Origin of the sequence: Sphingobium sp. B10D7B (assembly GCF_025961955.1) — a bacterium.
Classification (GTDB): Bacteria; Pseudomonadota; Alphaproteobacteria; order Sphingomonadales; family Sphingomonadaceae; genus Sphingobium.
The window spans coordinates 3,457,543-3,512,470 of sequence record NZ_JAOQOQ010000001.1; the positions used below are offsets into that span (position 1 = coordinate 3,457,543).

The window sequence follows — 54,928 nt, forward strand, 5'->3', positions numbered from 1 at the left end:
CATCCACTGCTCGAAACTGTAGGGCTCTTCCTTCACCGTGTAGCCGGCATCCTCCGCGACGAGCCGCAACGAATCGCGGGTGACGCCGGGCAGGATCGAGCCGTTGAGCGGCGGGGTGATGATCGTGCCGTCATTGAACACGAACATGATGTTCATGCCGCCCAGCTCCTCGATCCACTTGCGCTCGACCGCATCGAGGAACAGCACCTGGTCGCAGCCATGCTCGATGCCGACGGATTGCGGCTGCAGGCTCGCCGCATAATTGCCGCCGCACTTGGCAGCACCGGTGCCCCCGGGGACCGCGCGGACATAATCATGGCTGACCCACAGCGTCACGGCCGACTTGCCGCTCTTGAAATAGCCGCCGACCGGGGACGCGATCACGCAATAGACATATTCGCGCGCCGGGCGGACGCCGAGGAAGGCCTCGCTCGCGAACATGAAGGGGCGCAGATACAGGCTGCCCTTGTCGGCATCCGGCACCCAGTCGATGTCCGCTGCGACCAGCTTGCGGATGCTCTCGACGAACAGATCCTCGGGCAGATGCGGCATGGCGAGGCGCGTGGCGCTCTGGTTGAAACGGGCGGCGTTGGCCTCCGGGCGGAAGCTTGCGACGGACCCGTCCGGCAGGCGATAGGCCTTGAGCCCCTCGAAAATCTCCTGCGCATAATGGAGCACGGCGGCTGCCGGATCGAGCGGGATCGGCTGGCGCGGACCCAGAACGGCATCGTGCCAACCCTGTCCCTCGGTATAGCGGATCGTCACCATATGATCGGTGAAGAGCGTGCCGAAACCGAGCGTCGCCATGGCGGCAACACGGTCCTCGGGCGAGGTGGGGGTGGCGAGCGGCTGGGTCGTGAAGTCCAACATGCGAAATCTGTCCATTGAGGGTGGATGGGTTCAGGTGGGGCAGGCGGTATCAGGATAAACGCAGGCTGTCATGCCCCCCGCGCGTCCGCTTGTGGCATCGGTGCCGCGCCGTTGCAGGCGCGCCGCGGTCAGCCCAGCCAGAACAGGGCAGCGCCCGCCAGCGAGGCGAGCAGGGACGCAAAGAGCGGAGCGGATGCGACGATGCCATTGCGTCCCCCGGCCAGTACAAGCGCCATCACGCCTTTGACGGCGGTATTGGCGAAGACCGGCGCGGCGAGGATGAAGCCCGCCGTAGCATTGTCGAGCGTTTGTGCGGGCAGGCCGGCAAGGGTGAGCACCGCCGCATCCACATCCATGAAGCCGGTGAGGCCGATGACAACCGCGATGCCTTCGTCGCCCCAGACATCCAGCGCCCAGCGCGCCACCAGCGAGAAGATCGCGACGAAGCCGGCGAGCATCAGCGCCGGGCCAAAATCGAAAGGATTGCCCAGCTTGACCGGTGGCCCATCCGGCGAATCGTCACGGCGCCAAGCGAGCAGGGCCATGATCGCCGAGACGACCAGCGCCGGCGCCAGCACCAGTGCGAGCGTCGGCAGGGCGCGGGGCACGAGGATGGCGGTCAGCACCTGCACGCGCACGAACATGACGATGGTGGCGATGGCAATGCCAGCGGTCAGCACGCCGCGTAATTCCGGCTCGGTGCGCAGGCGGCGGGCGTACCAGGCCGTCACTGCCGTGGACGAGACGATGGCGCCGGTCAGCGCCATCATCAATACGCCCCGGCTGCTGCCGAACCGGCGCGCGACGACATAGCCAGCAAAGGAGAGCCCGGCGACCAGCACCACCACCATCCAGATCTGGCGGGGGTTCCAAGCGTCGTAGGGGCCATAATTGGCATCGGGCAGCAGCGGCAGGACGACGAGGGCGACCAGCGCAAAGCGGGCGACGCCCTCGATCTCGGCTTCCGTCAGCCCGCGCAGCAGGGTGTGCATCGAGTGGCGGGCGCTCAGCAACACGAAGGCCGCGCCCGCCGCCGCCAGAGCGATGGCTGGCGAGAGCGCCACTGCGGCATAGCCGATGGCGAAGGTCAGGAGCGCCGCGACAATCGTGGTGGCCGAAAGCTGGTCGTCGCGAATCGCCTGGCCGAAACCAATGAGCAGCGCGCCGACGACGCCAAGCGCCATGATCGCGGCGATCATCTCCGGCAGGAGCGCCGACAGGCCACCGGCAAAGCCGATCAGGCCGAAGGTGCGGAACCCCGCCACCCGTTGCCCGGCCTGCTTGTCGCGCTGCGTCCAGCCTCGTTCGAGGCCGATCAGAAGGCCGGCGGCGAGAGCAGCGAGAAGCCCGAGCAGCGATGGAGATAGAGCAAGGCTCATGGTCAGAGCGTCAGCAGGCGGATGTCCGGCCCAGCCGCCGCGAGAAAGGCAATGGGGCCGGTGATCTCGATACGGGGGTCGAGGCTGCCCGCTGCTATAGCCGCCATGGCAAGGCCGCTCTGGCAGAGGCTGATCGTCACGCCTTCATCCAGCGCATCATCCAGCAATTGCGCGAGCGTCGGCTCCCCGGCTGCAGCCCAGGCGGCGTCCTGCGGGGCGCGGATCGGGGTGCGCAACAGGGCAGCCGCCTCGCCTTGCAGGAAGACGCGGGCCGCACTTCCCAGAGCGACCTCTGCCCGCGCGAGCGACAGGGCCGCGCGCAATCGGGCCGAATCGGCGCTGACGACGACGAGAGCGAGAGGCGGCCGCGCGCTCATGCGCAGGCGAGCGCGGCCTTGCAGGCCGGGTCCGGCGGAATGGCCATGGTCCGCAGACGACGGGCGAGCAGATCGAAGACGATGAGCTTGCCGGTCGCCGCTTCACCGAACGGCACGAGGGCGCGGATGACCTCCAGCGCCGCCATCGATCCGATGATGCCGGTCAGTGCCCCGACAATGCCTTCCTCGGCGCAGGTGCGGGCGGGGTCGGTGCGGGTTTCCCCGACCAGGCAACGATAGCAGGGCTGGCCGGCTTCCCATCCCCGCCAGACACCGATCTGCCCCTCGAACTGGCCGACGGCGGCGCTCACCAGCGGAATGCGCAGACGGGTCGCGGCGTCCGAGACGGCGAGGCGCGTTTCGAAATTGTCGCAGCCATCCAGAATGATGTCGGCATCGCGCAGCAGCGTCTCCGCGTTGTCGGCATCCAGCGCAGTGTTGATCGGGATGGCGTGACAATCCGGGTTGAGCCGGCGCACCGCGTCCCGCGCGGCTTCCGCCTTCCGACGACCGATGTCGTCGCTAGCGAACAGTATCTGCCGCTGCAGGTTGGAGAGGCTCACCCTATCATGATCGATGATCCGCAGGGTACCGATGCCGGCCGCCGCCAGATAGGCAATCGCCGGGCAGCCGATGCCGCCCGCTCCGATGATCGCGACATGCGCGCCGGCCAGCCTTGCCTGCCCAGCGCCGCCGATCTCGCGCAGCACGATGTGGCGGGCATATCGCTCAAGCTGATCGTCGGTGAAGTCCATCAGTGCGGCTGTGCGTCAGACTGTGCGGACGCCGGTGGAGCCGAAACCGCCCGCACCGCGCGCCGTATCGTCCAGCGTCGCGACCTCGACCATGCGCGCGATCTGCACAGGCGCAACGATGAGCTGGGCGATCCGGTCGCCGCGCTTGATCTCGAAATCATCCTCGCCCAGGTTGACCAGAATGACCTTCAGTTCGCCGCGATAATCGCTGTCGATCGTGCCGGGCGTGTTCGGCAGCGTGATGCCATGCTTGAGCGCCAGCCCCGACCGGGGGCGCACCTGCACCTCGAACCCCTCGGGAATGGCAAGCGCGAGACCGGTGGCGACGGCATGGCGGGCCATGCTCGGCAGCGTTACATCCTCGGCGGAGACCACGTCCATGCCGGCCGCGCCGGCGGTGGCGTAGCTGGGCAATGGCAGGTCTTCGCCATGGGGCAGGCGCTTCACCGCAATGTCAACGAGCGGCCAGTTCATCGGAAATCCTTTCAATCAGCCGCGTGGCGACAAGGGCTTTGGGCATGTCCGGCCAGTCTTCGACGCCCTGCGCCGTGACCAGATGGACGCTGTTATGCGATCCGCCCATGACATCGCCGGACACGTCATTGGCGACGATCCAGTCCGCGCCCTTGCGCTGGCGCTTGGCGATAGCGTGGTCGACGACAGTTTCGGTCTCGGCCGCGAAGCCGACGAGCAAGGCGGGGCGCTGGACGTGGCGCGCCAGCGTCGCGAGGATGTCCGGATTCTCGGCCAGCGCGAGCGGGGCAGGCGTGCCCGAGCCATCCTTCTTGATCTTCTGATCGGCCTCGTCGGCGGCGCGCCAATCGGCCACTGCTGCGACCAATATGGCAATATCGGCTGGCAAGGCTCCCTCCACGGCGGCCTGCATCTCCCGCGCGGTCTGCACGTCCACCCGGGTGACGCCACGCGGCGTGGGCAGGCTGACCGGCCCGGCGACGAGCGTGACGCGCGCACCGGCCTGGGCGGCGGCGGCGGCAATCGCAAAGCCCTGCTGCCCGGACGACCGGTTGGCGATGTAGCGCACGGGGTCGATCGGTTCGTGTGTCGGCCCGGCGGTCACCAGCACATGGCGGCCAAGCAGATTGGCGTGGCTGAGATCGGGCGCATGGATCGTTCTGCTGGTGTCGGTCAGCAGCGCGGCCGGTGACGGCGCCTCTGCCAGCAGCCGCTCGATGTCCTGCACGATGGCGGCCGGGTCGGGCAGGCGGCCCTTGCCCCACTCGTTGCAGGCCATGGCACCGACGTCAGGCTCCATCACATGGATGCCATCGGCCCGCAGCGTGTCGAGGTTCCGCTGGGTGGCCTTGTGGTGCCACATCCGCACATTCATTGCGGGTACGGCGAGCACCGGCTTGTCGGTGGCGAGCAGCACGGTCGTGGCAAGATCGTCGGCGATGCCCGATGCCATCTTGGCAAGGATGTTGGCGGTCGCCGGTGCGACGACGATCAGGTCGGCCTCGCGGCTGAGCTGGATATGGCCGATCTCGCGCTCCTCCTTGAGGTCGAACATGTCACCATAGACATGATCCTCGGTGAGCACGCCGAAGGAGAGCGGCGTCACGAATTTGGTGGCGGCGTCGGTCAGCACGGCGCGCACGGCGAGGCCCTTGCCCTTGAGCAGGCGCACCAGTTCCAGCGCCTTGTAGGCGGCGATCCCGCCGGAGACGATGAGGAGGATCCGCTGGGTCATGATGGTTCCATAGCGGCTGGGCGCCGGTCCGGCTAGCGGCTCGGCAGGGGCGGGGCGTCAGGCAAGGAGCGCCATGGCACCCGCGCCGGCTGCTGCCGCCAGAATCGCCACGCCCGCATATCGCCAGAACCAGCCGACCTTCACCTGCACCAGCTTCACCGCCGGCAGGGGCGGCGGGGGCGGGGCGCCACCCGGCTCGGGATAGGCTTCCTCCAGTCGCCGGATGAGGCCGGGCAGGCGGCGGATCGTGTCCACGGTTTCATGGATCGAATCGGCGAGCTTGGCTTCGGGGCCGAGTTCGTCGCGCAGCCAGCTCTTCACATAGGGGCCGGAGACGTCCCACATGTTGATCGTCGGGTCGAGCATGGTCGCCACGCCTTCGACCACAACCATCGTCTTTTGCAGCAGCAGCAGATGGGGCTGCGTCTGCATGTCGAAATCGCGGGTGATGGCGAACAGGCCATCCAGCATCTGACCTACGGACAGCTCGCTCACCGGCTTGCCGCGCATCGGTTCGCCGACGGCACGCAGGGCGGTCGCGAACTCGGCGACATTGTGGTGGGCCGGCACATATTGCGCTTCGAAATGGATTTCCGCCACGCGGCGATAGTTGCCGGTGATGAGACCATAAAGGATCTCTGCCAGCCACAGGCGCGCGCGCCGGTCGATCCGTCCCATGATGCCGAAGTCGATGGCGACGATGGTGCCATCGGCCTGCACGAACAGATTGCCCTGGTGCATGTCGGCATGGAAGAAGCCGTCGGCGATCGCTTGCCGCAAGAAGGTGTTGACCAGCCGCGCGGCCAGATCGCTCAGGTCATGCCCGGCCGCGACCAGCGCCGCTCGGTCGCTGATCTTGATGCCGTCGATCCATTCGAGAGTCATCACCCGGCCGTTGGTGCGATCCCAGTCGATCTGCGGGATGCGATAGCGCGGCACGGCGGACATGGCCTCGGCCAGTTCGGAGGCAGAGGCCGCCTCGCGCCGCAGATCCAGCTCGCGCGCTGTCCAGCGCTTGAGATTGGCCACAACCAGACGCGGTCGGAGGCGCGAGGCCTCGCCGCCCAGTTGCTCCAGATGCGCCGCCGCCCATTCATAAGTGTCGATGTCGCGGTTGAATCGCTCGCGAATGCCCGGGCGCAGCACCTTGATGGCGACCGCGCGGCCGTCCGTCGTCACGGCACGATGCACCTGCGCGATGGACGCCGCGCCGACGGCCTGCTCATCGACGCTGGCGTAGATCGATTCGAGCGGTCGCCCGAAGCTGGCTTCGATCTCGGCGCGGATCGCGGAGAAGGGCATGGGCGGGAGCGCGTCCTGCAGCGACAGCAGATCGCGGGCAGCATCCTCACCGACCAGATCGGGGCGCGTCGCCAGCGACTGGCCGAGCTTGATCGCGGCCGGGCCAATGGCTTGAAACGCCTCCGCATAGCGCGGCTCCTTGGGCACGCGCGCACCGAGCCGCGCCAGCCGTGCGAGGCGGCGGACTGGGGCGGGCGTATTGCCATCCCGCTCGATACCGCGCAGCGCGCCATGCCGGGCGAGGGTCCGCCCCCATGAGAGCAGGCGCCAGAGATGGGTGATGTGGGCTGTCATGACCTTATCGCCTTGCGAAACGCACCATGGCGCTGCTGCGCTGGCGAATCATATCTTCCATCCAGAATGAATGGCGACGAGGCCGCCCATGATCGGCTCGGCCTTCGCTTGCACGAAGCCCGCCTCTTCGATCATGCCCTTGAACTTGGGCATGTCCGGGAAGCGGCGGATCGACTCGATGAGATAGCGATAGCTCTCCGCATCGCCGGCGATCATCTTGCCCAGCTTGGGCACCAGCTTGTGCGAATAGGCGTCATACACATCGCCGAAACCGGGCCAGGTGGTGCTGGAAAATTCCAGGCAGAAGAAGCGGCCGCCATATTTGAGCACGCGATGCGCCTCGCGCAGCGCGGCCGGGATATCGGTCACATTACGGATGCCGAACGCGATGGTGTAGGCATCGAAGCTGCGATCCCCGAAGACCAGCTGCTCGGCATTTTGCGGCTGCCAGACCAGGCCCTCGATGCCGCGCTTCTGCGCCCGCGTCATGCCCACGGCGAGCATATCCTCGTTGATGTCGCTCACCGTCACACGCGCGCCATGCTTGGCCATGCGGAAGGCGATGTCGCCGGTGCCGCCGGCCATGTCGAGAATCGCCTCGTCCTTGCGCGGCTTCACGCGGCGGACGAACTGGTCCTTCCACAGCCGATGCATACCGCCGGACATCGCATCGTTCATGATGTCGTAGTTGCGGGCGACATTGGAAAAGACGTCGCCGACCAGCTTCGTCTTTTCCTCGGGGGCTACCTCACGATAGCCAAAGGACACTGTCTCGCTCATGGGGCCGGGCTCTAGCCGACTCTGCCGGTCGCGCAAAGGGCGAACCATGCCGGAGCGGCCGATGCCGCGCGGGATGGGCCGCCGTCAGCTCATGCCGGGTCGGCGAGCGCGACCGGCGCGCCGAGATGGGCCAGGAAATCCGGCTTGCCGATCGCGATCCCACGTGCCCGCAGCAGCGCATAGGCCATGGTCGCATGGAACAGGAAATTGGGCAGCATGAAGCCGGTGACATAATCCCGCCCGTGGAACCGATATCCCTGACCGTTCGGGAAGCGCAGCACGATCTCGCGGTCCTCGCTGCCGTCCAGTTGTGCGGGCGTCACGCTATGGACGAAGGCGATGGTCTTTGCGCACCGCTCCTGCAGGGCATCGAGGCTCGCCTCGGTATCGGGCATGGCGGGCGGCTCGATGCTGGCGAGACGGGCAATGCCGTTCTTGGCGCTGTCCGACGCCATCTGATATTGGGCGGTGAGCGGGCGCATATCCTCGATCAGCCGGGCGCCCAGCAGATCGGCCTCGGCAGCACGCACATCCGGGCGCGCGAGCCACCTCTCCATGTTGGTCAAGCTGTTGACGAGGAGGGGAACGGTGATCGCGTGCATGGTCAGGGTCATCAGCTCTCGCCTTTGCTGCCAGGGTGTTGGGCCAAGGTATTGGGCCGGGTGATTGGGATGTGCGCGCGCAGGCCGAAAGAGGCAAGGCGGCATTTCAAAACGCCTCGCCGCCACGCGTGCCCCTTGGGGTGAGCCGTGCTTGACCGGTTGGCGGCCTCTCTGTATAGGCCCGCCTGCCTCGCGGCCCGCAACCTGTGCTTTCACTAGGATTCGGTCGCTCGTCCGCTGGGTCATACAGAGCTTGAACATTGCCTATGCTCTTGCGGGGCCAGGGGGTCTTTACCGACCGCCGGGTCTCTTGTCGTTTGGAGGTCAGCCCCGGCTGGCCATCGGCCGACCCAGGACATGCAGATGGCAGAGTAACTGAAAAAAGGTGAAGGGCTTCATGCCAACGATCAACCAGCTGGTCCGCAAGGGCCGCGAGCCGCAGAAGGCCAAGAGCAAGGTCCCTGCGATGGAGCAGAACCCGCAGAAGCGCGGCGTCTGCACCCGTGTCTACACCGTGACCCCGAAGAAGCCGAACTCGGCTCTCCGCAAGGTCTGCAAGGTGCGCCTCACCAACAGCCGTGAGGTCATCAGCTACATTCCGGGCGAAGGCCACAACCTCCAGGAACACAGCGTCGTGCTGATCCGTGGCGGCCGTGTGCGCGACCTTCCCGGTGTGCGCTATCACGTTCTTCGCGGCGTTCTGGATACCCAGGGCGTCAAGGACCGCAAGCAGAGCCGTTCCAAGTACGGCGCGAAGCGTCCGAAGTAAGCAGGGGAGAACAGAGATATGTCACGTCGTCGTCGCCCCGAAAAGCGCGTCATCCTGCCCGATCCCCAGTATGGCGATCAGGTTCTGTCCAAGTTCATGAACAGCGTCATGTATGACGGCAAGAAGGCCGTCGCTGAGCAGATTGTTTATGGCGCACTGGCCACCGTTGAAACCCGCGCCAAGAAGGATCCGATCTCGGTCTTTCATGACGCCCTCAACAATGTGAAGCCGGGCATCGAGGTCCGCAGTCGCCGTGTTGGTGGTGCGACCTATCAGGTGCCGGTGGAAGTCCGTCCCGAGCGCGCCCAGGCGCTGGCCATTCGCTGGCTCATCAATGCGGCGCGCAGCCGCAGCGAGACCACGATGGCGGCCCGCCTCTCCGGCGAGCTTCTGGACGCCGCGAACAACCGTGGCAATGCCGTGAAGAAGCGTGAAGACACGCACCGGATGGCCGAAGCCAACCGCGCCTTCTCGCATTACCGCTGGTAAGCACTATATTGGACGCCGGGGCAGTCACAGGACTGTCCCGGCTTCCTGCACCACCGTTCGCTCGGGCCTGTCGAAGGGCTGTTCTTCCGTGAGGGGAGAAACGGGTCCCCGCCGAGCCAACCCGAACGGAGAGGAACCTTTCAGACCGCAGCCCCGCCGCACGCGGGCAATGGAGTAAAGATCATGGCCCGCAGCCACCCGCTCGAGCGTTACCGCAATTTCGGCATTATGGCGCACATCGACGCCGGCAAGACGACGACGACCGAGCGCATCCTCTATTACACCGGCAAGTCCTACAAGATCGGCGAAGTGCATGATGGCGCCGCCACGATGGACTGGATGGAGCAGGAGCAGGAGCGCGGCATCACGATCACGTCGGCTGCGACGACCTGCCTGTGGAAGGCTGACGAGGGCAAGGGCCCCGAGCATCGCCTGAACATCATCGACACCCCCGGCCACGTGGACTTCACCATTGAGGTGGAGCGCTCGCTGCGCGTGCTCGACGGCGCGGTTGCCGCGTTCGACGGCGTTGCCGGCGTGGAGCCGCAGTCCGAGACGGTGTGGCGTCAGGCCGACAAGTACGGCGTGCCCCGGATGTGCTTCATCAACAAGCTCGACCGCACGGGCGCCAATTTCTATTATTGCGTGCAGACGATCATCGATCGCCTGGGCGCGACCCCGGCCGTCCTGTATCTGCCCATCGGTGCGGAGTCGGATTTCAAGGGTCTCGTCGATCTCGTGAACAACCGCGCGATCATCTGGAAGGATGAGAATCTGGGCGCCGAATTCTTCTATGAAGAAATTCCGGCCGACCTCGCCGACAAGGCTGCCGAATATCGCGAGAAGCTGGTCGAGCTGGCCGTCGAGCAGGACGATGCCGCGATGGAGGCCTATCTCGAGGGCACCGAGCCTGACGTCGCGACGCTCAAGAAGCTGATCCGCAAGGGTACGCTGAACCAGAGCTTCGTGCCGGTGCTGTGCGGCTCGGCCTTCAAGAACAAGGGCGTGCAGGCGCTGCTGGACGCGGTCGTCGACTATCTGCCCAGCCCGCTGGACATTGAGGACGTGCAGGGCATCAACCCCGACACGGAAGAGCCGGACAGCCGCGCCACCAGCGACGAGGCGCCATTCTCGGGTCTCGCGTTCAAGATCATGAACGATCCGTTCGTCGGCTCGCTCACCTTCCTGCGCGTCTATTCCGGCACGCTGAGCAAGGGCACCTATCTGAACTCCGTGAAGGACAAGAAGGAAAAGATCGGCCGTATGCTCCTGATGCATGCGAACAGCCGTGAGGACATCGATACGGCTTATGCCGGCGATATCGTCGCGTTGGCCGGCATGAAGGAAACGACGACCGGTGACACGCTGTGCGCCGAACGTCAGCCGATCATCCTGGAGCGCATGGAATTCCCCGAGCCGGTCATCGAGCTGTCCGTGGAACCCAAGACCAAGGCCGACCAGGAAAAGATGGGCGTCGCGCTCAACCGCCTGGCCGCCGAGGATCCGTCCTTCCGCGTTTCGACCGATCACGAATCGGGCCAGACGATCATCAAGGGCATGGGCGAGCTTCACCTCGAAATCCTCGTCGACCGCATGAAGCGCGAGTTCAAGGTCGAGGCGAATGTCGGTGCGCCGCAGGTGGCCTATCGCGAATATCTCAAGAAGGCCGTCGACGTCGATTATACCCACAAGAAGCAGTCGGGCGGCACCGGCCAGTTCGGCCGCATCAAGGTGAAGGTCACGCCGGGCGAGCGCGGTGCGGGCATCATCTTCAAGGACGAGATCAAGGGCGGTAATATTCCCAAGGAATATATCCCGGCGATCGAGAAGGGTATGCGCGAGACGGCGGCCACGGGCTCGCTCATCGGCTTCCCGATCATCGACTTCGAGATCAACCTGTATGACGGCGCCTATCACGACGTCGACTCGTCGGCGCTGGCATTCGAAATCACCGGTCGCGGTGCGATGCGTGAAGTCGCGCAGAAGGCCGGCATCACGCTGCTCGAGCCGGTGATGAAGGTCGAGGTGGTGACGCCTGAGGAATATCTGGGTGACGTCATCGGCGACATGAACTCGCGTCGTGGCCAGATCCAGGGCACCGACAGCCGCGGTAATGCGCAGGTTGTCGAGGCGATGGTCCCGCTGGCCAACATGTTCGGCTATGTGAACTCGCTCCGCTCGTTCACCCAGGGCCGCGCAAACTACTCCATGCAGTTCTCGCACTATGACGAGGTGCCGCAGAACGTCGCGGACGAGGTGAAGGCGAAGCTGGCCTAAGCCGGCACTTTCATCTGGATTTATGTAAATTTGCTGTTATGGGGGCGCCTTCGCGAGGCTTCCCCGAGCGGTTGAACCCAAGCTATTGAGCGAAAAGAGGTAGGAAATGGCTAAGGCTAAATTCGAGCGGAACAAGCCGCACTGCAATATCGGCACCATCGGTCACGTCGACCATGGCAAGACCACGCTGACCGCCGCCATCACCAAGGTGCTGGCCGAAACCGGTGGCGCCACGTTCACGGACTATGCCAACATCGACAAGGCTCCCGAGGAGCGCGAGCGCGGCATCACGATCTCGACCGCACACGTCGAGTATGAGACTGGCGCCCGTCACTATGCGCACGTCGACTGCCCGGGCCACGCTGACTATGTGAAGAACATGATCACCGGTGCCGCCCAGATGGACGGCGCGATCCTCGTGGTGAACGCTGCTGACGGCCCGATGCCGCAGACCCGCGAGCACATCCTGCTCGCCCGTCAGGTCGGCGTGCCGGCGCTCGTCGTGTATATGAACAAGGTCGACCAGGTCGACGACGAGGAGCTCCTCGAGCTCGTCGAGCTGGAAGTGCGCGAGCTGCTCTCCAGCTACGACTTCCCGGGTGACGATATCCCCATCGTCAAGGGTTCGGCTCTGGCTGCTCTCGAAGGCCGTGACGACGCGATCGGCAAGGATTCGATCAAGGCGCTCATGGATGCCGTCGACGCCTACATCCCGCAGCCGGCCCGTCCGGTTGACCGTCCGTTCCTGATGCCGATCGAAGACGTGTTCTCGATCTCGGGTCGCGGCACCGTGGTGACCGGCCGCGTCGAGACCGGCGTTGTGAAGGTTGGCGAGGAAGTCGAGATCATCGGCCTCAAGCCCACCAAGAAGACGACCGTCACCGGCGTGGAAATGTTCCGCAAGCTGCTCGATCAGGGTGAAGCCGGCGACAACATCGGCGCGCTGATCCGTGGCGTTGGCCGTGAAGAAGTCGAGCGTGGTCAGGTTCTGGCCAAGCCGGGTTCGGTCACGCCGCACACCGAGTTCGAAGCCGAGGTGTACGTGCTGTCGAAGGACGAAGGTGGCCGTCACACGCCGTTCTTCGCCAACTATCGTCCGCAGTTCTACTTCCGCACGACGGACGTGACCGGCGAAGTCGTCCTCCCCGAGGGCACCGAGATGGTCATGCCTGGCGACAACGTGAAGCTGGCCGTCAAGCTCATCGCGCCGATCGCGATGGACCCGGGCCTCCGCTTCGCTATTCGCGAAGGTGGCCGCACGGTCGGTTCTGGGGTTGTCGCGACGATCTCGAAGTAATATAGGCAGCGAGCCGCTCGGATCAGGTGATTCGAGCGGCCTGCTTTTTTCGCCGCTTCGCGCGGGCTCGTGAGTGCCAGAATGGCGCCGGGGCCATCAGGGTGAAGCGGTTTTGTTTTGGCTCTTTCACATCGGTTAGTGGACATGGAAACGCAGAATATCCGTATTCGTCTCAAGGCATTCGATCATCGCGTGCTGGATCAGGCGACCGGCGACATCGCCGATACCGCTCGTCGTACGGGTGCTCTCATTCGCGGTCCCATTCCGCTGCCGACCCGCATCGAGAAGTTCACGGTCAACCGTGGGCCGCACATCGATAAGAAGAGCCGTGAACAGTTCGAGGTCCGCACCTACAAGCGCATGCTTGATATCGTGCAGCCGACCCCGCAGACCGTCGATGCGCTGATGAAGCTCGATCTGGCTGCCGGCGTGAACGTCGAGATCAAACTGGCCTGATGGCCGTAGCGGGGCGGCCTTCGGGTCGCCTTGCAGGACATTTGGATACCGCCGGCTTCGGCCGGGCAGCGTCCTCCGTCGTTTCCGCCTCGTTTGTCGAGGGTCCGGAAGCATCCAGCCCGGACGGGGGAACGCATCGCAAAATCGGGTTGGCTGCCTGGGTCTTAGGGCCCTGGCGGTTTTTTCGTTGGATAAGCCCCCGCATCATGCAGGGGCCTCTATTGGAGGATTGGATCATGCGTACCGGCGTGATCGCGAAGAAAGTGGGTATGACCCGCCTGTTCCAGGATGATGGCCGCCATGTGCCCGTCACCGTCCTGGCGCTCGAAGGCAACCAGGTCATTGCCCGTCGCGAAATGGATAAGGACGGCTATGTAGCCGTGCAGCTGGGTGCCGGCGTTGCGAAGGCGAAGAATGTTGCCAAGCCGCAGCGCGAGCACTTTGCCAAGGCTCAGGTGGAACCCAAGGCGCAGGTCGTCGAGTTCCGCGTGGCCGAGGACGCCCTGCTCGATGTCGGCGCGGAAATCGCTGCCGATCACTTCATCGCTGGTCAGCTCGTCGACGTGACGGGTCAGACGCAGGGCAAGGGCTTTGCCGGCGCCATGAAGCGCTGGGGCTTCGGCGGTATGCGCGCCACGCACGGCGTGTCGATCAGCCACCGTGCCCATGGTTCGACGGGTAACCGTCAGGATCCGGGCCGCGTGTTCAAGAACAAGAAGATGGCCGGCCACATGGGCGACCGTCAGCGCACCCAGCAGAACCTCGAGATCGTCCGCACGGACGTCGAGCGCGGCCTGCTGTTCGTGAAGGGCAGCGTGCCCGGCTCGAAGGGCGCCTGGCTTCTCGTCAAGGACGCCGTGAAGGTCGATCGTCCGGCTGACGTGCCGTACCCGGCCAGCATCAAGTCGGCTGCGAACAATAACGCCGAGGCTCCGGCCGATACGCCTGCGCAGGACGTCGCGGCGCCCGAGGCCACTGAAGGCCAGGAGGGCTAAGTCATGAAGATCAAGGTTCTCACTCTGGACGGCGGCAAGGCCTCCGGCGATGTCGAGCTGAATGACGAAGTGTTCGGCCTCGAGCCGCGCGCGGACATTCTGCACCGTGTCGTCACCTGGCAGCTTGAAAAGCGCCGTGCCCCGGCCTCGGCGACGCGCGAGCGTTCTGACGTTGCCCGCACGGGCAAGAAGTTCGGTCGCCAGAAGGGCGGCGGTACGGCTCGTCACGGCGATCGCCGCGCCCCGATCTTCATCGGTGGTGGTAAGGCGCACGGTCAGCGCGCCCGTACCTTCGGGCACTCGCTCAACAAGAAGGTGCGTGCACTGGGCCTGAAGATGGCGCTTTCGGCCAAGGCCAAGGGCGGCTCGCTCACGGTTCTGGACAATCTGGACGTCAAGGACGGCAAGACCAAGGAACTGGCGGGTCAGCTCGCCAAGCTCAACCTCGGCAAGGTGCTGTTCATCGACGGCGAGGCGACCAACCTCTCCTTCGCCAAGGCCTCGTCCAATCTCGTCGGTGTCAATGTGCTCCCCGCCATCGGTGCCAATGTCTACGATATCCTGCGTGCGGACAGCCTGGTGCTGACCCGTGCCGCGGTCGAGCAGCTGGAGGCGCGCTTCAATGGCTAAGAAGCAGGCAGCAGCGGTGGCCACGCGTCATTACGACGTGATTGTCGCCCCGCACATCACCGAAAAGGCGACGCTGGTCTCCGAGCACAACGCGGTTGTGTTCAAGGTCGCGCGTGACGCTTCGAAGCCCGAGATCAAGGCCGCTGTCGAGGCGCTGTTCAATGTCAGCGTCAAGTCGGTCAACACGATCGTCCAGAAGGGCAAGACCAAGCGCTGGAAGGGCAAGCCCTACACGCGCTCGGACGTGAAGAAGGCTGTCGTGACCCTGGCCGAAGGCCAGTCGATCGACATCACCACGGGCATTTGAGGGCGGACTGAACAATGGCACTCAAGCATTATAACCCGACGAGCCCGGCCCAGCGTGGCCTGATCCTCGTCGACCGGTCCGGCCTCCACAAGGGCAAGCCCGTCAAGGCGCTGACCGAAGGCAAGCGCAAGACCGGTGGCCGCAACAACAAGGGTCATGTGACCTCGCGCGGTATCGCCGGCGGTCACAAGCAGCGCTATCGCATCATCGACTTCAAGCGTCGCAAGTGGGACGTCGAAGGCACGGTGGAGCGTCTGGAATATGATCCCAACCGCACGGCGTTCATTGCGCTGGTCAGCTATGCCGATGGCGAGCAGGCCTACATCATCGCCCCGCAGCGTCTGGCTGTCGGCGACAAGGTGATCGCGGGCAAGAAGACCGACGTGAAGCCGGGCAACGCGATGGAACTGGGTCAGATGCCGGTCGGCACGATCATCCACAACATCGAGATGAAGCCGGGCAAGGGCGCTCAGATCGCACGCAGCGCGGGCACCTATGCCCAGCTCGTCGGTCGCGATCGCGGCATGGTCATCGTCCGTCTCGGCTCGGGTGAGCAGCGCTACATCCGCTCGGACTGCATGGCGACCATCGGTGCGGTGTCGAACCCCGACAACCAGAACCAGAACCTCGCCAAGGCCGGCCGCAGCCGCTGGCTCGGCCGTCGCCCGCTCACCCGCGGCGTCGCCAAGAACCCTGTCGACCACCCGCACGGCGGTGGTGAAGGCCGGACCTCGGGCGGCCGTCATCCGGTTACCCCGTGGGGCAAGCCGACCAAGGGTGCTCGTACCCGTCACAACAAGTCGACCGACAAGATGATCATCCGGTCGCGTCACGCCAAGAAGAAGAGGTAAGCGATGGCTCGCTCCGTCTGGAAGGGTCCCTTCGTGGACCTGCATCTGCTCAAGAAGGCAGAAACCGCGCAGGAGAACAACGGCCGTGGCGGTCCGATCAAGACCTGGTCGCGCCGCTCCACCATCCTGCCGCAGTTCGTTGGCCTGACGTTCAACGTCTACAATGGTCGCAAGCACGTTCCCGTTTCGGTGAACGAAGACATGGTCGGTCACAAGCTGGGTGAATTCGCGCCGACGCGCTACTTCCCCGGCCACGCCGCTGACAAGAAGGGCAAGCGCTGATGGGCAAGGCAAAAGCTCCCCGCCGCGTCTCGGACAATGAGGCGCTGGCCGTCGGCACGCAGATCCGCGGTTCGGCCCAGAAGCTGAACCTGGTCGCCGCGCTCATCCGTGGCCGCAAGGTCGAGGACGCGATGAACGTGCTCGCCTTCTCCAAGCGCGCGATGGCGGTCGATGTTCGCAAGGTGCTCGCCAGCGCGGTCGCCAATGCGGAGAACAACCACAATCTCGACGTCGACGCGCTCGTGGTCGCCGAGGCGAGTGTCGGCAAGTCGTTCACCATGAAGCGCTTCCATGCGCGTGGTCGCGGCAAGTCCACCCGCATCCTGAAGCCCTTCAGCCGCGTGCGCATCGTCGTGCGTGAAGCTGCGGAAGAGGAGGCCTGATCCATGGGTCACAAGAGCAATCCCATCGGTCTGCGCCTGCAGATCAACCGCACCTGGGACAGCCGCTGGTTCGCGGAAGGCCAGGACTATGGTCGCCTGCTGCTTGAGGATCTCAAGATCCGCAAGTATGTCATGAAGACGCTGCCCCAGGCCGCGATCTCCAAGGTGGTCATCGAGCGTCCGGCCAAGCTGTGCCGCGTGTCGATCTATGCAGCCCGTCCCGGTGTCATCATCGGCAAGAAGGGCGCGGACATCGAGAAGCTGCGCAAGAAGCTGAGCGCGATGACGTCCAGCGACGTGAGCCTGAACATCGTCGAGATCCGCAAGCCGGAAATCGACTCCAAGCTCGTCGCCCAGGGTGTTGCCGATCAGCTCGAGCGTCGTATCGCTTTCCGTCGCGCCATGAAGCGCGCCGTGCAGAGCGCGCTGCGTCTCGGCGCCGAGGGCATCAAGATCACCTGCGGCGGCCGTCTGGGCGGCGCGGAGATCGCCCGTGTCGAGTGGTATCGCGAAGGTCGCGTTCCGCTGCACACGCTGCGTGCGAACGTCGATTATGCAGAAGCCGAGGCCCACACGGCCTATGGCGTTTGCGGCATCAAGGTCTGGATCTTCAAGGGCGAGATCCTCGGCCACGATCCGATGGCGACCGACCGTCTCATGCTGGAGGCTCAGACCTCCGGTGTGCGTCCGGCTCGCTGAGAATTGAGAGCAAGGTAAAGCATCATGCTACAGCCGAAGAAAACCAAGTTCCGCAAGACCTTCAAGGGTCGCATCAAGGGCGATGCCAAGGGTGGAACGGACCTCAATTTCGGATCCTACGGCCTCAAGGCTCTGGAACCGGAGCGGGTCACCGCGCGCCAGATCGAAGCGGCTCGCCGCGCGATCACGCGTCACATCCGTCGTCAGGGCCGTCTCTGGATCCGCGTGTTCCCGGACGTGCCGGTGTCCAAGAAGCCTGCCGAAGTCCGTCAGGGTAAGGGCAAGGGTTCGATCGAATATTGGGCGGCGCGCGTAAAGCCCGGCCGCATCCTGTTCGAGCTGGACGGCGTGCCCGGTCCGCTGGCTGCGGAAGCATTCAGCCGCGCAGCGATGAAGCTGCCGATCAAGACGAAGGTGGTGGCGCGTCTCGGCGACACCTCGCATCTGGGAGCATGATGGTCATGACCAAGATTTCTGACCTCAAGGCGAAGAGCGACGATCAGCTTTCGACCGATCTGGGCGAGCTGAAGCGCGAGCAGTTCAACCTGCGCTTTCAGGCTGCCACCAACCAGCTTGAGAAGCCGAGCCGCGTGCGCGAAGTGCGTCGCGACATCGCGCGGATCAAAACCCTCCAGGCCGAGCGTTCGCGCTCGTCCGCGAAGTAAGAAGGAAACAGGCCCATGCCCAAGCGCGTGCTGACGGGAACGGTGGTTTCCGACAAGGGTGACAAGACGGTCGTCGTCAAGGTGGAGCGCAAGGTGAAGCACCCGCTCTACGGCAAGATCATCCGTCGCTCGAAGAAGTATCACGCCCACGACGATGCCAACGAGTATCACGAGGGTGAGACCGTCCGTATCGAGGAGACGGCGCCGATCTCGAAGCTGAAGACCTGGAAGGTCATCGCGCGGGTCGACACCCACAAGTCTCCCGAGCAGGTCGCTGCAGACGCAGCAGCCTGAGCAGGTCTCAAGGATTTAACGGAACCACCGGGCCAGACACAGGCTGTGTCCCGGCAGGCCAATTGAGAAGGAACCGGATCGATGATCCAGATGCAATCCAATCTTGATGTCGCTGACAACAGCGGCGCCAAGCGCGTCCAGTGCATCAAGGTGCTCGGCGGCTCGAAGCGTCGTTTTGCCAGCGTTGGCGACATCATCGTCGTCTCCGTGAAGGACGCCGCCCCCCGTGGCCGCGTGAAGAAGGGTGACGTTCACCGCGCCGTGATCGTGCGCACCGCCAAGGACGTTCGTCGTCCCGACGGCAGCGTCATTCGCTTCGACGGCAATGCGGCCGTGCTGGTCAACAAGAATGCGGAGCCGATCGGCACGCGTATCTTTGGCCCCGTGGTCCGCGAGCTGCGCGCGAAGAACTTCATGAAGATCATTTCGCTTGCTCCCGAGGTGCTGTGATGAGCGCTGCACGTATCAAGAAGGGTGACACAGTCGTCGTGCTCGCCGGCAAGGACAAGGGCCGTACCGGTTCCGTCCTCCAGGTGATGCCCAAGGATGACAAGGTGCTGGTCGACGGCATCAACGTTCACGCCCGCCACCGCAAGCCCGACCAGGCAAATCCGCAGGGCGGCATCGATCGCAAGCCGGCGCCGCTGCACATTTCCAATGTTGCACTGGCTGTCGACGGCAAGGCCACGCGCGTCCGCTTCGAGGACCGTGACGGCAAGAAGGTCCGCGTCGCGGTTAAGACTGGGGAGGTCATCTGATGGCTGACAAGTACATCCCGCGCTCGCGCAAGCTGTATGACGAGACCATCGTCAAGGCGCTGAGCGAGAAGTTCGGTTACAAGAACCACATGGAAATCCCCCGGATTGAGAAGATCACGCTCAACATGGGCGTGGGCGAGGCGACCCAGGACAAGAAGAAGGTCACCCAGGCCGCCGAGGAAATGGAACTGATTGCCGGCCAGAAACCGGTCATCACCAAGGCGAAGAAGTCGATCGCGCAGTTCAAGCTGCGTGAAGGCATGCCCATCGGTGCTAAGGTGACCCTGCGTCGCGAGCGCATGTATGAGTTTCTCGATCGTCTCGTGACGATCGCGATGCCCCGCATCCGCGACTTCCGTGGTCTCAACCCGAAGAGCTTCGACGGCCGTGGCAACTATGCTTTCGGCATCAAGGAGCAGATCATCTTCCCCGAGATCAGCTATGACCGCGTCGACAAGGTGCGTGGCATGGACATCATCGTGACCACCACGGCCCGCACGGACGAAGAAGCGCGCGAACTGCTGCGTCTTTTCGGTTTCCCGTTCCCCGCCGAGGCGGAAAAAGAGGCTGCGTGAGCGTGGCCGGATCCAATTTCTAAGGAAGAGAGCTTAAGTCCATGGCGAAACTGAGTTCGATCAACAAGAACGAACGGCGCAAGAAGCTGGTGAAGAAGTACGCCGGCAAATATGCCCGTCTCAAGGCAGTGGCGAATGACACGTCGCTTGATGACAGCGAGCGTCTGATCGCACGTCTCAAGCTGGCCGAGATCCCCCGCAACGGCAACCCGACCCGGGTGCGCAACCGTTGCGAGCTGACCGGTCGTCCCCGCGCTTACTATCGCAAGTTCCGGCTTTGCCGTGTTCAGCTGCGCGATCTGGCCAACAAGGGCCTGATCCCCGGCGTCACCAAGTCGAGCTGGTAAGGATTAAGAGATGGCACTGACCGATCCCCTGGGTGACCTGCTCACCCGCATCCGCAACGGCCAGCGGGCACGCAAGGACAGCGTGGTTTCGCCCGCGTCCAAGCTGCGTGCGCGTGTGCTCGACGTGCTTCAGCGCGAGGGTTACATCCGCGGCTATTCCGAAGAGCAGGTGGCTGGCCATGATGGCCTGCGCATCGAGCTGAAATATTTTGAAGGCGAGCCGGCGATCAAGCACGTCGCGCGCGTTTCCAAGCCTGGCCGTCGCGTCTATTCGGGCTCCAAGGAGCTTCCGGTGGTACGCAATGGCCTCGGTATCACCATCGTCTCGACGCCCCGTGGCGTGCTTTCGGATGCCGAAGCGCGTGCACAGAATGTCGGCGGCGAAGTGCTGGCGGAGGTGTTCTGATGAGCCGCATCGGCAAAAAGCCGGTCACGATCCCCAGCGGGGTGACGGCCACCATCGAGAACGGTCAGCTTTCCGTGAAGGGCCCCAAGGGCACGCTGGCGCTCCAGATGCGCGACGAGATCAGCTATGAGCTGGAAGACGGTGCGATTTCGATCAAGCCGGCCAACGCTACCAAGGCGGCTCGGGCATTCTGGGGCATGCAGCGCACGCTGGTCCAGAACCTCGTCACGGGCGTGACCGAGGGTTACACCAAGGTGCTCGAGATCACCGGCGTCGGCTATCGTGCCACGGCCCAAGGCAAGAACCTGAAGCTGCAGCTCGGCTACAGCCATGATGTCGATTTCCCGGTTCCGGCCGGCATCGAGATCAAGACCCCCGATAACACCACGGTGGAAATCAGCGGGATCGACAAGCAGCAGGTCGGCCAGGTCGCGGCGGAAATCCGTCGCTGGCGCAAGCCGGAGCCCTATAAGGGCAAGGGTATCAAGTATCGCGGCGAGTTTATCTTCCGCAAAGAAGGCAAGAAGAAGTAAGCCATGGCGAAACTCTCTCTCTTCGATCGTCGCGCCCGGCGCGTGCGTACCGCGATCAAGGCGCGGGCGGGTGGCAAGCCCCGTCTGTCCGTGCACCGTTCCGGCCGGCATATCTATGCGCAGGTCATCGACGACACGCAGGGCAAGACCCTGGCCGCAGCGTCGACCCTGGACAAGGATGTGCGTGGCAAGACCGGCGCCACCTCATCGGCTGCAGCCGATGTCGGCAAGCGCGTGGCCGAGGCTGCTGCCAAGGCCGGCGTTACCAAGGTCGTGTTCGATCGTGGTGGCTTCCTCTTTCATGGTCGCGTGAAAGCGCTGGCCGATGCCGCTCGTGAAGGCGGACTGGAGTTCTGATGATGGCAGACGAAAACACCACCGGTGAGGGCAATCAGCCCGAGGCTGTTCTCGCGCCCGAGACCACGCCCCAGGACGTGACGGGTGTGGCCGCCGAGCCGCAGCAGCAACAGCGCCGTGGCCGTGGCGGCCGCAGCGGTGGCGATCGGGATCGTGGCGGCCGTGGCCGTCGCGACGACCGTCGCGGTCGTGGCGGTGAGGACGACAATGGCGAGGAATTCGTCGAGAAGCTCGTCCACATCAACCGCGTCTCGAAGACCGTGAAGGGCGGCAAGCGCTTCGGCTTCGCGGCACTCGTGGTCGTGGGTGACGGCAAGGGCCGTGCCGGCTTCGGCCATGGCAAGGCGCGTGAGGTTCCCGAGGCGATCAGCAAGGCGACCGCCGCTGCCAAGAAGGCAATGGTTCGCGTTCCGCTCAAGGAAGGCCGCACGCTGCACCATGATGGTCGCGGACACTTCGGCGCCGGCAAGGTGACCGTTCGTACCGCGCCGGCAGGCACCGGCATCATCGCCGGCGGTCCGATGCGCGCCGTGTTCGAGAGCCTTGGCGTGGCCGACGTGGTGACCAAGTCGGTCGGCACCTCGAACCCGTACAACATGATCCGGGCGACGTTCGCGGCTCTCACCGAGCAGACCAGCCCCAAGTCGGTCGCTCAGCGTCGCGGCAAGAAGGTCGCTGACCTGCTTCGTCGCGGTGGCGCCTCTGCCGAGGTCGCTGCGGCTGACGCCGAAGTGATTGCGGAGTAACTGACATGGCGAAGATCAAGCTGAAGCAGATCGGTTCCCCGATCCGCCGTCCGGCCTCTCAGGAGAAGATCCTGATCGGCCTCGGCCTGGGCAAGATGAACCGTGTCGTCGAACTCGAGGACACGCCGGAAGTGCGCGGCGCGATCCGCAAGCTGCCGCACATGGTGCAAATCGTCGAAGGCTGAAGCCTTTTACGACCGACATTGAAAACGGAGCGCGTAGCCTTGAAGGTTACGCGCTCCGTTTTCGTTTGTAGGTCTGCCGAAAGGTTTCTGGTTGAAGGCGGGTCAGTGACCGCGCGGGACGGCCGGGCGGGATGATGCTGCCGGAAGAGCCAGAGCGGATGCAGGTGCGCGCGGTTTGACATGCTGGGCCGGAGCGCTGCGGGGCGCGGGCGCCTTGGTCCGGATGCCCAGGGCCAGCGGGCCGACGACGGGCGTCTTGAGCAGAATGAGATGCAACGCCACCGGGCCGACCAGCCCGGCGAGGATTCCGACCGGCAGATGAATCGCGAGCGCGTCGATACCGACTGTGTGGAGCGCCATCCGCGCGGCGGCGGTGGCGAACACATGATAGAGATAGATGGTAAAGCTGAACTGCCCAACCTTGCGTGCATAGGGGTGGTGTGGCCAGCGCAGCAGAATGAGCAGGCTGACCGACATGCCCAGCAGCAGCGATGAGGCAATGCTCGTGTTCGGAGAGACGCCGAGCATCAGATAATCATAGAAGGCGCCACTGAAGGCAAGCAATGCAGCCACGGCGGCCAGCGGGACGATCAGCCGCCCATGCTGCGCGATCCACGCCCAGCTTCGATAGACGCACATGCCGAAGATGAAGAAGGGCGCCAGCAGGATCGCTTGGGGCAGTGCGAAAAGAGTCGGGATGGGCGGGGGCCACAAGGCAAGCAGCAAGGCGCCGGCGAACATTGGCCACTGCCCGCGATGATCGAGCGCGATGTCGATCAGGCCGACGACGATGAACAGCGCAAGGATTGCCTGCAAAAACCAGAAGTGGGCATAGGGGAAGATGGCCAAGCCCCAGAGAGCTTCGGGCGGGATGCCGAACCGCGAGCCTTGCATGTAGGCGACCGTTCCAAACAGGACGGCAGCGATCAGGCCAGGGAGTGCGATCCGCCGCGCCTTGCCGCGCAGAAAGTCGCGCATATGGCCTCGCGTGGGCGGGCGCAGGCAGTAGATGAAACCGGCGACGAAGGCGAAGGCCGGCATCCGGAAACTGGCGCCCAGATCGACGATGAACCGCGCGGGATGACCGTCTTCGATTCGCAGGCCGCTGTCGGTCTGGCCCACGACATGGAAGGCAACGAGGAGAACGGTCGCGATAATGCGCAACTCGTCGATGGAGCCGGGCGCGCTCGGGCGCGACCGATCACGAGCGTTAACCATGTAAAGCCCTAAAGCGAATGACTTTTCGAGCCTTCGCACCTGCAAAATTTGTGAATGCTGGGGTGCCGCTTAACCATGAGGCTTGTCACGCCGATAGCGCCGAGCCGTGTGCAGGACGCGAAGGACGGAGATCGGCCGAGACAGATTCTATGGGGTGACAAAGCAAAGTGCGGCAGCTATGGGCCGCACTTTCCACCAGCGCGACAACAGCGAAAGCGAGTGCACTTATGAAGCTGAATGAACTCAAGGATAATGCCGGCTCCCGCAAGGGCCGGATGCGCGTCGGCCGTGGTATCGGCTCGGGCAAGGGCAAGACTGCCGGTCGCGGCCAGAAGGGTGCCAAGGCACGTTCGGGCGTCGCGATTAACGGTTTCGAGGGCGGCCAGATGCCGCTCCACATGCGTCTGCCGAAGCGCGGCTTCAACAACATCTTCCGCAAGGACTATGCGGTCGTGAACCTCGGCATGGTCCAGAAGGCGATCGACGCCGGCATGCTCGATGCGGCTGCGACCATCGACCAGGCGGCGCTGCGCGCGGCCGGCATTTCGCGCGGCGGCAAGCATGGCGTGCGTCTGCTCGCCAAGGGCGAACTGACCACCAAGGCGAACTTCGCCGTGGCTGGCGCTTCCAGCGCTGCCATCGAGGCGGTCGAGAAGGCTGGCGGCAAGGTCGAGATTCTCGCCAAGGCTGCACCGGCCGAGGCCGCATAATCTCCTTGATCGGGAGACAGGCCTGACTGTGAGCTTGCATAGCCGACCCCTCCCGCCGATATGGGCGGGTGGGGTCGCTTGCATATGCCGTCATATGGTCAGGCGCCGGTCAGACGTCTAAGGGATAAGGCTGTTCGTCCCCCAAATCCTGGGCGAGCATCATTTTTCGGGATTGCAAGCGATCATGGCATCACGCGCCGACCAAATGGCAGCCAATCTGAGCCTCGCGAACTTCGGCCAGGCTACAGAGCTCAAGAAGCGGATCTGGTTCACGGTGGGTGCGCTCATCGTCTTCCGCTTTTTCTCGTTCGTCCCGCTCCCCGGTGTCGATCCGACCGTGCTGGCCCAGCTCTATCAACAGACTCAGGGCGGCATTCTCGACATCTTCAATACCTTCTCCGGCGGCAGCCTGCAGCGCATGAGCCTCATCGCGCTGGGCATCATGCCCTATATTACCGCCTCCATCGTCGTGCAGCTGGGCTCGTCGCTCTCGCCCAAGCTGGCCGCCATCAAGAAGGAAGGCGAAGCCGGCCGCAAGAAGCTCAACCAGTATACCCGCTATGGCACGGTCGGCCTCACGGCGATCCAGGGCTATTTCATTGCCGTCGGGCTCGAGGCCTATGGCGCGCAATCCGGGCTGCAGGCCGTGGTCGATCCCGGCATGTTGTTCCGCATCAGCGCGGTCATCTCGCTGATCGGCGGCACGATGTTCCTGCTGTGGCTGGGTGAGCAGATCACCAGCCGCGGCATCGGCAACGGCATCTCGCTGATCATCATGGCCGGCATCGTCGCACAGTTGCCGGTGACGCTCACCAACCTCTTCGAATCGGGCCGTACCGGCTCGATCTCGGGTCTGGTCATCCTTGGCATCATCATCGTCGGCCTCGGCCTCATCGCGGGCATCTGCTTCGTCGAGCGTGCCCAGCGCCGCGTGCTGATCCAGTACCCCAAGCGCCAGACCAAGCAGGGCGTGATGCAGGCGGACCGCAGCCATCTGCCGCTGAAGATCAACACCGCCGGTGTGATCCCGCCGATCTTCGCCTCGTCGCTGCTGCTGCTGCCGCTCACCATCACGCAGTTCTCCGGTGCGGGTGCCAATGCGTCGACCGGTGCGTGGGGCGACTTCGTGCTGTCGATCAACCAGTATCTCTCGCACGGCACGCCGCTCTACATGGCGCTCTACGGCGCAGGCATCATCTTCTTCTGCTTCTTCTACACCGCGGTGGTCTTCAACCCGGAAGAGACTGCGGAGAATCTCAAGCGCAACGGCGGTTTCATTCCGGGCATCCGTCCCGGCAAGAACACCGAGAACTATCTCGATTACGTGCTGACGCGGATCACGGTGATCGGTGCCATCTATCTGGCCCTGGTCTGCCTGATCCCCGAGTTCGCCATCGCCCGTGCCGGGATTCCGTTCTATCTCGGCGGCACGAGCCTGCTCATCGTCGTCAACGTGACCGTGGATACCGTCACGCAGATCCAGAGCCATCTCATTGCCCACCAGTATCGCGACCTCATCAAGAAGGCGCGTCTGAAGGGCCGGATGCGCTGAGCCGGCCGGGGCAACCCGGCCGCAGGCTTATCCTTCTTGTGAATTTTGGGGGAGTGACATGAACATCATCCTGCTGGGACCGCCCGGCGCCGGCAAGGGCACTCAGGCGCAGCGTCTGGTCGCTGCGCGTGGCATGGTTCAGCTCTCGACCGGCGACATGCTGCGGGCGGCGGTGAAGGCCGGCACCCCGGTAGGTCTCAAGGCGAAGGCGGTGATGGATGCCGGCGAGCTCGTCTCGGACGAGATCGTCTCGGGCATCATCGGCGAAGCGCTGGATCAGCTCGCGCCGGATGTCGGCGTGATCTTCGATGGCTATCCGCGCACGGCGGCGCAGGCTGAGAGCCTGGACGTACTGCTGGGCGCGCGCAACCGTCAGCTCGATCATGTCATAGAACTGGCGGTCGACGAGGATGCACTGGTCGACCGGATCACCGGCCGCTTCACTTGCGCAAGCTGCGGTGAAGGCTATCATGATCGGTACAAGACACCAAAGGTCGAGGGCGTTTGCGATCGGTGCGGGAGCACCGAGTTCAAGCGGCGGCCCGATGACAATGAGGAAACGGTGCGCACCCGCATGGCCGAGTATCGCGCGAAAACAGCGCCGATCCTGCCAATTTATGAGGAACGCAACATCGTCAGCCGGGTTGATGGCATGGCGGATATCGATGAGGTGTCGAACGCGATTGTGACCATTCTCGATCGCTGATCCTCCCCTCGTTCGCGAACGAGGCTGGTGCGCTGGGCGCAAATAGGACGGAGCGATAATGGTGATGGGGATCGAAGCGCGGGCGATAAGCCTTCTGGATGACGGAAGGCGCCGCTACGATCCGGTCAAGCCTGTCATCCGGTCCCATCTCGCGCGCCGCTTCCCTCGCCAGGCCCAGACGCGGATTCTGTTCATCTATGCCGATGACCAGATCGCCTGGCCGCAAATCTACCCTTTCTATCATGACGCGGATCGCTTTGACCGACAGGGCTATGCGTTCCGCGCCGTGCCCTATCCGGCGGAAAATGCGGAGCATCTGATCAAGGACGCGTCTGCCATCCTGATCCAATCCTTTTATGTGTTGCCGGATGGCGAGCTTGAGCGCGTATTGGAGCGGGTCAGGTCCGCCAATCCGCACGCGCCCATCACCTATCTCGACTGGTTCGCGCCGACCGATGTCCGCTTTGCCGACCGGGTCGCGGATTATGTCGATCTCTATGCCAAGAAATCGCTGATGCTGGACCGCGATCATTATCGTGTCCCCCAAGCGGCGCATACCAATCTCGCGGCTTATTACAGCGACAAGGCCGGGCTGATTGTGGACGAGCCAAACTGGCGCTGTCGACCGGACATCGTCGATCGCCTCGTGCTGGCGCCGGCTTTTGCGACCGCGCCGGTGCTGCTCAAGGCGTTCGAACAGCGTCAGGCGATCCCCAGCGGTCCCCGCCCCATCGACGTTCATGCGCGCTTCGCGCTTGCACCTGCGCAGTTACACGCCGAGGGTCGGGTCGACGCGGGTGAGCGCACCCATTGGTATGTGATCATGCGCCGCGAGGCCGAGCAGGCCGTGCGAGCCCTCGCTGCGCGCCATCAGGTGGCGTGGCAGGGGCGGGTCGATCGGGCTGCGTTCATGAGCGAGATGGACCAGTCGCAGCTGTGCTTCAGCCCGTTCGGTTTTGGCGAGATCTGCTGGCGCGATCTGGAGGCGGTGCTGACCGGCGCCGTGCTGGTGAAGCCCGACATGAGCCATCTGGAAACCTTCTGCGACATCTACCGGCCCGGGGAAACCTATGTGCCGGTACGCTGGGATCTGTCGGACCTGGAGGATGTCGTCGCGGACTTGCTCAAGCGCCCCGACGAATGCCGGGCCATCGCGGAGCGCGCCTTCGCGGCAATCAAGCGCCATCTTGATGGCCCCAAGCTCGACATGCTGCTGCAGCGATTGACGGCAGTGACCGCCTCGGCCGGCTAAGCCTGCCTTTTATTGCTCGGATAGTCCTGGCTGGGGCCTTTTGAACCGTCCCAGCTTGCGCAGGACGCCGTTGAAGATGGCGATCAGATCGGTTTCCGGTCCTGCAGGCCGTCCGCGCAGGATCCATAGGCCCAGATGGCAGAAGATGTAAGCCACCCCGCCGACCGCAATCGTCGCCAGCAGGCCGGACACGCTGTGCGCGACATGGGCGGGCAGGGCCATCTTGAAGGCGATCACTCCCGCGCACATGCCGCCCACGGCGACAAAGGTGCGCGCGCAGCCGAGAAACTGACGGCGGATGCTGACATGCACGATCTGCTTGGCGAGCAGCATGTTGAGCAGGACAGAGGCAAGGGTGGACAGAACGCGCGCCCCGAGCAGCCCCGTTATGCCGAACAGCAGAAGCCCGGTGATGATAAGCGGCACGCGGAATGCAAAGGTCATGAGATCGCGCACGAACAGCGCGCGGGTCGCGCCCATTGCCATCGCGAGCGGCGCGGTAGCGGTGACCAGATTCTCGAACGCGAAGGTGAAGGCCAACACCTGCATGATTGGGATGATCTCGATCCATTTCGGACCGAGCAACACGTGAACGAACATGTCGGCAACCAGGCCGAAGCCGGCGCCAGCCGGCACGCAGACAGCGAAAATGACGGTCAGCGTGCGCTGATAGGCCGCGGCGAGCCGGGCGGGATCATGCCGAACCGCGGTGAGACCGGGAAACAGCAGCCGGATGAGCGGCGTTGAGAGCTCGCGCGTGGGCATCCGCGCCTTCTCATCGGCGTAGCTATAGAAGCCCACCTCGCGCTGCCCCAGAACACCGCCCAGCACGAGACTGTCGATGCGCGCGTTGACGGTCGTCAGCACGGAACTGAAGGTCATCCAGATCGAGAAGGACCAGATCTCGCGCACCTTCGAGAGTCTGAGGCGCGGCAGATAGGGCGCATAGAGATGCGTGACCACCACGCTGAGGAACTGCATCAGCACGATCGGGATCACGATCGCCCAATAGGTCTGGTACAGATAGGCGATCACGACCGAAGCAGTGACGGCCGCCACGCGCGTTACGACCCCGGCGATCGCGTCCGGTGCGAAGGAGAGCTGCTTCTGGATCATCGGCCAGCGGGCACTGTAGAAGCCGCTGATGAAGGCCTGCCCCGCAAGCGCAAGCATGATCGGCGCCAGGCGACTGTCGTCATACATGGCCGCGACCGGCCAAGCTGCCCCGGCCAGCAGCAGCGTCAGCATCATCGCGCGGATGAAGCCTAGCGTGAACGCGCTGTGGAAGTGATCGTCCTCGATATCGTTGATCTGGATGAGCGCCTCGGACAGCGGCATGGAGGTCAAAGCCGTGACCACCGCGCTGACCCCCAGTGCAATGGCGACCAGGCCGAAGTCTTCCGGCATCAGCAGGCGCGCCAGCACGATCGACGAGGCGAAGGAGACTGCGTTGATGATGACCTGCGAGGTCATCACCCAGCCGGCCCCCTTCACGAGTCGCGTGGTCACCGAGGATGTGGGAGCGCTTTGGGACATGAAAAAGGGGCTCTGATTCGGAAACGGGCGACAGGGCGGCGGGCTGGAAGGCTCATAAGAACCCGGTAGGGGTTTTGATACTGTTAAAGAGGCGGTCCGTTCCGGCCTGCCGTTGACAGGGCACGAGCGTTGCAGTAACGACCGCCGTTCCCAATGCGACAAGGTCAACGGCAGCGCGAGCGAGCGCTCGCCGTGCTTTGCGCGTCCGGGTTCAACGCTACGAGATAGGATGCCCGCCAGAGCATCCTGTGGAGCAGGAGGATATATGGCACGTATTGCGGGGGTCAACATCCCGACCAACAAGCGCGTGATCATCGCGCTGACCTACATCCATGGCATCGGTCCCCGGACCGCCGTGGGCATCGCCGACAAGCTCGGCATCGATCACAGCCGCCGGGTTCAGGACCTGACCGACGCGGAAGTGCTGCAGATCCGTGAAACGATCGACGCCGACCTGACGGTCGAGGGCGATCTGCGTCGCGAAACCGCGATGAACATTAAGCGCCTGATGGATCTGGCCTGCTATCGCGGCCTGCGTCATCGCAAGGGCCTGCCGGTCCGTGGCCAGCGCACGCATACCAATGCGCGCACCCGCAAGGGCAAGGCCAAGCCGATCGCCGGCAAGAAGAAGTAACGCAAGGCCGGATGGCGCGATGCTGGCATGGCTGCGGCCATGCCATCGCGAGCCGCCCGGCGCCGGAGCGATCCGGCTTCTTCTGTTCCGCCGGGCGCATGTGCTGAAACATCGCATCCGCACCCGCCAGAACAGTCCGGACCAGACGTCCCCCGCCGTAGCAGGCCCGCCCCGATAGAGGCGCGCCAGACCCGGCAAGGCCCGCAAGGGCAGGGACGTGCAGGGGCAAGGCGCGACCACCGGACCATCCGGTTCCTCGCTCCCCGCCCCGGCAGCGTGCTAGCGCTCAGGTTCTGGTCCCGCATGGGATCGCTTCTTTCGACGGGCCTGCCGATCATCGGCGTCCGAAGCGGAATGGGTGATCGGCACGGGGGCCGGCAAAGGGACAGTTCTCCCGGGGCGGACAGGCATGGCAGGGTGTGTGCGACGCAGGAATTGCGAAACAGGCGCAGGCACCGGTTCAACCAGTTTCGAGTAGGAAAGTTAGTCAGATGGCACGGGAACCCCAGCGGCTTCGCAGGCGCGAGCGCAAGAATATCTCGGCAGGCGTCGCGCATGTGAACGCCAGCTTCAACAACACCATGATCACCATCACCGATGCGCAGGGCAATGCGATCAGCTGGTCCAGCGCCGGCATGATGGGCTTCAAGGGCAGCCGCAAGTCGACGCCTTATGCCGCGCAGGTCTGCGCCGAAGACGCCGGCCGCAAGGCCGCCGAGCATGGCGTGCGCACCCTTGAGGTGGAAGTCAAAGGCCCGGGTTCGGGTCGCGAATCGGCTCTGCGCGCTTTGCAGGCCGTCGGTTTTACCATCACGTCCATCCGTGACGTCACGCCGATCCCGCACAATGGCGTGCGGCCGAGCAAGCGCCGCCGCGTCTGATTCGGCCCGACGAGCAGGGCGGGGGTTTCTTTGCGGAAACCCCATCCCTGCCCGACCATTCCTTCTAAGGCCGGGGCCGGATCGCAGCTGCACTCCACCGTCCTCCGCCCAACTCCCAGGGGAAATACATGACTGTCAACATCCGGAACTGGCAGGAATTGAAGAAGCCCAATGGCCTCGAGATCAAGGCCGGGGGCGACCCGAAACGCCGCGCGACCTTCGTCGCCGAGCCGCTTGAGCGCGGCTTTGGCCTGACGCTGGGCAACGCGCTTCGCCGCGTGTTGCTCTCCTCGTTGCAGGGCGCCGCCGTCACCGCGATAAAGATCGAGAACGTGCTTCACGAATTCTCGAGCCTCGCCGGTGTGCGCGAAGACGTGACCGACATCGTGCTCAACGTGAAGCAGATCGCGCTCAAGATGGAGGGCGAAGGCCCCCGCCGTCTTCAGCTCAGCGCCACCGGGCCCACGACCGTCACCGCTGGTGACATCGTGGTGACCGGCGACATGGCCGTGATGAACAGCGATCTGGTGATCTGCCATCTGGACGAAGGCGCCAGCTTCAACATGGAGCTGACCGTCGACACCGGAAAGGGCTATGTGCCTGCCGTGAACAACCGCCCGGCCGACGCGCCGATCGGCCTCATCCCGGTGGATGCGCTCTACTCGCCCGTGCGCCAGGTGGCGTATAAGGTCGAGAACGCCCGTATCGGCCAGGAGCTGGACTATGACCGGCTCAACCTGACGGTTGAGACGGACGGCACCGTCAGCCCTGAGGACGCCGTGGCCTATGCCGCGCGCATCCTGCAGGACCAGCTGCAGCTCTTCGTCCACTTCGAGGATGCGCTGCCGACCGCCGGCCCGAGCACGGGTGCAGGCGCCGGTGCCGCCGCTGACGAAGGCGAGGGCGATGCAAACCAGATCAACCGCTATCTGCTCAAGAAGGTGGACGAGCTGGAACTGTCGGTCCGTTCGGCCAACTGCCTCAAGAACGATAACATCATCTACATCGGGGACCTCGTCCAGAAGACCGAGGCCGAGATGCTCCGCACGCCGAACTTCGGCCGCAAGAGCCTCAACGAGATCAAGGAAGTGCTCTCCAGCATGGGCCTGCGCCTCGGGATGGACATCCCGGGCTGGCCGCCGGAGAACATCGAAGAGATCGCCAAGAAGCTCGAGCAGGAACTGCTGGGCTAAAAGCATCGGGTCAAAGTGTACCTTTGACCCGGTTCAGCTTGGATGATGAGAAAAGCCCCTGCCGCAAGGTGGGGGCTTTTTCTATTTGGGGCATTCAGCAGATGATCGTGCTGCTGCGACCTTCTGAGCCAAGGTTCATGTAAGTCGCGTAGGGCCAAGCAGATCTGGTCAACGCGATCATTTGTTAATCAGTTCCACTTATTGCTCCAACCTTAACTAGTCCTCGCAGGGCTTCCATTGCGCGTGAGAGCGGGGGGCAACTTATGGACAAACAGTTTCTGATCTTAACGGGCCTGTTGGCTTCAGGCGCGTTCGGAGGAACGATCCTGGCGACGGCACCCGGTCAGCTTGCCGAAGCACCTCGGGCGGTCATGCCCCCAACGGCCAAGCGATCCCATGAAACTCAGAGCTTTTCTGTCTATTTCCGGCGCTGCGACTATGCGCGGGCCGCGGGGGCCGCGCCAATCCGCAGAGGGCAGCCGGGGTATCGCCCGGAGTTGGATCGGGACGGTGACGGCGTGGCATGCGAGCCTTATCGCGGACGTTGATCCTCTCGCGCGCCGTACTGAGCCGGGACGCCCACCAGGACGGTCAAACCTTCGGCTCTCTTCGCCCACGCTTTCGCTTGACTCTTCGCCTCCAACCCGCTTTAGGGCGGCGCTTCAAGTCCTTCTTGCAGGAGGCCGGGTTTTGGCGGTGCCCGTTATACATCGCCTGGTACGGGGTGCCTTGCACGGCCCCATAACGAACGAAGGACTGAACTCATGCGTCACAGATATGGCGGCCGCAAGCTGCAGCGTACTTCCGCTCACCGCACCGCGATGTTCCGCAACATGGCGGCCGCGCTCATCAAGCACGAGCAGATCAAGACCACGCTGCCCAAGGCCAAGGAACTGCGCCCCTATGTCGAGAAGCTGATCACGCTCGCCAAGCGTGGTGGCCTCTCCAACCGTCGTCTGGCCCATGCCCGCCTGCTCGACGACGCGCAGCTCACCAAGCTGTTCGACGTGCTGGCCGAGCGCTACAAGGATCGCGCCGGTGGCTACACCCGCATCATCAAGGCGGACATCCGCGCGTCGGACGCTGTGCAGATGGCGATCATCGAGCTGGTCGACCGCGACGAGAGCGCCAAGGGCCAGGACAGCGGCCCGGTGCAGACCGCCGATGAGGACGAGCTGGAAGCCGCCTGAAGCCGCCACAGCCCGCCTGACCAGACCAAGTATTTAAAAGGCCCCGCTGGCACGACCGGCGGGGCTTTTTGCTGTCTGCTGAGATGGAGCCGGGGTGACGGCGAGCCCGGCAATGCCGTGAGCGCGCGGGGCCGCAGCCCGCCCCGCGGCGAGACGTCTCTCCGATCTTCCCTTTTCGGTCAGAGGCTCTTGCGCTGCCGGCTGCCGCCATGGCCGAGTGCCGCGCTCATGCCGCGCGCGGCCTTGATCACGGCCGCGCTGAGGCTGGGCTGCATCTCGGCATCGTAGCGCACGGCGGGAATGGCGACGCCAAGGCTGCCGAAGATCTGGCCGCGCGCATTGAACACCGGCGCCGCCGTGCCATTGGTGCCAAGCGCGCTGGGGCTGGTTGCCACGAAGCAGCCCTGCTTGCGTACCCGCTCATTCTCGGTCTGCAGCAGCTCGTAGGTCATTGGCGGCGTGCCCGCCTCCAGCGGCGGCCCTTGCCGCTCGATGGCGATGCGTACATCGGCCTCGTCCAGCCAGGGCAGCATGGCGCGGCCGAGCGCGCCCCAGACGAGCGCGCGGGTCTTGTAGGTCTCCACGACATATTGGAGCGGGTGGAGCGCGTTGATCGTCTCGATGATCGAGCAGCTATGCTCGTTCGGCAAATAGAGCGCGAAGGCACAGGTCTCCTGAAACGCATCCGACAGGTCGGCGAGGAACGGCCTTGCAATGGCGCCATAATCGAATTGCGCGGCGACCATGGAGGAGAGGCGCACCAACTCGCGGCCGACGCGATAGCTGCCATGGCTCGACTTCTCGACAAAGTTCATCGCGCCCAGCGACTGCAGCAGGCGATAGGCGGTGCTGGTCGGGATGCCGACATCCTCGGCGAGGTCGCGCGGGGTGAATTCGCCATGCTCGGCGACAGACTTGAGCGCCCGCAGCGCGCGCTCGATCGCGCCGGTCATTTCGGGAGCTTCACTGGCCTTTGCCATTACCACGCATCCTTCTCGCCGCGCCGGCCGTTTCCCGCCCGCTCCGCGCAGCCCAGCTTCGAAGGCTCTTAGGGAGTGGGCGGTAAATTCGCAATCACCGGACCCCGGTCGCGCGCAATGCCAATTTGCGGCGCGGCTTTAGGGGAAGTTCTTGCGTTGGACCGTCCAGCGCGGATCGGTGCAGAGCGTGCAGTCCGCGCCGACGAACCAGCGCGCGGCGCGCGGGTCGCCCTTGAGCTGCCAGTCCAGCCAGGCCAGCGCCACCGTGCCATAAGCCCCGCCATTTTTGAGCAGGAAGGTGCCGGAATGGGCGACATCCTTGCGCACCGCGAGCATCGCGGGGATGCCGCTGATGCGCGAGAAGTCGTCCGTGCCGTTGGGCAGGGCGCTGTCCTTCTCGCCATGAATATAGGCAATCGTGCCGTGGATCGTCTCAAGCGATTTCTTGGTGATCTCGGGCGCGCCGGGCAGGCCGCCGGTGCCGATGTTCCACACGCCGCCATTGAGCATCAGCGTGGTGGTGACGCGCGGATCGGTGGACGACATCGCCAGCGCCTGCAGCGTGCCGCAACTATGGCCGGAAACGCCGATCTTGCTGGTATCGAGCCGGCCCTTGAGCCGGCTGCCCTCCTTGCTGTTCTGCGCCACTGCCCAGTCGATTGCGGCTTTCATCTCGTGCGGCAGCGTGCCGGTGGGGCCATCGAGCGGCGGCGGCGTCTCGGGCATGCCGAATTCGCGCGGCCAGCGCCCGAAATTATTCTCCTCGCCCTTGGGACCGATCTTGCCCAGCGCCACGACGAGATAGCCATGCGCGGCAATGTGATCGAGCATGTAGCGATAGGCGTTGCCCTTGTCCGCGCAGCCGCCATTCGCCCAGATGAAGATGGGGAGTTTCTTGTCGCGGAGCGCGGCCAGATTGGCCGGCTGATAGACGGTGTGATGATCGAGGCCGTCAATCTCGTCGGTCATCGTCACCCGATAGGGGCCGGCTCCGCCGCTGGTGGAGGTGGTCGCTGGGGCCGCCGTGGCCAGCGCCGCACCGAGCGCGAGGGATATCAGGGCTTTGCTGCTGTTCAACATTGCTGCCTCTCCGGCTTCATCGGGGGATTTGAGAAATGGCCGAGGCGGCGGCGGGATGATGGCCATCCCGCCGCCGCCTGCCGGTGCATCAGAAGGTGCGCTTGAGCGACAGCGACCACTCGCGCGGCATGCCGGGATTGGCCGCCACCGTGCCCGAGTTGTTGTTGGGGCCGATGCCGGTCCAGTACAGCTTGTTGGTGATGTTGGTCACCTGCAGGGCAAGCTGCCAGTCATCATCCGCTGAGTTCCAGGCAATGCGGCCGTTGAGCAGACCGTAGGACGGCAGATAGGACAGCACGTTGTTCTGGACCGTCAGGGTCTGCTGCCGCGAACGCCAGCTCCAGTCGAGGCGCGGCGTGATCGAACCGGTGGAGCCGAGATCGAACTTATATTGCGCGCCGACGCTGATCTGCCGCTTGGGCGCATAGGGCAGCGTCATGCCGTACCGCAGGCCGGCGCCCAGGCCGCCCGACGGTGCCGTGCAGGTCGTCGGCGTGAGGGCCGGCGAGCAGCCCGACAGCTGGTCATATTTGAAGTCCAACAGCGCCGCCGATGCATCGATGAGCAGATTGTCGACCGGCTCGAGCGACAGTTCGGCTTCCAGACCCTTGAGCGTGGCCTTGCCTGCATTGACGAAATAGGAGCAGGTCAGGTCGTTGGGCGAAATCGGGCAGCCCGCATTCGGCGCGGTCGTCACGCGGGAGAAGACGCTCGCGATGAAGTCCGAATATTTATTGACGAATGCCGAGACGTTCAGCTGCGCGCGCCGATCAAAGAACCGCGACTTGAAGCCGATTTCATACGCCTTGAGGTTCTCGGGATCGAACGGAACCGCCTGCGCCGGGGTATAAGGACGGGGATTGATGCCGCCACCCTTGAAGCCGGTGGCGACGCTTGCGTAGGTCATGATGTCCGGCGTCCACTGATATTGCAGCACGGCGCGCCAATCGACATTGTTGCCCTTGTAATCGCCCTCAGCGCCATTCAGTCCGCAGAACGCAACGTGGACGACGCCATAGTTCACGCCATTGACCGTGCAGGGGAAATAGGGCGCCGGGTTACCGGCCTGCACGCCGGGACGACCGCCCCGGAAGAAGCGGAACGTCTTTTCTTCCTCGGAATAACGGATGCCGCCATTCAGCTCGAGCTTGTCGGTGATCCGCCAGGAAGCATTGGCAAAGGCCGCCCAGTTGGTGGCGGGGATTTCGTCATATTCGGTGAAGATCAACAGACCCTGGTTGATCGTGCCGCGATAGGTGCCGAAGCGATTGATGTAGAAGCCGCCCACGACCAGATCGACCTTGTTGTCGAACAGGCTGGAGGCAAGGCGCAATTCCTGGCTGAACTGCCAGTTGGTCGCTTCATAATCGATCAGCGCGTTGCTGAGCGGTGTGGCATCGAAATCCTGCACCCAGTTGGCCGTAAAGCTGCGATAGGCGGTGATCGAGGTCAGCTTGAGATTGTCAGAGAAGCTGTAATCGATGTTGCCGCTGACGCCCCAGCCATTCACGCGACTCTGCGACTTGAAGCAATAGGGCGCGGAGCCATCCACCGGCTGCGCATCGCAGTAGGTGGAGTAATTGACGTAGGGGCTCTTGGTGAAGCTGTCCCCCGCGACGCCCCAGGGCGAATAGGGCACGAACGGCGAGGTGCCGGTCGTGGGATTCCACAGGTTGAGGCCGTTTGTGGGGGCCGTGGAATACATCGGATAGTTGCGGCTGAGGTTCAGCCCCGTCGTGCCCGGCGTGTAGCTGGTCGCGTTGGCCGTGCCGACGAAGATCAGCGTCTGCGGCGCGGCCTCCGAATCGTCGCGGGTGATGTCGCCGCTGATGTTGATTTCCAGATCTTCGGTCGGCACCCAGCGCAGGGAGCCGCGCGCCGCGACATAGGATTTCCCGCCTTCGGTGCCGAGCTGGCAATCGCGCCCGTCGGTCTGGGAGGGAATGTTGTAGACCGCGTCCAGTTGCGGATGGGTACAGGCGAAGTCATAGACCTTCACATAACCATCCTGATTGCGCGACACGCCCGAGATGCGGGCGAACAGACGATCCGGCACGATGGTGAAGTTGGCGGCAGCGCGTACATCCACGCGATTGAGGCTGCCGACGGTCGCTTCCACGAAGCCGCCGTCATTGCCATCCGGCTTCTTGGTGTAGAGCTTGATGGCGCCACCGATGGAGTTCATGCCCGCCAGCGTGCCCTGCGGCCCGCGCAGCACTTCGACCCGCTCCAGATCGAGCAGATCGAGCACCGATCCGGTGAGCGTCGAATAATAGACGTCGTTCACATACACACCCACGCCCGGCTCGAAGGCGAGGCTGAAGTCGGCCTGGCCGATGCCGCGAATATGGGCCTGCAGCGACGGGCCCTGCGGATTGCTCTCGCGCAGGTTCACGTTCGGCGCCTTGGTGGCGATCTCGGTGATGCTGGTCTGGCCGCGTGCCTCAAGCTGCTGCGCGCTCAGCGCGGTGATGGCGATCGGCGTCGACTGCACGTTCTGCGAGCGGAACTGGGCGGTGACGATAATGTCTTCCGTCTTCCCGCTTTCTTGCGGGGCGGCATCCGTCTGTGCGGAGGCCGCGGTGGCGAACAGGCTGGCGGGCACGCACAATGCGGCGGCCAGGGTGATGCGTGATATGCCACCGAGGCGGACATGGCCACGCGCGCGTCCTTTCAGAAACTCGGAAATCATTGGCTCTCTCCCTCAACTCGAATTTTGAAAAAATCGGCTGTCTGGACTCAGGATTTTGTCTTTTTACGTCGTCTGAAAACTGTCGTGGCCCGGTCGCTGCGGTCTGGCTTCGCGGCTGTATCTGCGCGATTGTGTGAACCGGATCGGGCCCTACTCCCCCTTCTTCCCCTCCTTCTTCAATGTCTGGCGCGCACCCTGCGGTAGAGTCGCTCAGGCGACGAGCCATAGGGTGTCGCGAGTGTCGTTACGTGCCTCCCCGCGCATGGCTGTCGCAGCGCAGATCGGCGGCTGGACCGGTCTGGGCGCCCTTGGAGTGTGATGCTTGTCCGGGCCATGCGCAGAGCGGGCGGACCGTCGTCACGGTCCCGTCCGCGTCCGCATGCCGGGCGAGGATCGCGCCGGGCGCGGCGCCTTGCTCCACCCATGCCACCAGCGCCGCGAGCAGATCACTCTCGGGCTTGCCGGTCGCGCTGCGGTCTTCCGATCCGCCGAAGCGGTCGGTGCCGGCCCCGCCCCGGCAGTGCTGCATGCCCGGCACCATGTAGAGCCGGGCGAAGGCGTCGCGGTCCTGCTCCGCCTCTGCGCCCATGCGCGCGAAGAGATCGAGCGTGGAGAGTGGCTGCACGGATGCATCGGCCCAGCCATGATAGAGGATCAGCTTGCCCCCGCGCGCCGCGAAGGCCCGCATGTCCGCGCTGCGGGCATCCATGGTCGCGAAGCTTTTCCGGGCGGCCGCGAGATCGGCGGCAAGATCGAAGCTGGCCGGGTCCCAGCCGGCGTCGCCCCGGCCTGCACTGTGACGCGCATGGCCGAACATCTGGACAGGCAGCGGTGGCAGGCCGCCGGGGCGGGCCGTGATGCCGGGCAGCAGACCGAAATCATGGGTCTTGCCGGTGCTGTCGGTGAGCGGGGCGACGATGTTCGCGATGGTTTTGACCGTGGCGGGCGCAAGGCAGTCTTTAGACTGGCCCGGCTTGCAGGCGAGCTCCTCGACGCGGAAAGCGCAGCTGCGCGGATCGTCGATAATGCCGTCGGCCGCGCCGTCATTCGCGTCGCAGCGCGCAATGGCGCGGCGGGAGACCAGATCCCAGTCCGCCGCGCTGATGGCGACGCCGTCGTTCTGCGTCTGGGCCAGATGCACATGCAGCAGCCGGGCGGCGAGCAGGGGCACGTCCAGACCCGGCGCGCCGATGAGCGCGCCGTCATAATCGCCGGGGTAGAGCTGTAGCTCGCGCAGGCCCTGCCGTCCCCCGCCGGAGCAACCGAGAAAATAGGCGTGCGCGGCCGGCGCGCCGTAAAAACCATCGATGATCGCCTTGGAGACTTGCGTCAGCCGGTGATAGGCGAGATGGGCATAGATTTCCGACTTGCGGGCATCGTCGATCCAGCGCTCGCCCTGGCGGTGCCCGGTATCGCTGGAGGCAGCGGCAAAGCCTTGCTCCACGCCGCGCGCCATGTCGGCATAGTTATAATAGCCCGCCTCGCCGCCGACGCCGGTGCCGAGGAAGCGCCGATTCCAGTCGCGGGGAAGCCAGAGCTCGAAGCCGATGTCGCCGTCGATCATGCCGGCCAATCGGCAGAAGTCCGCTCGCACCGCTTCGCCTTTCGGCGATGTCGGCGAGGTGGGACTCTGCCAGTGCGAAGCGGGCGCCGCCGTTTCGAGTGTGGTGAGCGTCACGTTGGCGGGGAGGAGGGCGCGGGCCGCTGCGCAGCGATCGGCAAAGGCCGGCGTTCCATTGGCAGCGAGCGCAGCCGAGGCGCTGCCGAGCAGGCCCGCCAGAGCGAGGGTCTTGAAAGCTGTGAGGGATCGCCGCGCGATCACAGCACCGCCCAATAGGAGAACACCGCGCGGTCGGCGCGGCGATCGATCTTGCCGACGAACATCGTGCGGCAGAGCCAGTCATGCGGGCCTTCCGGTGCATCGAAGACTGGGCTGGCGCCGGCATAATAGTCCGTCGGGTCGACGGCCTCGTAATTCTGGAGCCGGGCCAGCACATCCTTGTTGCCATGCCGCACGCCGCGGTTCTGCAGCTCGATGATTGTGCCGTCATCCGCCTGGATCAGATAGCGCGCCTCGAACTTGACGGTGTGGTCGGTGCGGATGGTCGGCCAGTCGCCGCCGCTGTGCGGGACGACGATCCCATTCAGGCGCGGGCCGCGTACGATGCCGCTTTCCACGCCCACAAAGCCGCGCTCGGCACCCCAGAAGGTGGGGCCGTAGCGATAGCGCTTGGTCAGCTCGATCTCGATCTCGAAGGCGAAATCGAGCGCGGGCGGCTGGCGCTCGGGCGTTAGCGATCTACTCATTAGCGGCCCCTCCTCATCAGCGTATCCAAGGCCCGGGCGGGCGCGGTTCGCGTTCGCCGAGCTGCTCGGAGCCGAAGCGCGCCATGTAGCTGCGCTGCGCGGCCAGCGGATCGGATTCGAGCCGAACGGTCTTGCCGAAGCGCATCGTGGCCCGCAGCGAGGTTTCGTAGGGCAGCCACACCGGCATGTGCGGATTGTCCGGCCGGCCGGTCCGCGCGAAGGACGTCCACGCGCCGGACATGGCGGCGCGCAACGCATCGGCCTCGGGCGTCACCGTGCCGACGCCGGAGTGCGCCTCGATATTGCCGAAGGTGAAGGCCAGCTCGATACCGTGAGGCGAAACGCCGTGCAGGCTGCCGGTGTCGGTCGGCCAGTCGACCAGATAGAGATAGGCCGGCGCCCGCCCGAGCGCGGCCTTGCTTTCGGCCTGGATCGTCGCGTCGAGCAGATAGGACCGGTCGGTGGTCAGCCGTGCGAACAGCCGGGTGTTGCTATGGTCGGGGAACATGCCCCGCCAGATCTCGATGGCCTTGGGCGCCTCGCCAGGCGGGAAGAACCGCAGCGATTCCTCCAGCACCCGCGCATCGCTCATGGTATCGTAAGAAGGTACATGGCCGAGGAAGATCGTCGTTTCCTCGATCGTGGTGCCGAGCATCATCGGCACGTCGGCGCTGAGCAGCGGCGCGTGCGGCAGGAATGGGTGCTGGACCACGCTCAGCCCGTCCACGAAGGGACGGAACTGGCCGGTCTCGTTGCGCACCTCGATGCCGGTGGCGGTGAGCGTGCGGGTCGGCACGTCCGCCAGCCGGCGAAGCCCGCCCTTGCGGATGCCGAGCTTGTGCAGGAGGCGGTCGGCGCGGTCGAGCGAGACCTCGCGCGAGTCGAGCCGGATGCCGGGGCCGCTCTGCGAGATGGCGCGGTGGAACAGGCCCGAAGCCGCCGGCATCGTCATCATCGCATTGATTTTGCGGCCGCCCCCGGAATGGCCGAAAATCATCACGCGGCCGGGATCGCCGCCGAACTGGCCGATATTCTCACGGACCCAGGCAAGGGCCAGCGCAATGTCGAGCGCGCCGGCATTGCCGGAGAGCGCATAACGCTCATCGCCCGCTTCCGAGAGATTGAGATAGCCATGGACGTTGAGGCGGTGGTTGATCGAGACCATCACGACGTCATGATTGCGCGCCAGCCAGGCGCCATTGCTGACGGGATCGTCCGAGCCACCGACTTCCCAGCCGCCGCCATGGACCCAGACCATCACCGGCTTGCTGCCGGTCAGCGAGCCGGTCCAGACATTGGCGACGAGGCAGTCTTCGGAATGCGTGGGCGTGTCGGGACCGCCGAGAAAGCCATGCTGCGGGCAGCGCGGCCCGTAGCGCGAGGCGTCGCGCACATCGCTCCAGGGCTTGCGTGGGACAGGCGGGAGGAAACGTGCGGCGCCCCCCGTCGGCTCGCCATAGGGAATGCCCTTGAACGCATAAACCGCGCCCTCGGTGATGCCCTGCACCTTGCCGGCCGATGTCGAAACAATGGGCCGCTCACCGACGGTGCCGATGGCGGCGAGCGAGGGCGCGGCGATCAATCCGACGCCAGCGCCGAGCAGGCCGCGCCGCGAGAAGGCCATGTGTGGCAGCCGTGACGCGCCGCCTGTGCGCGCGGTGGAGCACGGATCGCTCATCGCATCGCCTTCCGTGATCGAAAGGCGCGCTGAGACACGCGGATGCAGCCGGGATGCAGCATTGTCCTCTCCTGTGAACCAAGCTCCTGCCGCGACTCTTTCCTGAATCGTCTAGCAATCGTGAGATGAAACTTGCAAATTTGTTCATTCAGTGCAAGCTGGTTCCGTTCAATGAGAAAAAATTGCCGTTTCCCATTTCGTTGCGGAGCGGTTGAGCGGGGAAATGCGGATCGCCGAGTCGGGCCATCGGCCTAAACGAGGCGACCGTGCGGAGAGGGTGCGATTCGGTCCGGCGCGTGCGCGACGGGCCGGCGACGCCGGATCGGACGATCATGGGTCGGGAAGAGGTGAGAGGATGAAGATATCGCTAATGCTCGGTGCCCTCCTGCTGGTGGGCGTGACTGCCGCGATCAGCTGGTGGCTCGGGATCAATCACGAGCGCAGGCGCGAGCAGGCCAATATCGAGATGGTGCTGGCAATGTGGGATGGCGTCATCAATCGCGCCGATCCCGATGCGGTAATGAAATACATCGATGAGGATTACATCCAGCATAATCCCAATGTGCGGCAGGGCCGCGAGGGCGTGCTGGAGCTGATCTCGCTGATCCGCAACCCCCCGCCCGCAATGATCCCCCCCGGCAAGAAGACGCTGAAGAAGGCCATCGCGCAGGGCGACTATGTGGTGGTGATCTGGACCCAGCCGCAGCCCGATCCGCACAATCCCGGCGAGACCTACTCCGGCGAAGCCTTCGACATGTTCCGCATCGCCGATGGCAAGGTGGTCGAGCATTGGGACGATACCCGCAAGGCGCTGACACCCTGGCGGCGCTAGGGGCTGACCCCAGTTCCGGCGCCCAAGACAAGATTTGAGACCTGAGGAGAGGAACGTTCATGGCCAGTTTCGCTGACGACCGCGCGGAAATCGAGGATCTGCAGGCGCGCTATCTGTTCGCGCTCGATTGGCAGGACCCGGATGGTTACGCCGGCACCTTCGCCGAGGAAGGCGTACTGGATTGGGCCGGTGGCATCGTGCGCGGGCGCGAGGCGATCCGCGAGGAGTGCAAGGGCATGCGCACTTACTTCTCGGGGCGCGGCAAGGGCGAGGAGCCGACCCGCCCGCCGCGGCTGCGCCACTTCATCACCAACATCACCGTGAAGGTGGAAGGAGACAAGGCCTGGAGCCGCTCCTTCTGGTTCGAGATCGACAACGATACCCGCCTGCGCACGCCCTATGTGGGCGGCTATGGCCATTATGAAGATGAGTTGCGCCGCGTCGATGGCAAGTGGCTCTTCACCTTCCGCAAGATATGGAACGAGTGCATGGAGGACCGCGCCGCCGAATATGTGAACCCCGTCACGCAGATGGGTTGAGCAGTGTCCGGGCGTCCTGCCGTGCGGCCTTCCGGTGTGTCGAGCCTGCTTGGCGCCATGCTGGGCCTTGCCCTGCTGGCGGCCTGCTCGAACGCGCCACCCGGCAGCATGGCGGGACCGCCTCCGTTCGGTGCGGGCGACGATTGGGACAATCCGGGCGGGGATTGGGCGGAAAGTCGCTATTCCCGCCTCACCGATGTCGACAAGACCAATGTGGGTAGGCTCGGCCTCGCCTGGGAGTATGATCTCGGCACCACCCGCGTGCAGGAAGCGACGCCGGTCGTCATCGACGGGGTGATGTATACGTCGGGCAATCTCGGCCGGGCCTATGCGCTGGACGCGGCAACGGGCCGGCAACTCTGGGCCTTCTCGCCCGAGGTCGACATGCAGGTCAATCGCTACGCCTGTTGCGATCAGGCCAATCGCGGCGTGGCGGTGGCGGACGGCAAACTGTTCGTCGCCGCGCTCGACGGATGGCTCTATGCGCTCGACCAGAAGACCGGCGCGGTCGTCTGGAAGGCGGACAGTTTTCTCGATCGCAGTCGGGCCTATACCAGCACCGGCGCGCCGGAAGTGGCGGGCGACCTCGTCATCATCGGCAATGCCGGTGCGGAATATGACACGCGCGGCTATGTCATCGCGTTCGACATCCGCACCGGCAAGGAGGTCTGGCGCTTCTACACCATACCGCGCGACCCCGCGCTGGGGCCGCAGGAAAGCAAGGCGCTGGAGGCGGCGCTCAAGACCTGGAACCCGAAAAGTCGCTGGGATATCGGCGGCGGCGGCACGGCATGGGATGCGATCACCTACGATTCTGAATTCGATCAGGTCATCATCGGCGTCGGCAATGGCGGACCTTATGCGCAGGCAATCCGTTCGCCGGGCGGCGGGGATAATCTCTACCTGAGTTCGCTGGTCGCGCTCGACCGCAAGACGGGCGCGATGAAATGGCATTTTCAGGAAACGCCGGGCGACAACTGGGATTTCACCTCCGTCCAGCCGATGATCCTGACGCGCATGGCCGTGAACGGCGCCGAGCGCCCCGTGCTGCTGCACACGCCCAAGAACGGCTTCTTCTTCATGCTGGACCGGGAGACGGGCAAGCCGCTCGCTGTGCACAGGATGGTGCGCACAAGCTGGGCTTCGGGCTGGGACCTCAAGACCGGCAAGCCGATCGCCACGCCCGAATATTCGGACATCAATGCGGGTCCCAAGCTGGTCTTCCCGGCCCCGCCCGGTGCACGCAACTGGTATGGCGCGGCTTATGATCCGCAGCGCAAGATGTACGTCGCCCATTTTCTCGACATGGGCAATCTCATCATGGTGCCGCACGCCAATCTGACGATGCCGCGGCGCAAGCTGGCGCTGAACGCGGGCACGGAATCGATCTTCACGCCCTTTCTGGAAGCGGCGCTCCCCGGTCTGCCCAAGGATGTGCAGAAGACCATCACCGATCTGCCGCAATGGCAATGGGTGAAGGATAAGCCCTGGGCGGCCGATGTGCGCGCCGTTGATCCGGTGACCGGCAGGACGATCTGGAGCTATCCGCGCGAGGACGGCTGGCAGGACCGCAGTGGCGTACTCGCGACGCAGAGCGGCCTCACCATCTTCGGCACGCTGTCGGGTAAGCTGGTCATCCTGGATTCCGATACCGGCAAGGTGCTGCGCACGATCGACACCGGTCGCTCGATCCTTGCCGCCCCCATGACCTACCGGGTGAAGGGCGTGCAATATATCGCGGTGCAGACCGGCTGGGGCGGGGGCGGCTGGGGCTTGGTCCCCGATTATTCCGCCGCCTATGCCAAGGGGAACGCCAATCGCATCCTGGTCTTTCGGCTGGATGGCGGACCAGTGCCGATCCCGCCGGACGTCCCGCCGGAGGGGCCGATCCCGGCCCCGCCCGTGCAGATCTCCGGCACCGATGCCGATCGGTTGGCGAAGGGACGGGTGCTCTTCTCAAAGAATTGTTCGATCTGCCATTCCAACATGCCGCGCGCGCCGCTGCCGAGCCTGACCCGCATGAGCGAGGGCGCGCATCAGGCGTTCGAGCAGATCGTGCTGGAAGGGCTGCTGCTGCCCAACGGAATGCCGCGCTGGGACGATCTGCTGACGCGCGCCGACGTGCAGGCGATCCACGCCCATCTGATCGATCTGCAGAGCAAGGCATATGCCCGTCAGCAGGCCGGAGCGCCGCCGGAAACCCCGATCTACTCCCGCATCACCACGGCCAACTGATGAGAGCATGAGCGAGATGGATGATATATTCTCACTGTTCGGAAGGGTATCGCTCTCGAGAGATGTGGAGAGGCGTCCCCTGAGGATGAGCATCCTTGTCTGCCCGGCCTCGGACGCGGGTGGTCGCGTATGACCGGCGCAGCGACGGCCCTGCCCGAGCAGGATGGCATCGACATTTTCGAATCGGCCCGGCTCAAGCCGCGCTACTGGCTGCTCGTCGTCCTGTTGATGACGCAGGGCCTGTTCGAGTTTTTCGATTTCTACATCATCGGCTTTCTGGTCAGCGTCATCGGGCCGGAATGGAACCTCACCTTCGGCCAGGTCTCTATCGTGCTGCTCTCGGCGGGCGTGGGTCAATTGGTGGGTGCGCTACCCTTCGCCTGGTTCGCGGATCGTTACGGGCGCAAGCCGGCGCTGATTTCCGGCATCGTGCTCTATTCGTTGGCGGCCGGCTGCGCGGCCTTCGTGCCGGACGGGAGCTGGGTGCTGTTCGCGCTCCTGCGCTTCATCGTCGGGGTGGGCTATGGCGGCACGCAGATCACCTTGCTGATAGAGATCGCGCCGACGCGCTGGCGCACCATGATCGCAAGTGCGAGCGGCCTGATCGCGCCCGGCGGGGTGTTGCTGGCCTCGTTGCTGGTCGCCAATTTCCTGCCGACCATCGGCTGGCGCGGCCTCGCCCTGCTCGGTTTCTTCCCGCTCGTCATCGCCTTCGCACTCTACTTCCTGGTGCCGGAATCGGTCCGCTGGCTGGTCTCCCAGGGCCGCGCGACCGAAGCGCATGATGTGCTCGCCAAATATGTTGATCTGCCCAAAGACCAGATCCCGCTGCCGCGCGTGCCCAAGGAAGTGCGCCGCGCGCGCCTGCGCGACATCGCCTTGTATCCAGGTCGCTTCTGGCTGATCGTGGCGACCAGCTCGGGGCTCGGCATCGCGGGCTTCGGCGTGGCCTTGTGGGGCCCAACGGTGCTCACCATGCTGCTCAAGATCCAGCCGGCCGAGGCGGCTGCCTATTTCGTGTTCGTGAGCATCGCAGGCATCGCCGGTCGGGCGCTGTGGACGGTCACCCCGCATTTCATCGGTCGCTGGCGCTCCGCGCTTATCTGCCTGTTCGGCACGGCGGTGACGATCAGCGCGGCGGCCTTCCTGCACCCTTATTTCGTGGCCGGCGTGCCGGTCTTCCTGCTGTGCCTGATGTGCGGATCGCTATTCTACGATGGCGGGGCCTCCAACAGCTCGCCTTACGGAACGGAATTGTTCCCGGTCCGCCTCGCCGGGCTGGGCGGCGGCCTCGTCCAGATGGTCAGCGGCTTCGGAAAGCTGCTCGGGCCGATCATTCTCGCGCTGATCGCCGGCAGCGGCAATCTGCTCTCGCCGCAGGCAACGGAAGCCGCGATCACGCCCGGCTTCCTCACGCTCGCCGCCTTTGCCGTCATCGGCTTCCTCGCCACCTCGATGCTGCGATACGAAACCCATGGCGTCCGCATGGTGACGGACGAGGACGATTTCGTTTCCGGCAAGGTCAACGCCAAGCCGCCGCCGTTCGCCTGAGCGCCGCCACCCCCTCCGTTCACACCCACATGCAAGGAACCGGTATGCAGCCGCCTGAACTGGAATATGTCTTCACCATCGAGATCGATCTGAGCCCCCGCTTTCGCTACGGCCCGACCACGGACGGGCTGGAGCGCGGCTATGTGGGCGTGCTCGGCGGCCGCATCACCGGCCCGCGCCTCAACGGGCGCATCGTGCCCCACACCGGCGGGGACTGGCCCAGCATCCGTCCGGACCAGACCTGCGACTTCAATGCGCGTTACCTGATCGAGGCCGATGACGGCACGCTGATCCAACTGCGCAACACCGGCGTGCGCCATGGACCCAAGGAAGTGCTGGATCGCCTGCAGAATTATGAGCCCGTCGACCCCTCCGAATATTATATGCGGGTGACGCCGCAGTTCGATGCACCGGAAGGGCCGCATGGCTGGCTCAGCCGGACCGTGTTCATCGGCAAGACAGACCGGCAGAAGACCAAGTCCGTGTTCAACTATTGGGCGGTGCTCTGAACATGGCGGAGTCCTCTGCAGGGCTGTTTCCGGTGGATCGGGCGATCGCGCAGGGCGCGGTCGTCGATCCGGCACAGGCCGGGAGCGCCGATCATGTCGCGCTGACGGCGCGCAACCGGGCGTTGATGATCGACTTCGTGACGATCCTCTATGAACAGCGCGATCCCCGCCGAGCCTTTGAGCGATATGTCCATGAGGATTATATCCAGCACAATCCGATCATTGCCGATGGCCGCGAAAATGCGCTCAAATGGCTGGAGCCGGTCTTCTCCAAACCGGGCACGGAGATTCAGGTCCGGCGGGTGCTGGTGGATGGCGACTATGCCACCGTGCAGATCATCGGACGGATGGGGCCGGAGGATGGCGGCAGTGCGGTCATGAACATCTTCCGCATCGAGGACGGGCTGATCGTGGAGCATTGGGACGTGACGCAAGCGATGCCGGCGGAAACGGCAAGTGGGCGGCCTTTGGGATAAGAGGGATACGACATTTCCGTTCGTCATTCCCGCGAACGCGGGAATCCAGGACCGAGCCGAATTTCCATCGCGCTCCTAGATTCCCGCGTCCGCGGGAATGACGGAGGGTGGTGGTGTCTGCTGCTCGCCGACGCTAGGCTGGCGCCGAACGAAGAATACAGGAGAGGCAAGCCATGGATCTGGGCATCAGGGGCCGCAAGGCGATCGTCAACGGCGCCAGCGCCGGCATGGGCAAGAGCGCGGCGATGGCGCTGGCCCGCGAGGGCGTGGACCTGTTCATCTCGGCGCGGGGCGAGGACCGGCTGATGCGCGCGGCGCAGGAGATTGCCGATGAGACCGGCGCGCGGGTCCTGCCAATCGTCGCCGATCATGCCAGCGCCGAGGGGCGCGAGCGCATTCTGGCGGCCTGCCCGGAGCCGGACATTCTCGTCGGCACCTGCGCGCCCCCGCCGATGACGCCGGACTATCGCGCGATCACGGACGAACAATGGCAGAGCGCCATCGAAATTTCGCTGCTCTCGCCTATCGAATTCATGCGCCGGGTGCTCGATGGCATGGTGGAGCGCCGATGGGGCCGGGTGGTGAATATCGCCACGGTGGCGGCGAAATATCCTGGCGAAATCCGGGCGCTCTCGGGCAGCACGCGGGCGGCGCTGGTGAACTACAGCGTCGCCGTCTCGAAGGTGGTAGCCAAGCACAATGTCGTCATCAACAACCTGCTGCCGGGCATGCACCACACCGCGACAGTCGAGGACCAGTTCAATGCCCGCGCGAAGGCCAAGGGCACAACCTATGAGGATGAGGTCGCCGAGTTCGTGCGAGACTGGCGGATCGCCAGCGGGCGCTTCGGCAATGCGGGCGATGTCGGGGCTTTCGTGGCGATGTTCTGCAGCGAGTTTGCCAACTACACCACGGGGCAGAGCCTCACCATCGACGGCGGTGCCACGACCTCGACCTTTTAGGGGCGGGCACGCGCTGCTGAAGTCGCTCATAGGTGACGCGCACGCGGCGATCTGCTATGGGCGCGCGCCATGACGAACCCCAATAGCCTCGATTACGAACGCCCGGTCATCACGCCGCCCGATGGCGAGAAGAAGGTGCTGCTGCACAGCTGTTGCGCGCCCTGCTCGGGCGAGGTGATGGAAGCGATGACCGCGAGCGGCATCGACTACACCATCTTCTTCTACAATCCGAACATCCACCCCAAGGAGGAATATCTGCTGCGCAAGGAGGAGAATATCCGCTTTGCCGAGCAGCATAATATCCCCTTTGTCGATGCCGACTATGACACGGTGAACTGGTTCAAGCGCGCCAAGGGCATGGAGAATGAGCCCGAGCGGGGCGCGCGTTGCACGATGTGCTTCGACATGCGGTTCGAGCGCACGGCGCTCTACGCGCATGAGCATGGCTTCCCGGTCATCACCTCCTCGCTCGGTATCTCGCGCTGGAAGAACATGAACCAGATCAACGATTGCGGGGAGCGCGCGGCGGCGCATTATCCCGACATCAAATATTGGACGTTCAACTGGCGCAAGGGCGGCGGCGCGGCTCGGATGATCGAGATCAGCAAGCGCGAGCGCTTCTATCAGCAGGAATATTGCGGCTGCGTCTTCTCGCTGCGGGATACCAATGCGCACCGGGTGAGCCAAGGCCGTGAGGAAATCCGCATCGGCGAGCTGTATTATGGGGACGAGCCTTCCGCGCAGGACTGAGCCGCGCGGGAGGGGTTTGACCACAAGAAACGGGACGCGTCCTTCCGGCCGCGCGTCTAGCTGACCGGCTCCACTTATGGAGCTGGATCATGACATTACTGGATCGCAAAGTCGCCATCATCACTGGCGCGAGTTCGGGGATCGGGCGCGCCGCTGCGCTGCTGTTCGCGCAACAGGGCGCGGCCCTCGTGCTGGTTTCCCGACGCGAGGCGGCGCTTGAGAGCGTGGCCGAGTCCATCAGAGCGCAGGGTGGTCGTGCGGCCATTGTCGCGGGCGACGTGCGCGAGGAGGAGACGCACCGCCGAGCCGTTGCGGTCGCCTGTGAGACCTTCGGGGGGCTGCATATCGCGTTCAACAATGCCGGGCTTGTCGGGACGATGCAGCCGTTGGCAGATCTCACGCCGGAGGATTGGTCGCAGGTGCTGGCGGTCAACCTGACGGCGGCTTTCCTCGGCGCCCGCGCGCAGATTCCCGCCATGCTCGATCAAGGCGGCGGCGCGCTTGTCTTCACCGGCAGCTTCGTGGGCAACAGCGTCGGCTTGCCGGGCATGTCGGCTTATGGGGCGGCGAAGGCCGGGCTGCTTGGCCTCGTGCGCGGCATTACGGCAGATTATGGCGCGCAGGGCATCCGCGCCAACGCTCTGCTACCGGGCGGGACAGCGACAGGGATGGCAGGCGATGCCGATCAGCAGGCCTGGGCGGCTAGTCTTCACGCGATGAAGCGGATCGCACAACCAGAAGAAATCGCGCAGGCGGCGCTATTTCTGGCCAGCGACATGGCGAGCTTTGTCACTGGCTCGGCGCTGTGGGCGGATGGGGGCAATGCCGCGGTCAAATTGTGATGCTGGGGACGTTGGCAGTCGGCGGGCGGGCTCTTGAAGGATCGGGCGGCCTTATCAAGGCCGCCCGTGTCACTCTCGCTTAGTTGCCGTCGATCACTTCCTGCCCGGCCTGACCAACCGATTCAATGTCCTTGCCGGCGCCTTTGACAGTCGCGCAAGCCTGGAGTGCGAGGGCCGCGCCGAGCAGCAGAATCAATGTGCCGCGCTGTTTCATGATCGTCTTCCTTTTGTTTGTTCCGGGCGATGAAATGCTTGAGCAACGGTTCGGTTGCGATTCCCGGTCGGCAGGCGCAGGTTGCAGGGAAGGTGTCAGGGAACGCGTGCCTCGTCGGGCCGTTCAGGAAGCTGAGACGGCTGCGCCTCGACCGCGCCGGATAGCAACCAGATGAAAGGGTCAGTGATGAGCGGGAAGATCGATGTCGCGGTAATCGTGGGCAGTCTGCGCAAGGACTCGTATAACCGCAAGGCGGCGCTGGAGCTGGCGCGCCTCGCCGATGACGATATGGCGCTGCGGATCGTGGAGATCGGCGATTTGCCGCATTATGATGAAGATGCGGAGACCGACAGTCCGCCGGCAGCTTGGACGCGCTTTCGCAAGGAGATCGCCCCGGCCGACGCGTTGCTGTTCGTCACGCCCGAATATAACCGCTCGGTGCCGGGCGTGCTCAAAAACGCCATCGACGTTGGCTCGCGGCCCTATGGCCAGAGCGTGTGGATGGGTAAGCCCGCGGCGATCATGACCGTCTCGCCCGGAGCGCTGGGCGGGTTCGGCGCCAATCATCATCTGCGCCAGATGCTGGTGTTTCAGGATACGCCGATCCTCCAGCAGCCCGAGGCCTATGTCGGCAACGCGGCCAAGCTGTTCGAGGATGACGGCCGGCTGACGGACAAGAAGACGGAGGATTTTTTCCGCAGCTTCCTCGACGCATTTCGCAAGCTGATCGACCGGGCGGGCTGACCGCCGCTCAGTTCACGATCGACTTGAGGCGTCGCCAGATTCGCGTGCGCAGCGGCGTGCGCGATTCGATGCTGAGGCCACGCGCACGAGCTGCCCGCATGAGATCGCGGGTCAGCGCGCGCAACTGGCGGTCGTTGAGTGCCGTCGACACCCGGTGATGGCCGCCGCGCATGCCGCTTTCGGCGATATGCAGCGTCAGGATGACGCCATGGTCCGCGCCGCGCCGCTCCCAATCGATAAGCGCCCCGGAAATATACTCCTGTCGCCTGAAATCCTGTTCCGCCATGCCTTCCTCTGTTGCGCCCGGCTTGCGCGCCGTCCTGCTCGTGCAATCCCTGACCGCCGTTTCTTAACGTTTTGGAAAGGCCGGGCCGAGCCGTTGGCCCACCGGGCGCGCATTGTCTATTGCGCATTGCACAATATTCGCATTCACTGCGCGGATGCTCAAAGCTGCAGTCTATCATCGCACGGCCTATCACTACAGCAGGCCGATCCGTCTCGGGCCGCAGATCATCCGGCTTCGACCCGCGCCGCATAGCCGCACCAAGGTGCCGAACTATGCCCTGCGGATCGAGCCGGAGGGCCATTTCATCAATTGGCAGCAGGACCCGCACGGCAATTGGCAGGCGCGGCTCGTCTTTCCCGATCCGGTCGACCGTTTCGTGGTGGAAGTGGATCTGCTCGCCGATCTCGACGTCATCAATCCGTTCGATTTCTTCGTCGAGCCTTATGCCGAGGAATATCCGTTCGCTTATGACGAGGCGCTGAAGACGGATCTGGCCGCCTATTTCGAGGTCGAGGCGCAGGGGCCGCTGTTCGAGGCGCTGGTGGCGCAGCACGCAGGCCATCAGGGCCGCACCATCGATTTTCTGGTGGAGATCAATCGCCAGCTCGAACAGCGCATCGGCTATGTCATCCGCATGGAAACCGGGGTGCAGACCCCGGAAGAGACCCTGCAGATCGGCACCGGCTCTTGCCGGGATAGCGCCTGGCTGCTGGTGCAACTGGTGCGGCGGCTGGGCTTCGCGGCGCGGTTCGTCTCGGGCTATTCGATCCAGCTCGTTGCGGATGTCGAGCCGGTGGAAGGCCCCAAGGGCGTGACGCGCGACGTGGTCGATCTCCATGCCTGGGCGGAAGTCTATGTGCCGGGCGCCGGCTGGATCGCGCTGGATGCCACTTCCGGCATGTTCGCCGGCGAGGGGCATATCCCGCTCTGTGCATCGCCCCATTATCGCTCGGCTTCGCCCATTGAGGGGCTGGCCGAGCCGGCGGAAGTGGACTTCCGCTTCGAGATGCGCGTCTCGCGCATTGCCGAGGCGGTGCGGATCACCAAGCCGTTCACCGATGAGCGCTGGGCCGCCGTGCAGGCGCTGGGCGAGCAGGTGGACGCCGACCTCGTCGCGCAGGATGTGCGGCTGACCACCGGCGGCGAGCCGACCTTCGTCGCCGAGAATGGCGGGCAGGAGGATGAGTGGAACGGCGGCGCCGTCGGCCCGACCAAGCAGGGCTATGCGGACAAGCTCGTGCGAGCGCTGCGGGAGAAATTCGCGCCGGGCGGGATGCTCCACCACGGTCAGGGCAAATGGTATCCCGGCGAGAGCCTGCCGCGCTGGGCCTATGCGGTCTACTGGCGCAAGGATGGCGTGCCGGTGTGGCGCGACCCGATGCTGATCGCGCGGGAAGAGGCCGAGGGCAAGCCGATCGCGACGCCGGCGCTTGCCGCGCGCTTTCTGGCGACTATCGCCGCAGGCCTTGAGGTTCAGCCCGATTATGTCGCCCCGGTTTATGAGGATGAGCAGGAGTGGGCGCGCAAAGCGGAAGATTTGCCCGTCAATGTGACGCCAGACGATAACAGGCTCAGCGATGTCGAGGCGCGCGAGCGGATGAAGAAGGCGTTTGCGATGGGGCTGGTCGAGCCCGTCGGCTACGCCTTGCCCATCCAGCGCTGGCAGGCTGCGCAAACCAAGCCACGCTGGCAGAGCGAGGTCTGGGCGGTGCGCCGGGGCAAGCTCCATGCCGTGCCGGGCGACAGCTCGCTGGGCTACCGCTTGCCGCTGGGCTCGCTGCCCTTCGTGCCGCCGGCCGACTTCCCCTACATCCACCCGCGCGACACGAGCGAACCCCGCGAGCCGCTGGCGGACTATCATATCCAGCGTGCGGAGCGGGCGCACCGGCCGGATGTGCGCGAGCAGATGGTTGCCTCCCGCGCGGAGGCCGGCGGCGCGGCAGCGCAGGAGTGGGTGGAGCAGGAGATCATCGAGGGCGCGGTGCGCACCGCGATCACCGTCGAGCCCAAGGCACATTATCTCTCCGTCTTCCTGCCGCCGGTGCGCGAATTGGAGGATTATCTGGAGCTGATCGCGCATGTGGAGGCCGCAGCCTGCGCCATGCGCGTCGAAGTGCGGATTGAAGGCTACGCCCCCCCGCCCGATCCGCGCCTGCAGGTGCTCAAGATCACGCCCGATCCCGGCGTCATCGAGGTCAATGTGCAGCCGGTCGCGACATGGGGCGAGACGGTCGAGCTGACCGAAACGCTCTACGATGTTGCGCGAGCGCTCAAGCTCACGGCCGACAAGTTCATGGTCGACGGGCGCGCGGTGGGGACGGGTGGCGGCAATCATCTCGTGCTCGGCGGGCCGAGCCTCACCGATTCGCCGTTCATCCGCCGGCCGGACCTGCTCAAGAGCTTCGTGCTCTACTGGCAGCGCCATCCTTCGCTCAGCTATCTCTTCTCCGGCCTGTTCATTGGCCCCACCAGCCAGGCACCCCGCATCGACGAGGCGCGGCATGACGGGCTGTACGAGCTGGAGGTGGCGCTGGCGCAGGTGCCGAAACCGGGGGAAGGCGCCACGCCGCCGCCCTGGCTGGTCGACCGGCTGTTCCGCAACCTGCTGGTTGACGTGACCGGCAACACGCACCGCACCGAGATCTGCATCGACAAGATGTTCTCGCCCGATGGGCCGACCGGGCGGCTGGGGCTGGTCGAGTTCCGAGGCTTCGAGATGCCGCCGGATGCGCGGATGAGCCTGGCCCAGCAATTGCTGCTGCGCGCGCTCACCGCCTGGTTCTGGCGTGCGCCGCAGGAGGGCAATCTCGTGCGCTGGGGCACCCGCCTGCACGATCGCTTCATGCTGCCCCATTTCGTCTGGGAGGATTTTCTCGATGTGCTCGGCGACCTCCGCCGGGCCGGCTATGATTTCGATCCCAACTGGTTCGAGGCTCAGAAGCAGTTCCGTTTCCCGGTCCATGGGGCGGTGCGGGCCGGCGGGCTGGACCTGGAGATTTCCCATGCGCTGG

The 54,928-nt window shown here is 64.6% G+C and carries 63 protein-coding genes (2 of these 63 running past the window's edge); 44 read left to right on the forward strand and 19 right to left on the reverse strand.

Annotation, left to right across the window (positions count from 1 at the left end; translation table 11 throughout):
• The 9 genes from M2331_RS16250 to M2331_RS16290 all read right to left on the reverse strand — a co-directional run.
• Positions 1-885: the 5' portion of a branched-chain amino acid aminotransferase gene (locus M2331_RS16250; RefSeq protein ID WP_413715952.1), read on the reverse strand. Its footprint begins 213 nt before the window's first position; the window shows 885 of its 1,098 coding nt (coding positions 1-885); it begins with the start codon at positions 883-885; its stop codon lies off the left edge, out of view.
• 113 nt (positions 886-998) lie between these two features.
• Entirely contained in the window at positions 999-2,249 is a 1,251-nt protein-coding gene (locus M2331_RS16255) for an MgtC/SapB family protein (RefSeq protein ID WP_181561238.1), read from the reverse strand.
• A gap of 2 nt (positions 2,250-2,251) precedes the next feature.
• A complete protein-coding gene (locus M2331_RS16260; protein ID WP_181561239.1) occupies positions 2,252-2,626 on the reverse strand; it encodes a DsrE family protein in 375 nt (124 codons plus the stop codon).
• Positions 2,623-3,381: a HesA/MoeB/ThiF family protein gene (locus M2331_RS16265; protein ID WP_181561240.1), complete on the reverse strand. Its 759-nt coding sequence runs from the start codon at positions 3,379-3,381 to the stop codon at positions 2,623-2,625. The genes M2331_RS16260 and M2331_RS16265 overlap by 4 nt, the downstream gene beginning before the upstream one ends.
• A gap of 15 nt (positions 3,382-3,396) precedes the next feature.
• On the reverse strand, positions 3,397-3,855 hold the full coding sequence (gene dut, locus M2331_RS16270) for a dUTP diphosphatase (protein WP_181561241.1): 459 nt from the start codon (positions 3,853-3,855) through the stop codon (positions 3,397-3,399).
• Entirely contained in the window at positions 3,836-5,089 is a 1,254-nt protein-coding gene (coaBC, locus tag M2331_RS16275; protein ID WP_181561242.1) for a bifunctional phosphopantothenoylcysteine decarboxylase/phosphopantothenate--cysteine ligase CoaBC, read from the reverse strand. The genes dut and coaBC overlap by 20 nt, the downstream gene beginning before the upstream one ends.
• Before the next feature lie 57 nt (positions 5,090-5,146).
• On the reverse strand, positions 5,147-6,685 hold the full coding sequence (gene ubiB, locus M2331_RS16280; RefSeq protein WP_181561243.1) for a 2-polyprenylphenol 6-hydroxylase: 1,539 nt from the start codon (positions 6,683-6,685) through the stop codon (positions 5,147-5,149).
• 48 nt (positions 6,686-6,733) lie between these two features.
• On the reverse strand, positions 6,734-7,465 hold the full coding sequence (locus tag M2331_RS16285; protein WP_181561244.1) for a class I SAM-dependent methyltransferase: 732 nt from the start codon (positions 7,463-7,465) through the stop codon (positions 6,734-6,736).
• A gap of 89 nt (positions 7,466-7,554) precedes the next feature.
• On the reverse strand, positions 7,555-8,079 hold the full coding sequence (locus M2331_RS16290; protein WP_181561245.1) for a DUF1993 family protein: 525 nt from the start codon (positions 8,077-8,079) through the stop codon (positions 7,555-7,557).
• 385 nt (positions 8,080-8,464) lie between these two features.
• On the opposite strand from M2331_RS16290, the gene rpsL reads away from it, so the two are divergent.
• The 24 genes from rpsL to rpmD all read left to right on the forward strand — a co-directional run bounded on the left by rpsL (position 8,465) and on the right by rpmD (position 22,368).
• Positions 8,465-8,836: a 30S ribosomal protein S12 gene (gene rpsL / locus M2331_RS16295; protein WP_181561246.1), complete on the forward strand. Its 372-nt coding sequence runs from the start codon at positions 8,465-8,467 to the stop codon at positions 8,834-8,836.
• An 18-nt stretch (positions 8,837-8,854) separates the two neighbouring features.
• Positions 8,855-9,325, forward strand: a complete 471-nt coding sequence (gene rpsG / locus M2331_RS16300) for a 30S ribosomal protein S7 (RefSeq protein WP_181561247.1) — start codon at positions 8,855-8,857, stop codon at positions 9,323-9,325.
• Positions 9,326-9,508: 183 nt separating this feature from the next.
• On the forward strand, positions 9,509-11,602 hold the full coding sequence (gene fusA, locus M2331_RS16305; protein ID WP_181561248.1) for an elongation factor G: 2,094 nt from the start codon (positions 9,509-9,511) through the stop codon (positions 11,600-11,602).
• Positions 11,603-11,708: 106 nt separating this feature from the next.
• Positions 11,709-12,899: an elongation factor Tu gene (tuf, locus tag M2331_RS16310; protein ID WP_181561249.1), complete on the forward strand. Its 1,191-nt coding sequence runs from the start codon at positions 11,709-11,711 to the stop codon at positions 12,897-12,899.
• Between the two features lie 144 nt (positions 12,900-13,043).
• A complete protein-coding gene (gene rpsJ / locus M2331_RS16315; RefSeq protein WP_014077880.1) occupies positions 13,044-13,355 on the forward strand; it encodes a 30S ribosomal protein S10 in 312 nt (103 codons plus the stop codon).
• A 236-nt stretch (positions 13,356-13,591) separates the two neighbouring features.
• Positions 13,592-14,350 carry a 50S ribosomal protein L3 gene (gene rplC / locus M2331_RS16320; protein ID WP_181561250.1) on the forward strand — a complete coding sequence of 253 codons (759 nt, stop codon included), beginning with the start codon at positions 13,592-13,594 and terminating at the stop codon, positions 14,348-14,350.
• 3 nt (positions 14,351-14,353) lie between these two features.
• Positions 14,354-14,980, forward strand: a complete 627-nt coding sequence (gene rplD / locus M2331_RS16325; protein ID WP_181561251.1) for a 50S ribosomal protein L4 — start codon at positions 14,354-14,356, stop codon at positions 14,978-14,980.
• Positions 14,973-15,287: a 50S ribosomal protein L23 gene (locus tag M2331_RS16330; protein WP_181561252.1), complete on the forward strand. Its 315-nt coding sequence runs from the start codon at positions 14,973-14,975 to the stop codon at positions 15,285-15,287. The genes rplD and M2331_RS16330 overlap by 8 nt, the downstream gene beginning before the upstream one ends.
• 14 nt (positions 15,288-15,301) lie before the next feature.
• Positions 15,302-16,138 carry a 50S ribosomal protein L2 gene (gene rplB, locus M2331_RS16335; protein ID WP_181561253.1) on the forward strand — a complete coding sequence of 279 codons (837 nt, stop codon included), beginning with the start codon at positions 15,302-15,304 and terminating at the stop codon, positions 16,136-16,138.
• Positions 16,139-16,141: 3 nt separating this feature from the next.
• The gene (gene rpsS / locus M2331_RS16340; protein ID WP_181561254.1) at positions 16,142-16,420 is read left to right on the forward strand and encodes a 30S ribosomal protein S19; all 279 of its coding nucleotides are present in this window, start codon (positions 16,142-16,144) and stop codon (positions 16,418-16,420) included.
• Positions 16,420-16,803 (forward strand): 50S ribosomal protein L22, encoded by a 384-nt coding sequence (rplV, locus tag M2331_RS16345; protein WP_181561255.1) that lies wholly within the window; start codon positions 16,420-16,422, stop codon positions 16,801-16,803. Before rpsS ends, rplV begins: the two co-directional genes overlap by 1 nt.
• 3 nt (positions 16,804-16,806) lie before the next feature.
• Positions 16,807-17,502 carry a 30S ribosomal protein S3 gene (rpsC, locus tag M2331_RS16350; RefSeq protein WP_181561256.1) on the forward strand — a complete coding sequence of 232 codons (696 nt, stop codon included), beginning with the start codon at positions 16,807-16,809 and terminating at the stop codon, positions 17,500-17,502.
• A gap of 24 nt (positions 17,503-17,526) precedes the next feature.
• On the forward strand, positions 17,527-17,958 hold the full coding sequence (rplP, locus tag M2331_RS16355; RefSeq protein ID WP_181561257.1) for a 50S ribosomal protein L16: 432 nt from the start codon (positions 17,527-17,529) through the stop codon (positions 17,956-17,958).
• Positions 17,959-17,963: 5 nt separating this feature from the next.
• On the forward strand, positions 17,964-18,167 hold the full coding sequence (gene rpmC, locus M2331_RS16360; RefSeq protein WP_181561258.1) for a 50S ribosomal protein L29: 204 nt from the start codon (positions 17,964-17,966) through the stop codon (positions 18,165-18,167).
• 15 nt (positions 18,168-18,182) lie between these two features.
• Positions 18,183-18,461 carry a 30S ribosomal protein S17 gene (rpsQ, locus tag M2331_RS16365; RefSeq protein WP_181561259.1) on the forward strand — a complete coding sequence of 93 codons (279 nt, stop codon included), beginning with the start codon at positions 18,183-18,185 and terminating at the stop codon, positions 18,459-18,461.
• An 81-nt stretch (positions 18,462-18,542) separates the two neighbouring features.
• Positions 18,543-18,911, forward strand: a complete 369-nt coding sequence (rplN, locus tag M2331_RS16370) for a 50S ribosomal protein L14 (RefSeq protein ID WP_014077869.1) — start codon at positions 18,543-18,545, stop codon at positions 18,909-18,911.
• Positions 18,911-19,219, forward strand: coding sequence for a 50S ribosomal protein L24 (gene rplX / locus M2331_RS16375; RefSeq protein ID WP_181561260.1), 309 nt, complete (start codon positions 18,911-18,913; stop codon positions 19,217-19,219). Before rplN ends, rplX begins: the two co-directional genes overlap by 1 nt.
• Positions 19,219-19,794, forward strand: a complete 576-nt coding sequence (rplE, locus tag M2331_RS16380) for a 50S ribosomal protein L5 (RefSeq protein ID WP_181561261.1) — start codon at positions 19,219-19,221, stop codon at positions 19,792-19,794. Before rplX ends, rplE begins: the two co-directional genes overlap by 1 nt.
• A gap of 41 nt (positions 19,795-19,835) precedes the next feature.
• Complete coding sequence (gene rpsN / locus M2331_RS16385) at positions 19,836-20,141, forward strand: 30S ribosomal protein S14 (protein WP_181561262.1); 306 nt, start codon at positions 19,836-19,838, stop codon at positions 20,139-20,141.
• A 10-nt stretch (positions 20,142-20,151) separates the two neighbouring features.
• Complete coding sequence (gene rpsH / locus M2331_RS16390; RefSeq protein WP_181561263.1) at positions 20,152-20,547, forward strand: 30S ribosomal protein S8; 396 nt, start codon at positions 20,152-20,154, stop codon at positions 20,545-20,547.
• The gene (gene rplF, locus M2331_RS16395; RefSeq protein ID WP_181561264.1) at positions 20,547-21,080 is read left to right on the forward strand and encodes a 50S ribosomal protein L6; all 534 of its coding nucleotides are present in this window, start codon (positions 20,547-20,549) and stop codon (positions 21,078-21,080) included. The genes rpsH and rplF overlap by 1 nt, the downstream gene beginning before the upstream one ends.
• Before the next feature lie 3 nt (positions 21,081-21,083).
• Positions 21,084-21,437, forward strand: a complete 354-nt coding sequence (rplR, locus tag M2331_RS16400; protein WP_181561265.1) for a 50S ribosomal protein L18 — start codon at positions 21,084-21,086, stop codon at positions 21,435-21,437.
• A gap of 2 nt (positions 21,438-21,439) precedes the next feature.
• Positions 21,440-22,183, forward strand: coding sequence for a 30S ribosomal protein S5 (rpsE, locus tag M2331_RS16405; RefSeq protein WP_181561593.1), 744 nt, complete (start codon positions 21,440-21,442; stop codon positions 22,181-22,183).
• Between the two features lie 5 nt (positions 22,184-22,188).
• On the forward strand, positions 22,189-22,368 hold the full coding sequence (gene rpmD, locus M2331_RS16410) for a 50S ribosomal protein L30 (protein ID WP_181561266.1): 180 nt from the start codon (positions 22,189-22,191) through the stop codon (positions 22,366-22,368).
• Between the two features lie 102 nt (positions 22,369-22,470).
• On the opposite strand, the gene M2331_RS16415 is transcribed toward rpmD, so the two are convergent.
• The gene (locus M2331_RS16415; RefSeq protein ID WP_184117227.1) at positions 22,471-23,586 is read right to left on the reverse strand and encodes an acyltransferase family protein; all 1,116 of its coding nucleotides are present in this window, start codon (positions 23,584-23,586) and stop codon (positions 22,471-22,473) included.
• 227 nt (positions 23,587-23,813) lie between these two features.
• On the opposite strand from M2331_RS16415, the gene rplO reads away from it, so the two are divergent.
• The 4 genes from rplO to M2331_RS16435 all read left to right on the forward strand — a co-directional run bounded on the left by rplO (position 23,814) and on the right by M2331_RS16435 (position 27,806).
• Positions 23,814-24,296 (forward strand): 50S ribosomal protein L15, encoded by a 483-nt coding sequence (rplO, locus tag M2331_RS16420; RefSeq protein WP_181558374.1) that lies wholly within the window; start codon positions 23,814-23,816, stop codon positions 24,294-24,296.
• A 184-nt stretch (positions 24,297-24,480) separates the two neighbouring features.
• Positions 24,481-25,848, forward strand: a complete 1,368-nt coding sequence (secY, locus tag M2331_RS16425) for a preprotein translocase subunit SecY (protein WP_181558375.1) — start codon at positions 24,481-24,483, stop codon at positions 25,846-25,848.
• A gap of 58 nt (positions 25,849-25,906) precedes the next feature.
• On the forward strand, positions 25,907-26,554 hold the full coding sequence (locus M2331_RS16430) for an adenylate kinase (RefSeq protein ID WP_181558376.1): 648 nt from the start codon (positions 25,907-25,909) through the stop codon (positions 26,552-26,554).
• A 58-nt stretch (positions 26,555-26,612) separates the two neighbouring features.
• The gene (locus M2331_RS16435; RefSeq protein ID WP_181558377.1) at positions 26,613-27,806 is read left to right on the forward strand and encodes a glycosyltransferase; all 1,194 of its coding nucleotides are present in this window, start codon (positions 26,613-26,615) and stop codon (positions 27,804-27,806) included.
• A 9-nt stretch (positions 27,807-27,815) separates the two neighbouring features.
• Here the strand turns inward: M2331_RS16435 and M2331_RS16440 are convergent, their stop codons facing one another.
• Entirely contained in the window at positions 27,816-29,315 is a 1,500-nt protein-coding gene (locus tag M2331_RS16440; RefSeq protein WP_184117285.1) for a lipopolysaccharide biosynthesis protein, read from the reverse strand.
• A 292-nt stretch (positions 29,316-29,607) separates the two neighbouring features.
• Here M2331_RS16440 and rpsM point away from each other — a divergent pair, with 292 nt between their 5' ends.
• The 5 genes from rpsM (at position 29,608) to rplQ (ending at position 33,240) form a co-directional block, all read left to right on the forward strand.
• Positions 29,608-29,976 carry a 30S ribosomal protein S13 gene (rpsM, locus tag M2331_RS16445; RefSeq protein WP_181558379.1) on the forward strand — a complete coding sequence of 123 codons (369 nt, stop codon included), beginning with the start codon at positions 29,608-29,610 and terminating at the stop codon, positions 29,974-29,976.
• Positions 29,977-30,467: 491 nt separating this feature from the next.
• Positions 30,468-30,857, forward strand: a complete 390-nt coding sequence (gene rpsK, locus M2331_RS16450; RefSeq protein WP_014077853.1) for a 30S ribosomal protein S11 — start codon at positions 30,468-30,470, stop codon at positions 30,855-30,857.
• Positions 30,858-30,985: 128 nt separating this feature from the next.
• Complete coding sequence (locus M2331_RS16455; protein ID WP_181558380.1) at positions 30,986-32,050, forward strand: DNA-directed RNA polymerase subunit alpha; 1,065 nt, start codon at positions 30,986-30,988, stop codon at positions 32,048-32,050.
• Positions 32,051-32,421: 371 nt separating this feature from the next.
• Positions 32,422-32,598, forward strand: coding sequence for an excalibur calcium-binding domain-containing protein (locus M2331_RS16460; protein WP_220128593.1), 177 nt, complete (start codon positions 32,422-32,424; stop codon positions 32,596-32,598).
• 216 nt (positions 32,599-32,814) lie between these two features.
• The gene (rplQ, locus tag M2331_RS16465) at positions 32,815-33,240 is read left to right on the forward strand and encodes a 50S ribosomal protein L17 (RefSeq protein WP_181558381.1); all 426 of its coding nucleotides are present in this window, start codon (positions 32,815-32,817) and stop codon (positions 33,238-33,240) included.
• A 179-nt stretch (positions 33,241-33,419) separates the two neighbouring features.
• On the opposite strand, the gene M2331_RS16470 is transcribed toward rplQ, so the two are convergent.
• From M2331_RS16470 to M2331_RS16495, 6 genes are all read right to left on the reverse strand, one after another.
• A complete protein-coding gene (locus M2331_RS16470) occupies positions 33,420-34,220 on the reverse strand; it encodes an IclR family transcriptional regulator (RefSeq protein ID WP_181558382.1) in 801 nt (266 codons plus the stop codon).
• A gap of 138 nt (positions 34,221-34,358) precedes the next feature.
• On the reverse strand, positions 34,359-35,300 hold the full coding sequence (locus M2331_RS16475; RefSeq protein ID WP_181558383.1) for an alpha/beta hydrolase: 942 nt from the start codon (positions 35,298-35,300) through the stop codon (positions 34,359-34,361).
• A gap of 88 nt (positions 35,301-35,388) precedes the next feature.
• A complete protein-coding gene (locus tag M2331_RS16480; protein ID WP_181558384.1) occupies positions 35,389-37,992 on the reverse strand; it encodes a TonB-dependent receptor in 2,604 nt (867 codons plus the stop codon).
• Between the two features lie 244 nt (positions 37,993-38,236).
• A complete protein-coding gene (locus M2331_RS16485) occupies positions 38,237-39,814 on the reverse strand; it encodes a tannase/feruloyl esterase family alpha/beta hydrolase (RefSeq protein WP_181558385.1) in 1,578 nt (525 codons plus the stop codon).
• On the reverse strand, positions 39,811-40,299 hold the full coding sequence (locus M2331_RS16490; RefSeq protein WP_181558386.1) for a DUF3237 domain-containing protein: 489 nt from the start codon (positions 40,297-40,299) through the stop codon (positions 39,811-39,813). Before M2331_RS16490 ends, M2331_RS16485 begins: the two co-directional genes overlap by 4 nt.
• A gap of 16 nt (positions 40,300-40,315) precedes the next feature.
• Entirely contained in the window at positions 40,316-41,977 is a 1,662-nt protein-coding gene (locus M2331_RS16495) for a carboxylesterase/lipase family protein (protein ID WP_181558387.1), read from the reverse strand.
• Between the two features lie 355 nt (positions 41,978-42,332).
• Here M2331_RS16495 and M2331_RS16500 point away from each other — a divergent pair, with 355 nt between their 5' ends.
• The 9 genes from M2331_RS16500 (at position 42,333) to M2331_RS16540 (ending at position 50,673) form a co-directional block, all read left to right on the forward strand.
• Positions 42,333-42,809, forward strand: a complete 477-nt coding sequence (locus tag M2331_RS16500; protein WP_181558388.1) for a nuclear transport factor 2 family protein — start codon at positions 42,333-42,335, stop codon at positions 42,807-42,809.
• A gap of 59 nt (positions 42,810-42,868) precedes the next feature.
• The gene (locus M2331_RS16505; RefSeq protein ID WP_181558389.1) at positions 42,869-43,348 is read left to right on the forward strand and encodes a nuclear transport factor 2 family protein; all 480 of its coding nucleotides are present in this window, start codon (positions 42,869-42,871) and stop codon (positions 43,346-43,348) included.
• Positions 43,349-43,351: 3 nt separating this feature from the next.
• Complete coding sequence (locus tag M2331_RS16510; protein ID WP_264592429.1) at positions 43,352-45,583, forward strand: PQQ-dependent dehydrogenase, methanol/ethanol family; 2,232 nt, start codon at positions 43,352-43,354, stop codon at positions 45,581-45,583.
• 129 nt (positions 45,584-45,712) lie between these two features.
• Positions 45,713-47,134, forward strand: a complete 1,422-nt coding sequence (locus M2331_RS16515) for an MFS transporter (protein ID WP_181558390.1) — start codon at positions 45,713-45,715, stop codon at positions 47,132-47,134.
• A 44-nt stretch (positions 47,135-47,178) separates the two neighbouring features.
• Positions 47,179-47,643, forward strand: a complete 465-nt coding sequence (locus M2331_RS16520; RefSeq protein WP_181558391.1) for a DUF3237 domain-containing protein — start codon at positions 47,179-47,181, stop codon at positions 47,641-47,643.
• A gap of 2 nt (positions 47,644-47,645) precedes the next feature.
• Entirely contained in the window at positions 47,646-48,119 is a 474-nt protein-coding gene (locus M2331_RS16525) for a nuclear transport factor 2 family protein (protein ID WP_181558392.1), read from the forward strand.
• 173 nt (positions 48,120-48,292) lie between these two features.
• Positions 48,293-49,081: an SDR family oxidoreductase gene (locus M2331_RS16530; RefSeq protein WP_181558393.1), complete on the forward strand. Its 789-nt coding sequence runs from the start codon at positions 48,293-48,295 to the stop codon at positions 49,079-49,081.
• 69 nt (positions 49,082-49,150) lie between these two features.
• Positions 49,151-49,831 carry an epoxyqueuosine reductase QueH gene (locus tag M2331_RS16535; RefSeq protein WP_181558394.1) on the forward strand — a complete coding sequence of 227 codons (681 nt, stop codon included), beginning with the start codon at positions 49,151-49,153 and terminating at the stop codon, positions 49,829-49,831.
• A gap of 89 nt (positions 49,832-49,920) precedes the next feature.
• Entirely contained in the window at positions 49,921-50,673 is a 753-nt protein-coding gene (locus M2331_RS16540; RefSeq protein ID WP_181558395.1) for an SDR family oxidoreductase, read from the forward strand.
• Positions 50,674-50,752: 79 nt separating this feature from the next.
• Here M2331_RS16540 and M2331_RS16545 read toward each other — a convergent pair whose 3' ends face one another.
• Complete coding sequence (locus M2331_RS16545; RefSeq protein WP_181558396.1) at positions 50,753-50,887, reverse strand: entericidin A/B family lipoprotein; 135 nt, start codon at positions 50,885-50,887, stop codon at positions 50,753-50,755.
• A gap of 186 nt (positions 50,888-51,073) precedes the next feature.
• Between M2331_RS16545 and M2331_RS16550 the strand changes: the two genes are divergently transcribed.
• Entirely contained in the window at positions 51,074-51,631 is a 558-nt protein-coding gene (locus M2331_RS16550) for an NADPH-dependent FMN reductase (protein WP_181558397.1), read from the forward strand.
• Positions 51,632-51,638: 7 nt separating this feature from the next.
• Here the strand turns inward: M2331_RS16550 and M2331_RS16555 are convergent, their stop codons facing one another.
• Positions 51,639-51,917, reverse strand: coding sequence for a hypothetical protein (locus M2331_RS16555; protein ID WP_181558398.1), 279 nt, complete (start codon positions 51,915-51,917; stop codon positions 51,639-51,641).
• Between the two features lie 154 nt (positions 51,918-52,071).
• On the opposite strand from M2331_RS16555, the gene M2331_RS16560 reads away from it, so the two are divergent.
• Positions 52,072-54,928 carry the 5' portion of a DUF2126 domain-containing protein gene (locus M2331_RS16560; protein ID WP_181558399.1) on the forward strand. The gene runs 488 nt beyond the window's last position, so the window shows 2,857 of its 3,345 coding nt (coding positions 1-2,857); the start codon lies at positions 52,072-52,074; the stop codon falls past the right edge of the window.

Coding starts and splice junctions, on each gene's coding strand:
- M2331_RS16255 (WP_181561238.1), bottom strand. CDS start 2,249: ATGAGCCTTGCTCTATCTCCATCGCTGCTCGGGCTTCTCGCTGCTCTC.
- M2331_RS16260 (WP_181561239.1), bottom strand. CDS start 2,626: ATGAGCGCGCGGCCGCCTCTCGCTCTCGTCGTCGTCAGCGCCGATTCG.
- M2331_RS16265 (WP_181561240.1), bottom strand. CDS start 3,381: ATGGACTTCACCGACGATCAGCTTGAGCGATATGCCCGCCACATCGTG.
- dut (WP_181561241.1), bottom strand. CDS start 3,855: ATGAACTGGCCGCTCGTTGACATTGCGGTGAAGCGCCTGCCCCATGGC.
- coaBC (WP_181561242.1), bottom strand. CDS start 5,089: ATGACCCAGCGGATCCTCCTCATCGTCTCCGGCGGGATCGCCGCCTAC.
- ubiB (WP_181561243.1), bottom strand. CDS start 6,685: ATGACAGCCCACATCACCCATCTCTGGCGCCTGCTCTCATGGGGGCGG.
- M2331_RS16285 (WP_181561244.1), bottom strand. CDS start 7,465: ATGAGCGAGACAGTGTCCTTTGGCTATCGTGAGGTAGCCCCCGAGGAA.
- M2331_RS16290 (WP_181561245.1), bottom strand. CDS start 8,079: ATGACCCTGACCATGCACGCGATCACCGTTCCCCTCCTCGTCAACAGC.
- rpsL (WP_181561246.1), top strand. CDS start 8,465: ATGCCAACGATCAACCAGCTGGTCCGCAAGGGCCGCGAGCCGCAGAAG.
- rpsG (WP_181561247.1), top strand. CDS start 8,855: ATGTCACGTCGTCGTCGCCCCGAAAAGCGCGTCATCCTGCCCGATCCC.
- fusA (WP_181561248.1), top strand. CDS start 9,509: ATGGCCCGCAGCCACCCGCTCGAGCGTTACCGCAATTTCGGCATTATG.
- tuf (WP_181561249.1), top strand. CDS start 11,709: ATGGCTAAGGCTAAATTCGAGCGGAACAAGCCGCACTGCAATATCGGC.
- rpsJ (WP_014077880.1), top strand. CDS start 13,044: ATGGAAACGCAGAATATCCGTATTCGTCTCAAGGCATTCGATCATCGC.
- rplC (WP_181561250.1), top strand. CDS start 13,592: ATGCGTACCGGCGTGATCGCGAAGAAAGTGGGTATGACCCGCCTGTTC.
- rplD (WP_181561251.1), top strand. CDS start 14,354: ATGAAGATCAAGGTTCTCACTCTGGACGGCGGCAAGGCCTCCGGCGAT.
- M2331_RS16330 (WP_181561252.1), top strand. CDS start 14,973: ATGGCTAAGAAGCAGGCAGCAGCGGTGGCCACGCGTCATTACGACGTG.
- rplB (WP_181561253.1), top strand. CDS start 15,302: ATGGCACTCAAGCATTATAACCCGACGAGCCCGGCCCAGCGTGGCCTG.
- rpsS (WP_181561254.1), top strand. CDS start 16,142: ATGGCTCGCTCCGTCTGGAAGGGTCCCTTCGTGGACCTGCATCTGCTC.
- rplV (WP_181561255.1), top strand. CDS start 16,420: ATGGGCAAGGCAAAAGCTCCCCGCCGCGTCTCGGACAATGAGGCGCTG.
- rpsC (WP_181561256.1), top strand. CDS start 16,807: ATGGGTCACAAGAGCAATCCCATCGGTCTGCGCCTGCAGATCAACCGC.
- rplP (WP_181561257.1), top strand. CDS start 17,527: ATGCTACAGCCGAAGAAAACCAAGTTCCGCAAGACCTTCAAGGGTCGC.
- rpmC (WP_181561258.1), top strand. CDS start 17,964: ATGACCAAGATTTCTGACCTCAAGGCGAAGAGCGACGATCAGCTTTCG.
- rpsQ (WP_181561259.1), top strand. CDS start 18,183: ATGCCCAAGCGCGTGCTGACGGGAACGGTGGTTTCCGACAAGGGTGAC.
- rplN (WP_014077869.1), top strand. CDS start 18,543: ATGATCCAGATGCAATCCAATCTTGATGTCGCTGACAACAGCGGCGCC.
- rplX (WP_181561260.1), top strand. CDS start 18,911: ATGAGCGCTGCACGTATCAAGAAGGGTGACACAGTCGTCGTGCTCGCC.
- rplE (WP_181561261.1), top strand. CDS start 19,219: ATGGCTGACAAGTACATCCCGCGCTCGCGCAAGCTGTATGACGAGACC.
- rpsN (WP_181561262.1), top strand. CDS start 19,836: ATGGCGAAACTGAGTTCGATCAACAAGAACGAACGGCGCAAGAAGCTG.
- rpsH (WP_181561263.1), top strand. CDS start 20,152: ATGGCACTGACCGATCCCCTGGGTGACCTGCTCACCCGCATCCGCAAC.
- rplF (WP_181561264.1), top strand. CDS start 20,547: ATGAGCCGCATCGGCAAAAAGCCGGTCACGATCCCCAGCGGGGTGACG.
- rplR (WP_181561265.1), top strand. CDS start 21,084: ATGGCGAAACTCTCTCTCTTCGATCGTCGCGCCCGGCGCGTGCGTACC.
- rpsE (WP_181561593.1), top strand. CDS start 21,440: ATGGCAGACGAAAACACCACCGGTGAGGGCAATCAGCCCGAGGCTGTT.
- rpmD (WP_181561266.1), top strand. CDS start 22,189: ATGGCGAAGATCAAGCTGAAGCAGATCGGTTCCCCGATCCGCCGTCCG.
- M2331_RS16415 (WP_184117227.1), bottom strand. CDS start 23,586: ATGGTTAACGCTCGTGATCGGTCGCGCCCGAGCGCGCCCGGCTCCATC.
- rplO (WP_181558374.1), top strand. CDS start 23,814: ATGAAGCTGAATGAACTCAAGGATAATGCCGGCTCCCGCAAGGGCCGG.
- secY (WP_181558375.1), top strand. CDS start 24,481: ATGGCATCACGCGCCGACCAAATGGCAGCCAATCTGAGCCTCGCGAAC.
- M2331_RS16430 (WP_181558376.1), top strand. CDS start 25,907: ATGAACATCATCCTGCTGGGACCGCCCGGCGCCGGCAAGGGCACTCAG.
- M2331_RS16435 (WP_181558377.1), top strand. CDS start 26,613: ATGGTGATGGGGATCGAAGCGCGGGCGATAAGCCTTCTGGATGACGGA.
- rpsM (WP_181558379.1), top strand. CDS start 29,608: ATGGCACGTATTGCGGGGGTCAACATCCCGACCAACAAGCGCGTGATC.
- rpsK (WP_014077853.1), top strand. CDS start 30,468: ATGGCACGGGAACCCCAGCGGCTTCGCAGGCGCGAGCGCAAGAATATC.
- M2331_RS16455 (WP_181558380.1), top strand. CDS start 30,986: ATGACTGTCAACATCCGGAACTGGCAGGAATTGAAGAAGCCCAATGGC.
- M2331_RS16460 (WP_220128593.1), top strand. CDS start 32,422: ATGCCCCCAACGGCCAAGCGATCCCATGAAACTCAGAGCTTTTCTGTC.
- rplQ (WP_181558381.1), top strand. CDS start 32,815: ATGCGTCACAGATATGGCGGCCGCAAGCTGCAGCGTACTTCCGCTCAC.
- M2331_RS16470 (WP_181558382.1), bottom strand. CDS start 34,220: ATGGCAAAGGCCAGTGAAGCTCCCGAAATGACCGGCGCGATCGAGCGC.
- M2331_RS16475 (WP_181558383.1), bottom strand. CDS start 35,300: ATGTTGAACAGCAGCAAAGCCCTGATATCCCTCGCGCTCGGTGCGGCG.
- M2331_RS16480 (WP_181558384.1), bottom strand. CDS start 37,992: ATGATTTCCGAGTTTCTGAAAGGACGCGCGCGTGGCCATGTCCGCCTC.
- M2331_RS16490 (WP_181558386.1), bottom strand. CDS start 40,299: ATGAGTAGATCGCTAACGCCCGAGCGCCAGCCGCCCGCGCTCGATTTC.
- M2331_RS16495 (WP_181558387.1), bottom strand. CDS start 41,977: ATGAGCGATCCGTGCTCCACCGCGCGCACAGGCGGCGCGTCACGGCTG.
- M2331_RS16500 (WP_181558388.1), top strand. CDS start 42,333: ATGAAGATATCGCTAATGCTCGGTGCCCTCCTGCTGGTGGGCGTGACT.
- M2331_RS16505 (WP_181558389.1), top strand. CDS start 42,869: ATGGCCAGTTTCGCTGACGACCGCGCGGAAATCGAGGATCTGCAGGCG.
- M2331_RS16515 (WP_181558390.1), top strand. CDS start 45,713: ATGACCGGCGCAGCGACGGCCCTGCCCGAGCAGGATGGCATCGACATT.
- M2331_RS16520 (WP_181558391.1), top strand. CDS start 47,179: ATGCAGCCGCCTGAACTGGAATATGTCTTCACCATCGAGATCGATCTG.
- M2331_RS16525 (WP_181558392.1), top strand. CDS start 47,646: ATGGCGGAGTCCTCTGCAGGGCTGTTTCCGGTGGATCGGGCGATCGCG.
- M2331_RS16530 (WP_181558393.1), top strand. CDS start 48,293: ATGGATCTGGGCATCAGGGGCCGCAAGGCGATCGTCAACGGCGCCAGC.
- M2331_RS16535 (WP_181558394.1), top strand. CDS start 49,151: ATGACGAACCCCAATAGCCTCGATTACGAACGCCCGGTCATCACGCCG.
- M2331_RS16540 (WP_181558395.1), top strand. CDS start 49,921: ATGACATTACTGGATCGCAAAGTCGCCATCATCACTGGCGCGAGTTCG.
- M2331_RS16545 (WP_181558396.1), bottom strand. CDS start 50,887: ATGAAACAGCGCGGCACATTGATTCTGCTGCTCGGCGCGGCCCTCGCA.
- M2331_RS16550 (WP_181558397.1), top strand. CDS start 51,074: ATGAGCGGGAAGATCGATGTCGCGGTAATCGTGGGCAGTCTGCGCAAG.
- M2331_RS16555 (WP_181558398.1), bottom strand. CDS start 51,917: ATGGCGGAACAGGATTTCAGGCGACAGGAGTATATTTCCGGGGCGCTT.